Source organism: Bacillus cereus group sp. MG16, assembly GCF_040459875.1.
GTDB classification, from domain to species: Bacteria; Bacillota; Bacilli; order Bacillales; family Bacillaceae_G; genus Bacillus_A; species Bacillus_A paranthracis.
Genome location: NZ_JARVHE010000001.1, coordinates 1,819,080 through 1,876,750 on the forward strand (window position 1 = coordinate 1,819,080; position 57,671 = coordinate 1,876,750).

The following is a 57,671-nucleotide window of genomic DNA, read 5'->3' on the forward strand; positions in this document are numbered from 1 at the left end:
AATGAATTTACAAGAATATATTAAAACCGTACATAACGGTAATCAATTCTGGTTTGTTGATGAGGTGGCTCATTTTGAAAATCAGAAAAGAATTTTAGACACAATTGAGAAGAAAAAATATTTGGATGGTAAACATGCTATCTCAAATAGGGTTGTAGAAAGTTATAATAATAAACCATATCAACAACGACAAGTTTTATTACAGTATGCAAAGTTAATTGTGAACCTTGAAACTACTTACCTATTAAAAAAGCCGATAACTTTTACTGGTGGGGAAAAAATTGTTGGAGATATGCAGAGGGTATATAAGAAAGGTAATTATGACAAGATTGACTTTGACCTGCTAAATAACTTAGTTAAGTATGGTAACGCATATGAGTATGTGTATATCAAAGATGATGGAAATGTGAGCAGTAAGGTCATTCCGACAGAATGTGGATATCCTATCTATAATGATGAGAACGATATGATTGCATTTGTTGAGTATTATACATCATTAGAGAGTGATTTCTATGTTGTCTATACACATGAGGAAGTAGTGAAGTATTCAACAATTGGAGGTACTGACTTACGTGTTGTGGGTTCTTATAAGAATGTTAGTGGTCTACCAATTCACTATAAAACCGATAATGAACTGAGTACGACATTTGGAAAGAGCGATTTAGATGACTTTATTAACATCATTGATGCTATGGAAGATTTACTATCTAAGTTTAGTGATTCATTCTATAAACATCATAATCCAATCCCAGTAGTTATTGGGCAACAACTAAAAGGAGAGGGGCTGAATCCTCATATCGTTGGTGGTGGAATTACTTTAGATGATGGTGCTGATTTTAAGATGGTAAGTAATGGTGTCAATCATAAGGCATTTGAGGTAATCTTCAATACACTTATGCAACAACTAATTAACATTGCAAGTGTTCCTGCTGTAGCATTGAATGCTTCTGATGTAAGTAACTTATCAGAGATGAGTATGAGAATGCTGTATCAACTTGCTGACATGAAGGGTGGACTCAACGAGCGTTACCTAAGAGAGGGACTAGAGCAACGCAACAGCAAGGTAGTGGGTCTGTTAGGTAAGCAAGGCAAGGCATACAGTGAAGATGCTATTGACTCGTTAGATATGGTATTCCATTATGCAAGACCAGTCAATGAGACAGAGGTCATTGATAACTTAGTTAAGATGTATGATGTTGGTGCAATCAGTATTGAGTCATTGGTTGCAATCAATCCATATGTTAGCAACGAGCACCTAGAGTTGAAGCGTATACTTGAACGTGAGCAACGAGTGAGCAAGCAGAAGCAAGTCAATGACAAGGTAGATGAGCATGAGCAAGCGAAAGCAAAGGATGCAAAAGCAGACGTTGTAACTAAGAAAGAGGATATAGTCGAGGGATAAGAGAGACATATGTGAGTGTTGTGATTGTGTGAGGGGAGTTGGAGGGAACGTTGATATATCAATGTTTAATGATGTAAAGGTATTACTTTCACTCGACACACTTTTAAGTAATACATGTGTGCGAGGATGAGCCGAGCCAGAAAATAAACGAGCAAAAAATGAGAGGGGCATTTTAAGAACGAATGTTCTGCACCCTCCTATATCCTCCTTTTTGTTTGGTTTCTGGTGAGTGGATGAGTGAGTTTGGATGTAAATGAATACAAAACAAAAAACGAACATTTTGACTGGTTTGTCAACAAATGTTCGTGTCATATGACTTCTCATAATCTTAATTATGTAAACTACCATATAATTAGTATTATGGGGATACTTTATTATTCGTTTATTGTTCATTTTTGGTCTTGTTGAGTGGGTGTATCCGAACAAAACGCTTACCCCATGTTAGCGAAATACTCCTATAGCCAACCTTTCAACACACACCCTAAAAAATTATAGAAAGGAGAATCCATGATGTTTGATTCTATCCTAAAATTAGATGAACAATATCTATTATATCTCGAACACAAAATCAAATCAATGTACCCAACATTAAATCCAGTCAAACAACTTCCACTAATGACAACGGAACAATATGAAGCAATCTATCCATATGTTGCAAACATATTGTATCAAGAATTGTCCTTTACTCCATATGATGCAACTCTTGTTCATTTTGAAGATGATGAGAGCATGGAGTATGAAGTTAATGGAATCAAACTGAATGGATTCTACATTGCGGAACACCACAACGCTAAAACGCATATATTCGTATTCACATATGAAGGAATCTGGCTGTATAACAATGAACCATTGGATACACCAACTTACATTCAAGAGTACATTAACAGATTAGTTTGCAACTCTCATGAATGTTTAATATATAACAAATCAATTATAAAGACCTGCGGTAGTATGTCAACTGAAAAACAACAGAATTTTTAGTTATCAAAGTACTATTTATTTAAAAAAGACATCACGAAACTAGACCAGTAATACATGTAATTTACTGGAAATTAATTGAAAGGTAGCGATGACAAGTTTTATGTCACACTTTCACGCACCTTTCTGGCGTAAAGAGTTGGTGACTACGTAGTAGCGCATCCACCAATCGCACAAGTTTTCTTGCGGTTAGAACGAGTGCACGTTTGTGTTGATGTTTTGGTACTTCATTATATTTTTTCACGTAATATTCTTGGTAATCAGATACATGCCTTCTTACAGAGTTGGCGGCTTCAACTAAGTAATACCGCAAGTAATGATTTCCATTACGAGATAATGAAGTGTTTTCTGCGGTGAATCGACCAGACTGGTGCGTACGCCAATATAATCCGGCATATTTTGCTACCTTGGTTTCATCATCAAATCTTTCGATTTGACCAATTTCAGCGAGAATACCGGCGGCGAACACAGGTCCGACTCCAGGAATGGATTCAAGTGTTTGAGGCAATCCAGCCATGATTCGCTTAATGGATTTTTCTAGTTCTTTGATTTGTTGTTGATAGGTACGAATGACCGCAATAGATGTTCCGAGAAGGACATCGATGGAGTCTTCCACAACCTTATCCAAACGATAGGAAGAGCGAACAGCCTTTTGAATGGTTGATGCCACACATTTTGGGTCACCAAATCGGTTTTTTCCTTTCACTTGTAGGAACTCAGCGAGTTCCTCTAAAGGCATGTTGGCTAGCTCTTCTAGACTGAATTTTTCAAGGAACAATTCCATCATGGCGTTGCCAAATATAGAAGAGTCCACCTCTTGTGAGAACGTATTACATTTATAACTTAGGTGTTGTAAAAAATGTTGTTTTTCCTTTGTCAACATTCTAACGAGCTGATAACGAGATCTTGTCAATTGCTGTAGTGCCACATACTGGCTTTCTTTTACGATAGACATTTGATTTCTTCCGAACCGTAAATAGTCAGCGATGACGAAGGCATCAATCTCGTCTGTTTTATCCATGTCAGAATAGCTTTTCTTGAAGTTTGCAATTTGTTTTGGATTCATTAGAAAGACTTTTGCTCCAAAGCTTTGTAAGTCTTCATCATAGTGAAGAAACATAGATGGATGAAAACTATAAACAGATGTGGATTCTAAGCCGATTTTAAAGGTTTCAACCTCTTGAGTGGCTATACGTTGTAATAATCGCTCTTTAAGCGCTGTGGCACCTGGTAAATCATTATTGACTGAAAAGGAGTCTAGCTTTTCTCCTTCACCATTTAGAATACAAGCTTTTATATCAAACGAACTTACATCTAGACCAACAAATAATCTCACGTAAGAGACCTCCTTTCGATTTAGAATCATTTCTTGGACGCCTCGAGATATCTCTAGTGTGTACGCCGACCAACAACCTCGTGTATGAGAGCTTGTCCTGAATCGAAAGCCGCCCTAGAGCTACTAACATCTAGGTTCGAGGGTCAGGCTGCTCAGCCTGCGAGTAGGGAGTCCCGCACGTTCACTGAGAAACACTCTTTTTTATGTGGTATATCCACAGGAGAAATTAGAATTGTCCCAAATGATCCTACAATCATTATCTAGAAATATCTTGAGACATCCAAGTATTAATTTACGGGTCTCTTATTAAGGGAATTTAAAGCTGAAATAACAGCTTAAATATAATATACGAGGAGAATATAGATATGGATAATATCGAAAGATTACAAATGGAAATCGGTGGTATCGAATTGCCGTATGAAGAATTAATTGTGTATTTAGAGGAAGAAGGAATTAACGGTGATGCAACTTACAATGCGTCGTCAAAAGCCAACAAGAAAGCAATTTATGCGACTGCACTATCAATCTTAAATTCAATTGCAAACCAACCACACTTAATCAAAAACTATAGACAAGATGATATGACAATTGACAGTTTTGCTAAGTATTTGCAGTCACGAGTTGACCAATTAGAAAAGAAGATTCGTCAAATGCCAAATGAAGATTCTGCACCTAGCAATTTCTTCAATTTATTTCAATAAGAAAGGAGGATAAAAAATGGATAAATTTAATATTTTTAAACTGCAATATAACGCATTCAATGACATGATGTCATTAGCAGGTCAAGAAGTGTTTATAAATGGCGCTAAGAAGTATGGAATCATTACAAATACTGATACTCGAGAATTTAATGATAAATATCTTTCAACTAATTTCGCAATGATGCGTGGTGATTACATCTATTATAACGACATGTATTGGATGATTTGGAATCAAGTAACTGTACCACGTTCGGAAAATTATAAAGGGATTATGAGACAGTGTGAGCACAATATCATATTTAATTTAAAGTATGTGGATGAAACAAGTAAATATCTTTTGAAATGTCCTGCGGTTATTCAGCGCACAAGTGATTACACACAACATTATCAAAGCACAGTATCAATGGTTACAATTGATTCAGAGATTCATGTGTTTGTAAGGGATACTTCTTTGACCAGAAAAATTATGAAACTTGTTGGTAAAAGCGATGGACAAATAATTATAGGAAACAAAAATTATAGTATTATCGGTGTATCTGTTGAAAAGAAGGGATATTTAAATATTACCTGTCGTTTGGACAATACAACTTCTTTTTCTGATTATGTTAATGAAATTTATTGGAGAGAAACTAGACCTACTGATTGGGAAAGTCAAATTGATGATTCTTTATACTACCATGAAGGTGTAACGCCTGCCTTGCCTAGTGCTCCTAATGGATTACAAACTAATGTTGGTGAAATTAAGGGTTATGATATTAAAAATCAAACACCTACATCTCTTGGAGAGATTAGTTTCTCTTGGACACACGATGATAATAACGTTAAGTATTGTGAATGGGAGGGATATAAGGTTGTATTTTTAAAGGATAATGTGGAGATTTCAACTACTACAACTATATCTGATTCTATTAATTATACAAACTTGCAAGCAGGTGAGTATTTTATTAAGGTCTCTATTCTATTTAATACATATGTAGAAGATGAAGGAAGTTTAGCGCAGACATCTAATAAATTTCAAATTAAAGATGAAACTGTTAAACCTTTACCACCTAACAATTATGAAACTAATGTATCACCAATGGACATTAAAGCAGTAGGAGAAGTAGCAGAAGATGGAGATGGAATAGTTACTTATACATGGAGTAAGGATGTTAATGCTGAAAACTATTCTGGCTTCGTTGGTTATACACTTTATCTATATCGTAATGGTACATATTCTTACTCATTAAACTTTGATAAAGATGTAATGTCTTATAAATGGACTAACAGAGGTGAGGGTACTTATTCTGGTAGAATCTGTGCACGTTTTATAAATGGTGAAATAGAGACATTAGGTTCAGAGAAGTTTTTTGGAAATGTAACAGTTCAAAATAATTTTGACAGCGGTGACCCTTGGTAATAGAAATATTGGGTGCATCTCATGATATACCTTTATTTTCCTTTGTATAGCGTTCTAGTTGTTTTAGGTGTTTTGGTATTGGGTTGATTCTTAAAATCTAGTACAAGTAAATTTGAGAGGTCATTTTTGATTTGTGAATCTCTGCAATTTTCGGTTTCATGATTCTGTTTAATATATATAAAGTCTGCAAATTACGCTAACATGTACATCCCTTGATAACAAAGGTTTTTATCCTGTCTCAAAAGTACCTAATTATTAATCTTGACACCCTCTTAGACATTTTGAAATGTCAAATGGCTTGTTTAAAATGCAACCAGGTATCATTTTTTGTCCTGTTTTGGTCAAAAAGCGAAATTAGTTCATCAGAAAATGTCCATTTTAGGACGAAAAGTGATAAGACCTATATCAAAAAATGAACAAAAATGGACAAAAAGCGATAGGTATAGAAAATAGATAGTAAAAAGAATAGATAGTATTAAAGGAAGGTCGCTAACGCTCCCCTATCTTTCTTTCGCTAACGCTCTCCCGTTCGCCTTCGGCTCATTACCTCACTTCGTTCGGTGGGGCTTCGCCCGTTCTTTTACACAATAAAAAGAATGTTTAAACTGAATTTTAAAGAAATATGAAAAATGTAAACACTCTACTACAAACATCCCACGTAGTAACTGGTTTGTAAAAGTTTGTGAGAATCAGATTTTTAAAAATATTACATAATAGAAAGTATATATATATGGTAAAATATGATATTTTTATTAGTGACAGACAGTGTGGAATTTATAAAAGGGAGCGGGATAAGTAAATGTTGAAAAAATGGGGAGTTACGCTATTGATAGTCGCAGTAGTGGCTGGATGTTCGTCAAAGACAGATACAGTCAAAGAAGAAACTAAAAATGAAGAATCAAAAGTAGAAGAAAAGGTAGAAGAAACTAAAGTTGAACAAGTTAAAGAAGAACCAAAAGTTAGTTCAGTTGAAGATGAGAAAGAGAAGAGAAAAAAATATGTTGATAATATTATTATCATTATGGAAAAGACTGCAATGGCAAATGATATTATTCAAAAGTTACTAAATGAAGCAGAATCTAATCCAACGTTGTTTGGAGATAGTAAGTGGAAAGACGCTATAATAAATGGATACAAAGCAATTGGAAATGATTATGGCACATTAAAAACATATCCACAACAACATATCCCAGATGCATATAAACAACATCATGAAACATTAATAACAAGTTATGAAGTAATGATGGATAGTGGGACAAAAATATTGCAAGCAGTTAATGAAACAAATTCAGATAAAATGAAAGAAGGATTAGAATTAAGACATAAATCTAAAGGTTTGTTTGATAAATATGGTAATGACCTAGCGAGCGTTCCAGACCCAAAATAATAAAGAATAGATGAATGATAAACCACTTATGTATAAGATACTGGAGTTTTATAGACAAGGTAAATGAAGATGTGCTATATTTTTCTTAACAGAAAAAGTGGTGGGAAACAGTCGTCAAACCTTGATATATAAGGGTTTTGATGCAAATGGGACAAAAACCTTCCCAAAAGAAAATCAATCAAATGATGAGCGCGATGAACAAGCAACAAATGAAATAAGCGCTAAAAGACACTCGCTAAGAGTGTCTTTTCTTTTTTATACGAATAGAGTTTAAAACTTTTAAAAATTCTGTATTTTTGTTAAACTGAAAACATCGCTCATTTTAAGGGAGGAGGAAAAATATGAAAGTGTTTATGAATTTAGCGTGGTTTTTTAAACAAGAAAAACGAGCGTACATAACCGGAATTATTTTATTATTTGGCGTCGCACTTTTAGAACTTGTAGCACCAAAAGTGATTGGGATTGTTGTAGATGAAATTAACGATGGAACATTAACGACTGATAAGTTACTGAAATGGGTTGTACTCTTAGTACTCGTAGGTATTACGATGTACATATTACGTTACGTGTGGCGCATTATGATTTTTGGGTCTTCATTAAAGTTAGCGCGCCAATTACGGAAAAATTTGTATGAACATTTTACAAAGATGAGTCCATCTTTCTATCAGTCAAATCGCACAGGGGATTTAATGGCGCACGCGACCAATGATATTCAAGCAATTCAGCAAACTGCTGGGGCGGGTGTTTTAACACTTGTTGATTCATTGGCTGTTGGAGGATGTGTACTCGTAGCAATGGGTTTTACAATTAGTTGGAAGTTAACATTGTTAAGCTTAATTCCAATGCCGATTGTAGCAATATCGACAAATTATTACGGCACTTTATTACATAAAAGGTTTCATAAAGCACAGCAATCGTTTTCGGAAATCAATGATAAAGTGCAAGAGAGTATGAGTGGGATGAAGGTAATTCGATCGCTTGGACAAGAAAAAGAAGATTTGCAAGCGTTCCGAAAAAAATCAGAAGATGTCGTACATAAAAATATGTTAGTTGCACGTATTGATTCGTTATTTGATCCAACAATCGCTCTTATCGTAGGATTTTCATTTTTAATCGCAGTATGTTACGGGTCAGTATTAGTTGTGAGAGGTGAATTAACAGTAGGTGATCTAGTTACATTTACGACGTATTTAGGTACCCTCGTTTGGCCGATGTTAGCGTTTGGATGGCTGTTTAATATTATGGAGCGTGGGCGTGCTTCGTATGACCGTGTAGAAAAAATTCTCTCACAAAAATCAGATGTAGTAAATAGAGAAAATGCTGTGCATACAGTAGCGAGCGGTGATGTTTCATTTGCGGTCGATTCGTTTTCGTATAAGAAAAATGAACTGTTACATTTAACAGATATTCACTTTGATTTGAAGAAGGGGGAAACTTTAGGGGTCGTGGGACGTACAGGTGCAGGGAAAACGACTTTATTAAAATGTTTAATCCGTGAGTATGATCATTTTAATGGTGAATTAAAAGTTGGAGAGCGGGATATTAGAGATGTAACACTTTACGGTGTCCGTTCTGCTATTTCATATGTGCCACAAGATCATTTTTTATTTTCAGCGAGTATTGGGGAGAATATTGCCTTTGGAAAGGCGGATGCTACATATAATGAAATTACCCGTGCTGCAGAGATTGCTTGTATTCACAATGACATCCTTCAATTTTCAGAAGGATATGAAACAGTAGTTGGGGAAAGAGGTGTTTCTTTATCTGGAGGTCAAAAACAGAGAATTTCTATTGCGCGTGCTTTATTAACGGATGCTGAAATTTTAATTTTAGATGATTGTTTATCAGCAGTAGATGCAAAAACAGAAGAAACGATTTTAAATGCTTTAAAGAGGGAGAGAGCAGGGAAAACGACAATTATTACTGCCCATCGTTTAAGTGCAATTCAGCATGCCAATCTTATTCTTGTTGTGGATGAAGGTAAAATTGTACAACGAGGTACACATGAACAACTAATGAAAGAACATGGTTGGTATAAAGAAATGTATGAGAGCCAGCAGTTAGAAGCATTAGTCGAGAAAGGAGGCGTATGATGGCTGAGAAAAAACAGAGCGATTTAAGAAGATTACTGTCTTATATGAGGCCATATAAAGGACTGTTAGCATTAGCATTTTTATTTCTAGTTGGTGCAACTGTAACAGAAATGATGGGTCCTTTTTTAATTAAACAATTCCTTGATGAACACTTAGTACCACGTAACTTTGATCAATCAGCACTTGTTACTCTATTTGTAGTGTATATTGTTGCTCACTTATTAAAAGTATTATTTACTTATTTAGACTTGTTATATTTTCAAAATATCGCTTTTAAAATTGTTCAAGATATGCGTGTTGAAGTATATGAGCATGTTCAAAAGTTGTCATTAAGTTTCTTTGATCGTACGCCGATTGGTACGCTCGTATCGCGCATAACGAATGATACAGAAGCAATTAAAGATTTTTATGTCAGTGTATTATCAACATTTGTTAAAAATATCGTATTTTTAGTAGGGATTTTAGTAGCGATGTTTTTATTAAATGTAAAATTAGCGCTATTTTCTCTCGTATTAATTCCGATCATGTTTGCGATTATGGTGCTATATCGTCGGAAAAGTGCAGCTTTTTATTTAGAAGTCCGTAATCAATTAAGTGTGTTAAATGCAAAGTTAAACGAGTCCATTCAAGGGATGAATATTGTTCAAGTGTTCAGACAAGAAAAGCGCATGAGAAAAGAATTTGAAGAAGTGAATAATAAACATTATAGTGCAGGGCGACGTACATTAAAGTTAGATGCATTGCTTTTACGTCCAGCAACTGATTTAGTTCATATTGTAGCTATTGCGTTAGTACTTGGTTTATTTGGAATTGATGCTTTGAAGAGTCCTGTTGAAGTAGGCGTTTTATATGCGTTTGTTAACTATATCCATCGTTTCTTCCAGCCTGTAAATGAGATGATGATGAAATTATCATTTTTCCAACAGGCACTGGTTTCATCATCACGTGTATTTCATTTAATGGATGAGAAAGATTTAGCGCCAGTTCAAAAAGGGGATGGAAATCCTCAAGTTATTAATGGAGATATTGAATTTAAAAATGTTACTTTTTCGTACGATGGAAAACGTGATGTTTTAAAAAATGTATCTTTTCACGTGAAACAAGGGCAAACGGTTGCTTTCGTTGGGCACACTGGCAGCGGAAAGAGTACTATTATGAATTTATTACTGAGATTCTATAATATTAAGTCCGGAAATATTGTAATAGATGGTGTAGAGTTAGAGAAATTTGAAGAACAAGAAATTAGAAAGAAAATAGGACTTGTATTGCAAGATGCATTTTTATTTGCGGGAAATGTAAAGCAAAATATTCGTATGTATAATGAAGAAATTACGGATGAAGAAGTAAAAGAAGCGGCACAATTTGTGCAAGCGAATACGTTTATTGAAAAATTACCAGAGCAGTATGAAACGGAAGTAGTAGAAAGAGGAGCTGCATTTTCTAGTGGTCAACGACAATTAATTGCTTTCGCTAGAACGATAGCAACGAATCCGAAAGTGTTAGTATTAGATGAAGCAACAGCAAATATTGATACAGAAACTGAAGATGCAATCCAAACAGCGTTACAGCAAATGCGAAAAGGACGGACTACGATAGCGATTGCACACAGATTATCTACCATACAAGATGCAGATCAAATTTTTGTTATGCACGATGGAGAGATAGTAGAGAGAGGGACACATCAAGAATTACTGAGTGAACAAGGATTGTATTATAATATGTACTTACTACAAAATAAAGGAAGTTTACAAAAGGCCTTGTAGAATTACAAGGTCTTTTGACTGCGTGTGAAATTTTTACAAAAAATATAGGAATTACATAGTATAATGTAGTAGAAATGTGAATGGAAAAAAGCAGGGAATGAAATAAAGGAGAAAAAATATGGATTATGTGCTAATAGGTGTAATTTTATTATTATTAGCTGCAGTATTCGTGCTGTTTTATAAAAATAAACAGCTAGAATCAGAGAGTCAGCAAGCGGAATTTGAAAAAAAACAAGCAATTGAAACGTACGAAAATGAAATTGCAGCTACGGTTACAGAATATAAAGAGCAGCAAAATACATTAAAAAATATGGAACAGAAAAAATACAATGATTTACAAATAAGTGCAGCGAGAGAACTTGAAAATATGCGTATGATGAAAAATCAATTAGCTGTGCAACATAGTAAAGAACGCAGTGAAATGCAAGAAAAACATAGTAACGAAATACATATGTTTCAAAAGTTAATTGCAGATTTGCGAGAGTATACGAAAAATGGAGCCGAAGTGAGTACACACGAAACATTACAGTATATGAAGCGTGGCTTCGTAGAGCAAGGCATAATACTAGATAATGAATTTCATATTATGCCGAATGTTTTTATGAGGAATCAGCATGGAAGAAATGATTTTCGAATTCATCATCTTGTTTTAAGTAAAACGGGTATGTATGTACTTGAAACGAAAGAATGGACAGGGAAATTAATTCATGGCTTAACGAAAGAAAATGCTAGTACATATTCATTTATGATTGATGAAATTGGCAAGTATCAACAAGAGATAGAGAAAGAAGAGACGTTTGAATATATTACAGGTGAAGATTCATTAACGATACAAGTGAAAAATGACGGGAACCCAGTATATAGAGCGAAGAAACTATCTCATATTCTATACAATTGTTTGAAAGAAATGCAAGTTGATATTGTAAAGGAAAACATAAATCCGATTGTATATTTTTATAATGAGAATGGGAAAGAAGTGTTAGATCTTTCTGAAGAAAAAACGCCGAGATTAAAAGATAGAGAGCAACTTGTATCGTTTTTCAGAAATGAATTCTTAACGGGGAAAGTAATATATACAGGTCAAGAGTTAGAAAAACTTCGAGAAACCATTAATCGAATGAATTATATAATGAATTAAAAAGAGGTGGGCTTTCTGAGTGCTATATTAAGGGGTATTTTGTATGTTTATATTTGTTTGTATATACTCATGTATCTTGCTTTTATGTTTATTATTGGTATGGCTCATACGTCATTAAGTGTAACGAGCATTTTTATAATAGTCATGCCATTTGTTTTATTAGTTATGATTCAAAAGTCGATCTTATATGTTGCTAAAAATCGTAATGAAGAAAAGAAGCAAATGTCGGGAGTATTAATAGTAGCACTTATTCCGTTAGTAGTATGTACTGCACAATTAAGTATGAATATGTACACTTCCAAGTTTAACCAAGATCGGTGGTTACATGCTGAAGATAAACGGGTACATATGGTAGATGATCTATTGCAAAAATATAAATTAACAGGAAAATCAAATGAAGAAATTACACAATTATTAGGAACGCCTACTGAAACGAGAAATGGAGAAAACGGGGTTATCACTTCGTACTATCTTGGAACTGAACGTGGCTTTATTCCCATAGATAGTGAACATCTTGTTTTACAATTTGATAGAGATGGTAAAGTTTTGGAATATAAGGTGCATACCGATTAAAGAACCGTAGAGAGAAGCTATATATTATAGCTTCTTTTTTATATTCCAATATAGTAAATGTAGGCAAATAGTAGTCATTCCTATCTATACGAATTGGAATGAGTCTGTTATATTGTAAATGGTTATGTTGCTTAATAGTTTAGTAGATAATCTATATTTTGGTTGAGGAGGGGAATTTTAACACGAATTTAATGATATGCGTGTTAAGTAGTATGATGAAAAAAGGATTTTATAATGTTTTAGCTGCATCAATTGTATTTAGTATGGTAACGATTCCAAATTATTCCTATGCTAATGAACTTGGAAAAACTGTTACAGTTTCATCTGATGAACAAGCTTTAAAAAGTATTGAAAACCATATGAAAGATGAAGATGGTCGAGGGGAAGATAAAGGAGTAAGAAGTGAAGTGCAAGGTGAGTTTCTTGTACATATAGTGAAAGAAGTACCTTTATACGATTCTAGTAATTTTCAAAAAGAGACAGGGATTCGTATTTCGAATCAAGTCGTAAAAGCTGAGAAGAGAAAAGGAAACGCTTACTATGTTCAAACTTCATCGGGAACGGGATGGATACAAAATAGTGATGGAAATGTAGAGGTTAAAGAAATTCACCCGTTATTAAGTGAAAAGTTAGTTATTAATGAAGAAAGCTCTACTTACTCTGAACCATTTACTTCATACAAAGAAGAAAATGTACTGGAGCCGCAAACTATTCAAGCAATTGGACAGGCGGGAGAATGGTTCCAAGTAAAAATAAATAATGAGATGAAGTGGATTCATTCACCTTCAGCGAAATTTGAAGGAACAAAAGCTTCACTTATACAAGATGCAGCACCAACACGTACAAAACGTGCAGCAGCTATGTATGCTGCGCCAATAGAAGAGAAAACAACGGATATTTATGGTGTACCTTTAAAAGAAATGATTGTACCAAAAGGAAATGAAAATATTCGTCCAGGTTATGCGATGAACCCGAAGTATATTACGATTCATGAGACCGATAATTATAATGTTGGGGCAAATGCTAGAAACCATGCGATATATTTATATAACCAAGCAACGGGAACGGAAGATCGTTCAGCGTCGTGGCACTTTACGGTAGACGATAAAGAGATTTATCAACACCTGCCATTAAACGAAAATGCTTGGCATGCAGGAGATGGAGCAGAAGGAACTGGGAATCGAGAATCAATTGCGATTGAAATTGCTGTAAACGAAGATGGTGATTATAATAAAGCTGTTGAAAATGCTCGTAAACTAGCAGCTTATTTAATGGGGGAATTAAATATTCCTTTAGAAAATGTGAAAAAACATCAATTTTGGAGTGGGAAGATTTGTCCAGCGATTATGATTAAAAATAATGGGTGGGAACCATTCTTGCAAGGAACGAAAGTTTATTATGATGCGAACCATAAAGATGATATAACGGGTGGTTGGTATGAAGCAGACATTCGTGAATTAGATAAGCGCGGTATTATGGTTGGAGATGGAAAAGGTTCTTATTGGCCAGAGCGCCTTGTGACACGTGGTGAATTTGCAAATTTAATATCAAGATCATTGCAGCTACCTGAAGGATCATCGAATTTTAATGACTTAAATACAGCACATCCATCGCTAATAGATGGTATTAATCGTGCAGCAAGTGCTGGGATAATAAGTGGTAGAGGAAATGGTATATTTGCTCCAAACGATACGATTAAACGAGATGAAGCTGTTATCATGATTGACCGTGCACTGCAATATAAAAAAATTAAAGGTAACTTAGTCTCGTTACCATTTTCAGATCAAGATTTAGCATATGATAAACAAGCTGTACAACGTGTTTATGGATTAGGTATTGTAAAAGGAAATGAAAATAATGAATTTATGCCGAAAGATTCTGCAACGCGTGGAGAATCGGCAGCATTTATTAATAGAATGTTAAAAGTAATAGAAAGTAAATAATGAAAAAGCATTCGCGATTGCGAGTGCTTTTTTTATTTTTCAATACGTTACGGAAGGGAGAGAAGGATTTTGAAGGGAATAAGGAATGAACGCGGAGGTGATGCATATATATAGATGCGTTAAGTTGTTTTTTGCATATTGTATAAATGAAAAGGAGGTAAGACGGTGAAAGCTATACCGACTGATGTCCTGAGTAAAGAATTGATGGAAAGAGAAGGCGTTATATCTATTACAGTAAAGGAATTTGAAAAAATCGAAGTAGCTGGAGTAGTAGTCGCTGGCCCCGCGGTTATTTTGATTAATCAAGATTGAGTACATAGTATTGAAATGAAAAGTATCCTAGATGGATGCTTTTTATTTGTGTAGAAGAAAGAATATGGTGGATAATTGCCTTACTGGAGGGAGAGTATGTGGCAATTATTATAACGATGTTAGTAATGGGGATTTTATTAGGGTTTGTTGGAGCTGGGGGAGCCGGGTTTATTATCGCGATACTCACTTTAGTATTCCATATTCCTATTCACGTTGCACTTGCAACGTCTTTAACTGCTATGGCATTTACGACATTATCTGGGGTTATAAGTCATTATCGTGAAGGAAATGTAGTACTTACTATAGGCGGGATTGTTGGGGGATTTGGAGCGCTTGGTTCTTATATCGGTTCAAAAATTGGTTCACTTATACCAGGACATCTTCTTCATTGGTTTACAGCTGGGATGTTATTTTTATCTGCAATTTTTATGTTTATTAAATTAATTAAGTTTCAAAATAGGGAAGAGTTACCTTTAGCAGAGATTAAAGATTTTTCGAAAGAGAACATAATGAAATGTATATGTCTTGGATTAGTCACTGGAATGATGGCTGGTTCATTTGGGATTGGTTCTGCACCATTTATTCAACTTGGATTAATGGTTCTATTAGGATTGACGATTCAGCAATCTGTAGGAACAACAATGCTTGTTATATTGCCCATTGCGATTGGGGGTGGGTTAGGGTATAGTTCAGAAGGGTATCTAGATTATATATTATTATTGCAAGTATTAATTGGGACGATGCTAGGAGCTTATATCGGTGCGAAGTTTACAAATCATGCACCACGTATGCTTTTGAAGTTTTCAATGATTATGACACCAGTTTTCGCTGGATGTATGTTATTAATGGGATAAAAATAATATAGCAAACTAATATGTTTTACGAATGAATTATGTAAGTAATTCATATTTCCCATATAAAAGGATTTGCTTTAATATAATGAGTGTAAAGTTCGAGTATTCGAAGTACTACTTGAATTATATCCCTATCCCTTTTCTAAAAATGCGAACAAGTTTTGCCCTATTCTATTCAATATTTAATTGTATAGAAATATATTGTTCGATGACCATTATGGAACGTACATAATGGGAAAATCCCGATCCTTAAAGAGGATGCCCCTAATCTTCATGTGAAAATATGATCGGATATGAAAGCTGACCAATTTATGGTCAGCTTTCTTTTTGTTCAAAAACTATTTCTTCTTTAATTTCAGTTTGTAATAATAAAGCTTTTCCGAAACGACGTTTACATTCTGCACGCACTTTTTCAATGGCTAGTAGCTGAGTAGTAGCAGGAACTGTGACGATAGCTTGGCGATGTTTTCGATTTTCTTCACAAAAGACACATTCCACAACATATTTAAAAATCATGCTTTCATCCTTCCGTTTTTAATTTCTAAGAAGGAACTGCCTATGAAGTTGATGTAAATTTTCGTCATTGTTTTCCTTTTTTCCTCTTTTTTCAAGGAGAAAATAAAAAAGGAGACGAATAGTAGTAGGGGAGGGATGTCTATGGAAAGATGGATAGGTTGTGCAGCAGTATGTGTAAATGAAAGAAATGAGGTTTTAATGGTATTGCAAGGACAAAAGGGTGAAGAAAAAAGGTGGTCCGTCCCAAGTGGAGGACTTGAAAAAGGAGAAACACTAGAGGAATGTTGTATCCGAGAAGTTTGGGAAGAAACAGGTTACAATGTGGAAGTTGTAAGTAAAATATACGAAAAAGAAGGGATTACATATGGGGTTCCTGTATACGTTCATTATTATGTCGTAAAAAAAATAGGCGGTAGTATGAAAATCCAAGATCCTGATGAGTTAATACATGAAATTGCTTGGAAGAGGATAGATGAAATGAAGGAATTAACGTTATCTTTCCCGGAGGATTATGAGATTTTAAACAAATACATAAATAAAAAAGCGAGTGTTTAAACACTTGCTTTTTCAATGTATCCACGATAAGAAAAGCGGAACGATAACTAAACTAGCTCCTGCAGTTAAAAGCATAGATAAACTTGCAATCGTTCCCTCTACAGGACCGATTTCGAATGCTTTTGATGTGCCGGTTCCATTTGCGCTCGTTCCTAACATAATACCTTTTGCAATTGCTGTTTTAATACGGCATATACGAATGAGAGAAGGTCCGAGCAATGCTCCTGTTAACGCAGTTAAAACAACAAATACTGCTGTTAATTGTGACATACCACCAATCATTTCTGAAATGGCCATTGCAATTGGCGTCGTTACAATATGAGGTGCTAAACTATGTTCTAACGATGAATCAATTTGAAAATAATTTGCTAGTAGTGCTGAAGTAATAACTGATAGAAACGAACCGACAATGACATTAAGTAAAATAGCCATTCCATGTTTCTTGAGTAAATCAAAGTATTTATAGATGGGCCACGCGAAAGCAACTGTTGCAGGTTTTAATAATTCTGTTAACCAGTGGCCTCCAGTTTCATACGTTTCATAAGATGTGTCTAGTCCGAGTAATAAAGCGATTAAAATAATAGGACAGACGAGAAGAGGAGAAAGTAGGCTCCAATTCCAGCGTTGATACATTTTCTTCGATATCCAATATGTGAATAGTGTTAATAGTAAACAAAGAAAGCCGATCATTGCACGGATCCTTTCCGCTTTAGTAGCAATTCTGTTAAGAGTCCTGTAACGAGAGTGACACAAAGTGTACTAATCATAATAATTAAGATGAGATCGATTCCATATTGTGATAGTGTATCTTTGTAGCGTATGACAGCGACTGCAGAAGGAATGAAAAATAAAATAAGTTCTTTTAATAAAAAGTCTGCACCGTCTTGTATCCACTCTTTTTTCACTAGGTTAAATTTTAATGAGATTAATAATAAAAAAATACCGATAATACTTCCTGGAACTGGGAGGTGTGCCTGTTTTGCAATCCATTCACCTGTCCAAGCGAAACAAAATAATAGTAAAATTTGTCCGCTTAATTTCCACCATTTCATACAGTAACCACCTCTTTCTTTTTTTACATAAAAATTGTAAAAAAGAATTAACAATTTCTACTATACGTTCATTCAAAAAATTTGTCTAATATATAAATTATATGTTATTAATATATTAGACGTATTAATTGAAATGGAAAAGGGTGTCCAAAATGGAATTACGGCATTTGCAATATTTTGTTGTAGTGGCAGAGGAGTTACACTTTGGACGAGCGGCTGCTCGTTTACAAATGACACAACCACCGCTTAGTCAACAAATTCAGCAATTAGAAAAAGAAATGGGAGTTATGTTATTTTCAAGAACGAAGAGAAAGGTTGAATTAACAGAAGCTGGAGAAATGTTTTTGAAAGAAGTAAAAAAAGCGTTCGAACAAATTGAAAAAGCGGTAGAGATTGCACAAAGTGCCCAAAGGGGAGAAGTGGGCTCACTTTCAATTGGTTTTGTAGGTGCGGCGATATATGATATTTTACCATCTATCGTAAGGGAGTATAGAAAGAAATTTCCGAGGGTGTCTGTTGCATTACATGAATTATCTACTCCAGATCAAGTGCATGCACTTCATGATAATCGTATTGATATTGGATTTTTGCGTCCACCAATCCCGACACAATTATTAGAATTAGAGCCAATTCAAAAACTATCTTGTACGTTATGTTTACCGAAGGCTCATCCACTTGCAGAAAAAGATGAAATACATATAGAAGATTTACGGGATGAACCGTTTGTATTTATTACGAGACCAGTATGGCCAGCGTTATACGATACAATTTTATCACTTTGCCGCGACGTCGGGTTTAGTCCGCGTATCGTACAAGAAGCGACGGAATATCAAACAGTTATGGGACTTGTAGCAGCGGGGATTGGAATTACAGTCATACCCGTATCGGCAAATAAATTATATAAAACAGAAGTTGTATATAAAGAGCTATATGATTCTAATTTTGTTGCAGAAATGTCAGTAGCTTACAAAAAAATGAATAGCAATCCAGAGCTACTAGAGTTTTTAAAAATTGCAAGAGAGAAGAAAAGAATAGAAGTTGAGGATGAGATTAATTAAGTTATTAAAAAGTACACCTCATTAAACAATAAAGCGGAAAGGCAATATAATTGCCTTTCCGCTTTATTGTTCTTTTTTTAGTTCTATACTAAAGAGATAAACATGTTCATTTTTGTTTTCTAGGACTAAAGGCTTAGAAAAAACTCCGATTGTAGTGCGATGTTTAAAATGTCATATTTTTATACACTAGTAGTATAGAATGCGTATGTAATAAGGTAGGGGAAGAATTTTATGTCTTTATGTCGGTTAGCGAGAAAAAATATAAGAACATTTGCTACCAAAAGGAAGAAGCAATTTATGTGGATTGCTATGAGTATTATGATTTTGTTTTTTATGATATCGCTACAATTTAATGAAGTAGTTGCTGGGGAATTAGGGACTACACTTTTATTTCAAATGTGTTTTTACACGTTGTTTATCGTAGTCATTTTCATATGTACGTTTATTACATATAAAATGACTTATTCTCTTCTGCAAGCGAGGAAAGAAGAAATTAAATCTTATGTAGCAGAGAATAGGAAGAGAAATGATGTACTATGTTTATTATGTCAGGAGCAATTATTTATTTATGGAGCAGCGTTTGTTTTTGGATTAGTTAATGGGATGTTATTTTTAAAATTATTTACGATTATCTTTATGAAAATAACAGGAATACAAGGGATAAATAGTGCACCGATTACAATATATGCAATAGTAGTAGTGAGTATAATTATGATTGTTATTCTTCTATTATCGATGGTGCAATGTATTCGATTTGTTCAAAGTTTACAAGATGAAAATTCATTTCAGTTTAAAGAAAAGGCATGAGAAATCATGCCTTTTTCCATTTTACACATAAAAATAATCATGTTACAGTGTAAAGACCTGACAAAGAATGGGAAGGAAAGGTTGTATAGCATGACAAATGAACAATCAATTGTAAAGGTCGAGCGGTTAACGAAGCGAATCGGTTCAAAGACACTTGTAGAAAATATTAGTTTCGAAGTTAAAAAAGGTGAAGTAGTTGGTTTGCTTGGACCAAATGGTGCTGGAAAAACGACTTTAATGAGAATGATGGTCGGCATGATTCGTATGACAGAGGGCGAAGTTTGGATTGACGGTCAATCTGTAAAACAGCAATTTGAAAGTACTGCCTCGAAAATTGGAGCAGTAATTGAGACACCGGAATTTTATCCATTTTTGAGCGGCTATGAGAATTTAACATATTTCGGACGCATGAATGGTAACGTGACAGAAGAACGTATCGATGAAGTAGTGAAATTGCTAGGGATGGGACAAGTAATTGATCGCAAAGTAAAAGCATATTCACTCGGCATGAGACAACGTTTAGGAATTGCCCAAGCGCTTATTCATGATCCAGATGTATTAATATTAGATGAACCAACGAATGGATTAGATCCTAGTGGAATACATGAAATGAGAATGTACATAAAGAAAATTGCACATGAACAAGGAAAAGCTGTTCTTGTATCTAGTCACTTACTTTCAGAAGTTGAACTAATGTGTGATAGAGTTATCATTATTCAGCACGGAGAATATGTCGCGACGCAAAATATTCAGCATAATCAAAGTGAAGAGATGGAGACAATCCGTATACGCGTAGATGATGCGAATAAAGCGGCAGAAATGTTAGACCAAGATGTTTTAATAAAAGGTAATGATTTACTTATTCATGTAAAAGATGAAGAAATCCCAAATGTTATTCGTACATTGCTTGAGAAAAACATTCAAGTGTATCGTGTATATGAAGAAAGAAAAACGTTAGAAGAGCAATTTTTAGAATTAACAGGGGGAAAAGATATTGTTTAATTTAGTGTATAACGAATTGTATAAAATATTTAAGCGAAAGCGAACGATTATTCCATTTGCAGTTATTGCAGTATTAATAATCGGATTAGGATGGGTTACTGTAAAGTATTTGGAGCCGGAAACAAAAGGATGGAAAGCTGATTATACAGAACGAACTGTAGAAATTGAGAAAAAGCTAGGCATGGAAAAAGAAGCAATTTTAGCGGAACGATCTGGGGATGAGCTTGTAAAGGAATATCAGCTTAAGATGAAGCATTTAGATACAGATACAGCACCGGCAAGTAGTTCTCCACTTTCTTTCATGAGAGATACAGGCTTTATCGTATTTCCAATATTACTTCCGTTTATCCTCGTGTATGCAAGTACAATTTTTGCGAATGAATATAGCTGGGGAACATATAAATTTTTAACAATACGACCAGCGAGTCGCTTTAAAATTTTGACAGCTAAGTTTTTAGCAATTGTCATATTTGCAGCATTATTGTTTATATTTAATATGATTTTCTCCATTTTATGTGGACTGGTTATTTATAAATTCCAGCAGCCTGCATGGAGCGAGTTTATTTTCCAAGATGGAAATATTATAAAACAAAATATTTTTGTAGAAGCTAGTAAGTATTATATTTTATCGTGGTTGCCGACGATTGTGTACGCAGCGTTTGCGTTTATGATTTCTGTGCTAACAAGATCTAGCGGAGGGGCGATTGGTATTTCACTATTTCTTGCTTTATCAGGAAACATCGCATTACTAGCAGCAACTAGATACGATTGGGCGAAATATTTATTGCCAGCAAACACAGATTTATATAGTATTGCAAAGAATGGAAGCTTTATTGATGGAGTAACGTTCCCGTTTGCATCATGTATGTTATTACTGTATTTATTTGTATTTTTAATCATTTCCTATACAGTATTTTTAAAACGTGATTTAACTTAAAAAAGGAGCCGTTAAATATGTCTTAACGGCTCCTTTTTTATGCAAATTGTTTAAGTGCCCTTTCAGCTAGCAAAGCGAAGTATTCTGCACTTATAGGTAATGCTCGCTCATCTACTGTAAAAGCGGGATGATGCCATTCGTGTGTACCACTTGTTCCCATAAAGACGAAGGAACCAGGTATGTGTTGTTGATAAAAAGAGAAATCTTCGCCAGCCATGGAAGGAGTAGGGGTAATCACGTCTAGTGACATTTCCTGTGCAGTTTGTGTACATAAATGAGTAAGACTTTCATCATTATGGACGGCAGGAGGACCTGAATGAAAATGGAATTCTGTTTTTACACCTAGTGCATCAGAAACGCCCTTAATGATACGTTCCATTAAGGCTGGAATTTTTTCGCGTGTTTCAGCTTGGAAAGTACGAACAGTACCCTCTAATATTGCTTTTTCAGGAATAACGTTCCACGTATTTCCTGAATGGATGTTTGTGACACTGACGACGGCATTATGTGAAGAACTTATATTTCGGCTTACAATAGTTTGTAGTGCCATCACAATTTGAGAGGATGCGACAATTGGATCTACCCCAGCATCTGGTACAGCTGCATGTGTACCAACTCCGTGAATTTTAATTTCAAATCGATCAACTCCGGCCATAAGTGGACCATCTTTAATACCGATTGTACCTACTGGTAAATCAGGTTTGTTATGCATACCGAAAATAGCTTGTACGCCATGTAAATGCCCAGCTTCAATAACTTTGCAAGCGCCATTACTACTCTCTTCAGCCGGCTGGAATATAAAGCGAACAGTTCCATTTAGGGAAGATTCCCTTTCTTTTAATAAATAAGCTGTACCTATAATAGCAGCTGTATGAAAATCATGCCCACAAGCGTGCATTTTTCCATGGATTTTTGAAGCGTAGGATAAATTTGTTTCTTCCTGAATAGGAAGGGCATCAATATCAGCACGGATTGCTATAAGCGGTCCGTTACTATTCCCCGAAACTTCAGCAATAACGCCCGTTTCTAAACTAGAATTGATAATTGTAATATTTTTTTCTTCTAACCAATTCTTTATAGCTTTCGTCGTTTTGAATTCTTCGTAGGATAATTCTGGATTCTCATGTAAATTTCTACGAATAGAAATAAGTTGATCAGTTAACTGTTCTAGATTTGATGCCACTTATAATGCCCTCTTTCTTAAATAAAGTATTTACTATAAGTATACAATAATAAAAGAGAGGATTCTCAAATGAAAATCCTCTCTCGTTTATCATGTGTAAGTCTTCACTTTATGCAGCAACTTTTTTATGTGTATGATGTTTACGATAACGTCCACGCATTGCATAAGCAATTTGCGGGATTGCAATTCCGATTAAAATAAGTGATACACCGAACCATTGTGAAGATAGTACAGCTTCTTTTAAAACGAATACAGACATAATTGTTGTAACTGGTAGTTCCGCAGCGCCAAGAATAGTCGCTAAGCCAGAACCAATCTTTGGAATACCAATTGTAAAGGCGATAGAAGGAATGACGATACTAAATGTTCCTAAACCTAAACCGTATTTCCAAAGTCCTTCAGAAATTGCACCGTTAAAAATAAATGTTGGAGGGAATACGATCATTACTAAAGTTAAAGCACCAGCCATTAAAAGAACACCGCGTGGTAATGAAGGTACTTCAACAGCAACTTTTCCGCTCACAAAAATGTATGTGGCAAATGTAACAGCAGATAATAGGCCTAATATAATTCCAGTCGTATCGAAATCACCTGCTGATTTTTCTAGTAAACCACTTGATAAAAATGTACCTGCGAGTAAGAAAATAACAGAAATAACTTTTTCTCTTGAAGGTAAAGTTTTTGTTGCGACTGCTTCAATAATAATTCCGACCCAAACGAATTGGAATAAAAGTATAATGGCGATAGATGCTGGTACAGTTTTTAATGAAGCATAATAAAAAATTCCAGTGAAACTTGCAGATGTACCTGCAACGAATAAAATTAAAGCTTGTTTTAATGGAACACGATGTCTAGAAAATAGAAGTGTAATAGCAAGCAAAATAATCCAACCGAACAAATATTGGCTGCCAATTACCTCTCCAAGTGAAAAGCCTTCTGCATATGCAAGTTTAACGAAAATAGCTAAAATCCCATAACTACACGCTCCTAATAAAACTAAAAGAGAATAACGAAGCATGAAATATTCCTCCCATCTATATGCAATTGTTCCGTAACGGACATATATAACTAGAGGGAAGTATACAAAATTAAAAATGAAGGGTCAAATAAAAGAAAAGTGCGACATTTTATAGAATAATAATAAAAGTATGATATTTATGCATAATCTTGAAATTAATAATAATAGAAGTATTGTAAAATCAAGTTTGTATTGTATAAAGACAGCATTTGAAAAAAATTTTTTTAATCAATATGTATATAAACGTACGAATAACATGCTAATCATTTGAGAAACTATATTACCTTTGTTATGTTAATAACATTAGAGAGGTTTTGTAGTGTAATTGAGATTTTTCTATATAAATAGAAGGAAATAAAAACGTTTTTTAGAAAAAGTGTGAAAGGGTAGTTTTTCTTATTATCACGTTGGAAAAGTGATTTCACGAATTGTTCATAGTATTTTTATATGTTTTTGCTACAATATGTAAGGAGAGGAGTGGAATAATGCAAGATATTAGTATTTTTTTAGCGTTTGGTGCTGGGTTTTTATCATTTATTTCCCCATGTTGCTTACCGCTTTATCCGGCATTTTTATCGTACATAACAGGTATGTCGGTTTCTGAGTTGAAAGAAGAAAATGCAATGCTTCGCAAAAGAAGTATGATACATACAGCGTTTTTCTTACTTGGATTTTCAATTATATTTATTGCAATTGGATTTGGTACAAGTTTTATTGGAGGCATCTTTACAAATTATAAAGATTTAATTAGACAGTTAGGTGGTATATTTATCATCGTGTTCGGTCTTATTATTGTCGGTGTGTTTAAGCCGAAGTTTTTAATGCAAGATCGCAAATTCACGTTTAAAAATCGTCCGAGTGGTTATTTTGGTTCTGTTCTAATTGGGTTGGCATTTGCGGCAGGATGGACACCTTGTACAGGACCTATTTTAGTATCGGTTATTGGATTAGCAGCAACAAATCCAGAATCAGCAATGATTTATATGATTGCATACATACTTGGATTTGCTATCCCGTTCTTCGTACTATCATTCTTTATTACGAAAATGTCTTGGATTAAAAGAAACAGTATGAAGTTCATGAAAATCGGGGGATACATTATGATTATCATGGGTATCTTCTTATACTTTAACTGGATGACAAAAATTATCGTATATTTCTCAAGTTTATTTGGTGGTTTTACGGGTTTTTAGTATTATTCTGTGAAAATGTTGGAAATACTAACGGAAAAGCATATAATGAAAGTATATTTTGTATATAGCCACAAAAAAGGATGAGAAAATATGAACATAGTTGTTTTATCCAGTATCGTTGCTGTTTGTATGGCTGTTGGTGCGATGTTTATTCGTTTAAAAGCAGCTAAGAAACCTGCAACATTGAAAAAAATTATACTTCCACCATTTTTTATGAGTACGGGAGCATTGATGTATGTTTTTCCTGAATTTCGATTAACTCCAGCAGAGATGTTAGAAGCGATTGGCGTAGGTTTGTTTTTCTCTATTTTTCTTATTAAAACATCTAAATTTGAAATTAGAGGACAAGAGATTTATTTGAAGCGTTCCAAAGCCTTTGTTTTTATATTAATTGGATTACTTGTCGTGCGAATTGTATTTAAAACATACTTAAGTCAATCTCTTGATTTAGGACAACTTAGTGGCATGTTCTTCTTACTGGCGTTCGCGATGATTGTGTCATGGAGAATTGCCATGTACCGTTCCTTTACGAAATTACAAAAGGAAATGGAAAAAGAAGATGGTTTTTATAATGAAAAAGATATGAAACTAACTTAAAAACTGTATATGTATAAAATAAAAAGACAGCGTTTTTTGACGCTGTCTTTTTATTTTATATTGCTAACATCTTCTATTCCAACCGCGCCGGATAAAACGTTCCCCATTAAAGAAACAATTTAAATTTGGTGAGACGAACGGACCGATAAACGGAATAATGTTTGGCTCTGAAGTTTCATCAACGAAAATCGGTGGTTTAGTAGGATCTGGTCTGAGTGTATAGCGAATGCGGGCGGTATTTTGAATGAGACCATTTCGTGGCTCTGCTGTTACTTGAACGATAAAACGAACAACAACGGATTCACTTGGATTAACAGTATTGATAAGAATACCGATAGTTGGGCTAGTTCCGGGACGTGCTACTCCATTTACTGTTACTGAATTTGGATAGAAAGTAACTTCAGGAGGAAGTGGGTCGGTAATGAGTACGTTATTTACTGGGATGGTGCCATTGTTAGTAAAGGTAAGTGTATATGTGATGAAATCACCGAGATGGGCGCTATTTACATTTGCGGTCTTAATAAATGTGTTTGGCTCATTAGGGTTTACTTCTATCGTAATTGGTGGTGTTGTAGTCGTTGTTGTGATAGGTGGTCTAGTCGGGTCGGGTTGAGAAGTATACGTAATGGATGCGATATTTGTAATCATTCTATTAGCTGGAAGTGTAATAACCTGTACTTTGAATGAAATAGTTACGGATTCTGTTGGATTAAGAGTTCCGACTGGAATGCCTGTGGATGGATTTGCGTTTGGAACGGGAATGTTATTAATTGTGACACTATTTGGAACGAATGATGTGCCGACAGGAAGTGAGTCTGTAACAGAAATGTCAGTGACAGGAATCGTACCTTCATTTTGGAATGTGATAGTAAATGTAATCGTATCACCTACTGAAACGATGGATTTATCAGCGGTTTTTATCGGGTTAATAGTCCCAACGTTTACAGGAGTAATTGTAGTAGGTGTAGGCGTAGTAACGGATACCGGTGGTTTAGTAGCATCTGGTTGGTATTGGAATGAAACGTTACCTTGGTTTTGGATCTCTCCGCTTGGTGGAATTGAAGTAACTAGGACACGGAAAGAAATCGTTGCTGATTCAGAAGGAGCAAGTGTTGAAATCGGGATGCCTGTGGATGGATTTGCGGTTGGTTGCGGCACGTTGTTAATTGTTACACTATTTTGGATGAACGAAGTACCGATAGGAATTGTATCAGTTACAAGTATATGATTAGCAGGAATGGTACCTGTATTTTGGAGAGAAATCGTATACGGTGCGAGACGTTCTCGAGTAAGTAATGCGGGAGCATAGGCGACAACGAGGACTATTCTTAATTGTAGAAACATCGAAAACAATAAAGAGTAGGATAACTGTTCAGGCGAGTGAGAGGAATGAAGGAGTAACGCCCCGAAACTCTCCCAGTGAGATTCCCAACTGCATACACTCGGCAGAGTGAGATGTTGGAAGCAGGGTAAAACATGCGGTTACGGTTCGTAGTGTCTATATGGATAACCGAAAGCCAGCAGGAATAATAAACCGGCTGGAACTAACTAAGTACCGTATGCTGTCAACCGACAAGGTGAGAATGTGTAAACACTGACGAACTTGCGAATGTACACCTCGATAGGTTTACGGGTCAGAAATGATTCGGAGTCTGAAAATAAGACTTGTCTAATGGATTGGAAACATCGCATAGTGACCAATCCTAACGTTGTTACAGGCAACGGAGCTAGACACGGGGTAAAGCAAGCACCTAAATCGGAGATTGAAAGATCTTTAAAACAACGATAGTCTGAACGGAACGTCGAAAGCCACTAACGTTGGGTCTATGACTCTATCGGCGGATATAGTTGAATACGAAACGGGTAACCGAGGGAAGTATTCTTAATAGTGGTGAGAGTAGTGGCACGACCGTTGAAGATTCTGTAATGGAATTGGAGGAACAGCCACAAGCCTATTTGTAGGAACTGAAATTTCATCTAATCTTGCATGGATTCTGGTAAGACTCAAAAGGTCACCAAATCAATATGAGAGTAGGTGATAGACCATGAATGATAGAACTAAGTCCACGCCAAAGAATAAGAAACTAAGACACAACGAATACTACGGTATCCAAACTTTCTTAGATAACTTATACCAGAAGGCAACAAAGAAAAATTCTTTTAAAAATTTAATGCCTATCATTATATCAGATGAAAATATACTCCTCGCGTTTCGTAATATTAAAGGAAACAAAGGGAGTAAAACAGCAGCTTGTGACAATGTAAACATTAAGGATATTGAGAGAATGGAACAAAGCTATTTCTTGAACGAAGTAAAAAGACGCTTTCAAAACTACCAACCGCAGAAAGTAAGGCGCAAGGAAATACCGAAACCCAATGGGAAAACCAGACCTCTGGGAATACCAAGTATGTGGGATAGGATTATCCAACAATGCATCTTACAAGTAATGGAGCCTATCTGTGAAGCACACTTCTGTAACCGAAGTCATGGATTTCGCCCAAACAGAAGTGCTGAAAATGCTATAGCAGACGCAACAAAACGGGTAAATCAGCAAAACCTTACATATGTGGTGGATATAGACATTCAGGGATTCTTTGACGAAGTAAGTCACGTCAAACTCATGCGCCAACTATGGACACTGGGTATTCGTGACAAACAACTACTAGTCATTATCCGGAAAATATTGAAAGCGCCAGTGCAACTGCCTAACGGCAAAACGATATTTCCGACCAAAGGTACCCCGCAAGGTGGTATCCTTAGTCCACTACTCGCCAATGTTAACCTTAACGAATTTGACTGGTGGATTAGTAATCAATGGGAAACTTTCAAAGCCAAGAAGGTAAAGCCGAGATTGAAAGATGGGATTTGGAGTAATGACACTGTAACATATTGTCTATCCAAAACATCCAAGATGAAACCAATGTATATCGTAAGATACGCAGATGATTTTAAAATCTTTACAAATACACGTAGGAATGCGGAGAAAATTTTCGAAGCAACTCAAATGTGGTTAGAAGAACGTCTAAAACTGCCTATCTCAACCGAAAAGTCTAAAGTAACCAATCTGAAAAAGCAACAGAGTGAATTCTTAGGTTTCACTCTTAAGGCTGTAAAGAAAGGTAAGAAGAACGGTAACACACGATACATTGCAGTAACACACATCTCTCCAAAAGCACTGGAAAAAACAAAACAAGATTTAGCAAAACAAGTGAAAAGGATACAGAGAACCCCAAACTCTAATGAAACAATTAAGAGAATCAGTATATACAACAGCATGGTCATTGGTAAGCACAACTATTATAAAATAGCAACGCATGCTTCCCTGGATTTCAGTAAAATGAACCATAGTCTTGGTCACATGATGTATAACAGATTCCCAAAGTCAAAAATTAGAGGAAAAAGCAACACAAACGGATACACGAATATAGGGAAATATAAAGGGAAAGACAGAGGTATTAAACCATACCTAAAGTCAAAAGCGATGAGATTTCTCATGAAATGTCCTATTTTACCAATCTCCTATATTCAACACAAAAAACCGATGATGAAAAAGCAATCTATTAACAGATACACCGCAGAAGGACGAGCCCTTATACACAAAAACTTGGCAGAAATAACCGAAGCGGAACTGAAATGGTTAAGAGAAAACCCAGTTATAAATGAACGGGCAACCATAGAATACAATGATAATCGAATTTCTCTTTATATTGCACAAAAAGGAAGATGCAGTGTAACAGGTGAGAAACTCTCGCCTTGGGACATCCACTGTCACCATAAGCGATTATGGAGTGAAACAAGGGATGACAGCTACAAAAATCTTACCATCATCAAGCCAAGTGTCCATACACTAATACACGCGACCAATATAGAAACCATAAACCAATTCCTCAATAAATTAAAACTCAACGAGGAACAGTTAGGCAAACTTAATAAATTGCGGAAATTAGTCAAAAATGAGGAAATCTGTATGTAATCACAAAATGAAGTGGATATGGAACATGAACAACTAGCGTTGTTTGCTTAGAGCTTATCATTATTAGATGAAAAGAAAACTACAATATAGGTGGACCGCGGTATGCCGTGAAAGTGGCACGTACCGTGCGGATCGGGGGAAAAGTTGGAGATAACCTCAAAGACTTACCTATCGACAATTAATGATATCACCTAAAGTAACTGTTTCCGGCGTGGCTGTTTTTTTCGGATTTAATATAGCTGTATTTACATTCGTTGTGTTAATTGGAGTAGGGTCTGTAATTGTAATAGGTGGTTCACCAGGACCTGGTTCATATGTGAAAGTAACAGTTGCTTGATTTCGAATAATACCACCAGGTGGTACACTTGTGACTCTTGCTTGGAATTGAACAGTAATTGTATCGTTTGGATTGACTGTTCCAACAGGTATACCTACAACAGGATTTGCTCCAAGATCTGGAATGCCATTTATTACAACAGTACCTGGAAGAAACGTTAACCCATTTGCTAACGGATCAGTAATGATAACGGAAGTTGCAGGGACTGATCCGCGATTTTGGAAGGTTACAGTATAGGTTATGATTTCATTTATATCTACAATTTGTTTGTCGGCTAGTTTATTTGGATTAGGTGTAGGTGTAATAACGGATACTTCAACAGTTGGAGTAGGATCTGTAATAGTAATAGGGGGTTCGCTAGGGTTTGGCTGGAATGTGTAAGTGACAGTTGCAGTGTTTTTAATAATACCGTCTGGTGGGAGTTCAGTTACAGTAACTTGATAAGTTAATGTAACAATTTGTCCTGGAGTTACAGTCCCAACGTTTACACCATTATTTGGATTTGTTCCAGGTTGCGTGACGCCATTAATCGTAACGCTGTTCGGAATGAAAGTAGTACCAGATGGAGTAGGGTCTGTAATAATAACATCTGTCGCATTAATATTCCCGACATTTTGGAACGTAATTGTATATGTGACAGTATCACCAAGATTAATAACTTGAGGGTTAGCTTGTTTGTTAGGATTAATAGTAACTTCACTTACTTGTGTCTTTGTAGTAGGTGTAGGTGTAGTAACAGATACAGGTGGTCTAGTAGGATCTGGCTGGTATTGGAATGAAACTGTCCCTTGATTTTCGATAAAGCCTGTTGGTGGTATCGATGTTACTTGAACTTGGAAAGTTACGACGGCGGAAGTGTTAGGTTCTAATGTACCGATAAGAATTCCAGAACTAGGAACAATACCTGGTTGTGTAACGTCGTTTATCGTAACACTATTCGGAATGAAAGTAGTGCCAGCTGGAATAGGATCGGTTACAAGTACATTTGTTGCAGGGACAGTTCCTGTATTTTGTAAGGAGATTGTATAGGTGATTGTGTCACCTAGTAAAGCAAATACTTTATCAGCGGATTTTGTAGGGTTTGTTGTTGCTGTGTTGACATTGGTAGTAGTAGGAGGCGTTGGAGTAGTCGCTGTTACTGGAGGTTCTCCAGGATTAGGTTGGAATGTGTAGGTGATAGTAGCTTCATTTATTATAATTCCGTTAGGTGGTATGGAAACAACGCGAACTTGGAAAGTTACAACAACTGATTGACTAGGATTTAATGTGCCAAGAGGAATGCCAAGAGCTGGATCAACATCACTAGTTGGGATACCATTAATTGTTACACTATTTGGAATGAAAGTCGTACCAACTGGAATCGAATCTGTAAAAATGATATTTGTTAGTTGAACAGTTTGTAAGTTTTGGAATGTAACGGTGTACGTAATGATATCGTCTATATCAACGTTGTTTCGATCAGCTGTTTTCGATGGATTAATAATACTATTAATGATTTCAGTATTAACTGGTGGTGTTGTCTCTGTTTCTGTAATAGGAGGTTCATTTGGATTAGGCTGAGATGTAAAGCTGACTGAACCGACATTTGTAACAACCCCGTTAGGCGGTATATTCGTAATCGTTACTTGGAACGTAATGGTTATTATTTGATTTGGTTGTATTGTACCAATGAGTATCCCAATGCTTGGATCAACACCTGGTTGTGAAAGGCCATTTACTGTAACAGAATCTACAATAAATTGTGTGCCTACTGGTGGTTGATCAATGACAGATACATTTGTCATAGGAATATTTCCAGTGTTTTCAAGGGTAATTGTATAAGTGAGTGCATCGCCAATGTTAGCGATTGGCAAATCTACTGTTTTTGTTGACTCTAATTCTGCATTTTGTACAATTGTTTCTGCGATTGGAGTCGGTGTGGTTGTTGTAATAGGCGGGAGTGTCGGATCTGGTTGAGATGTGTAAGTGACATTTGCTTCATTTGAGATAAGGCCATTTGGTGGTAAAGCTGTTATTTGTACTTCTAAAGTAACAGTCACTATTTGTCTAGGGTTTAATGTGCCAACTGGGATTCCTGTTTCAGGGGTCAAATTAGGTTGTGGAATGCCATTAATCGTAACGCTACCAGGGATAAATGTAGTTCCAGTAGGGATAGAATCTGTAATAATGACATTAGTTGCAGGTATATTACCAGTATTTTGAAGGGTGATTGTATAAGTGAGCGTATCACCAATACTTGCAAACTCACGATCCACTGTTTTTTGCGGGTTCGGGTTAGCGGTACGAACAGGTAAAGTTACGGTAGGAGTCGTTTCTGTTGTTGTAATAGGAGGTTCGCTAGGATTAGGCCGAGAAGTGTAGGTAACACTTGCTGTATTTTCTATTTTTCCATTAGGAGGAATAGCGTTTATTTGAATCTGGAATGTAACAGTAACTGTCTCGCCGGGATTAACTGTTCCAACAGGAATTCCTATGACTGGACTTACGCCGGGTTGAGCGACATTGTTTACAGTAACACTATTCGTAATAAAAGTTGTACCTGGTGGCAAAGAATCTGTAATTGTTACACCAGTAGCAGGTATAGTTCCTTGGTTTGTAAATGTGACAGTATAAGTTACAATATCGCCAATTTCTGCAAACGTAAGGTTTGCTGTTTTTGTTGGACTTATGACTACAGTTTGGATAGGAGTCGTTGTTTCAGGAGTTGTTTCTGTTTTTGTGATTGGAGGTAAATTTGGATCCGGTTGATAATTAAATGTTGCACTACCTTGATTTCGGATTTCGCCGCTAGCAGGGATGTTTATTACTCGTACTTGGAAAGTAATCGTTGCGCGTTCGGATGGTGCTAAAGTTCCAAGTGAAATTCCTGATGATGGATTTGTTCCTGCTTGAGGAATCCCATTAATCGTAACACTATCTGGAATAAATACAGTACCGGCAGGGATAGAATCTATTACTGTTATATTCGTAGCAGGAACAGTACCGGTGTTTTGAAATGAGAGAGTATAGGTAATGACATCATTTAATGCAACGAAGGAGCGATCTGCTGTTTTTTGTGGATTTAGTGTAGCGGTATTAACTGCTGTTTCTGTTTCAGGAGTTGTAATAGTTGTCGTAACGGGAGGTTCATTTGGATTAGGCTCGTATGTGAATGTAATATTTGCTTGATTTCTAATAACTCCTCCGGGCGGGATACTATTTACTACACCTTGGAACGTAACTGTAATACTTTGACCGGGATTTACAGTGCCGACGGGTATACCAATTTCAGGGTTTTCTCCAAGTTGTGATGTGCCATTTACGACAACGCTACCTGGAACGAAAGAAACACCAGATGGAAGTGCATCTTTTATAATAACATTTGTAGCGGGGACGGTCCCTCTATTTTGGAATGTAACAGTAAAAGTAATCGTATCCCCTATATCAGCAACTTGTCGATCAGCAGATTTTGTAGTCGTTGGATTAGGATTATTAATTGGAATGTTTACACTTGGAGTGGTGGTAGTTGTTGTAACAGGAGGCTCACTTGGGTTCGGTTGATATTGGTAAGTGAAGGATGCTTGGTTTCTAATTATTCCATCAGGTGGTAAGTTTGTAACGACAACTTGATATGTGATTGTTTTCGTTTCTCCGACAGAAATGGTACCAAGTGGTATACCAAGTGATGGGGCCGCTCCTGGCGTTGTAATGCCATCGATTGTAACACTATTTGGAACGAAAATAGTCCCGTTATTTGTAAATGTGACCGTGTAGGTAATCGTATCTCCTAAATCAGCAACTTGTTTGTCGGCAGATTTTGTAGGCGCTGTAATAACAGTCCCAACTTGAGTTTCTGTTTTAGGAGTTGGGGTAGTTGTTGTAACAGGAGGTTCATTTGGATTAACAATATAATTAAATGATACACTGCCTTGGTTTTCTATAATTCCATTTGGCGGGACACTTGTAACTTGAACTTGGAATGTAATTGTTTTTGCTTGATTTGGATTTAAAGTACCGATTGATATACCGTTTTCAGGGTTACTGTTAGGTTGTGAGACACCATCAATCGTGACGCTATTTGGAATAAATGTTGTACCGTTTGGAATTGGATCTGTTAGTACAATATTTGTTGAGGGAACAGTGCCGTTATTTTGTAAACTAATTGTATACGTAATAACATCACCAATATCAACGAAAGTACGATTAGCAGATTTTGTAGGGTTAACTGTAGCGGTATTAACAGAGACTGTAGTAGGTGCTGTCGGTTCGGTTGTGGTAACCGGCGGTCTTGTTGGATCTGGCTAGTACGTATATGTCGTTGAAGCTTCGTTTGTAATAACACCGCCAGCTGGAATTTGTGTAACAAGAACTTGGAAAGATAGTGTTTTGGTTTCACCGGGATTAATTGTTCCAACTGGGATTCCTAGTGCGGGATTTGAATTTGGAACCGGTACATTATTTAAGATTACGCTATTCGGAATGAATGTTGTACCAGTAGGAATGGTATCAGTAAAAACTACATTTGTAGCAGGGATCGTACCATCATTAGTGAAAGTAATCGTATACGTAATAACATCACCAATATCAACAGTAGTTTTATCCGCCGTTTTAACAGGGTTTGTAATAGCGGTGTTAACAGGAGTAGTAGTAGGTGGTGTAGGGTTTGTTGTTGTAATAGCTGGTTTTGTAGGATCTGGTTGATACGTAAATGTTGTGGTTCCGATATTTCGGATTAGGCCATTCTCTGGGAGAGAGGTAACTTGAACTTGGAAAGTGACAGTGACAGTATTACCAGCTGCGATTGTTCCAATTTGTATACCACCAGAAGGGTTTACGCCAGGTTGTGAAGTACCGTTAATTGTGACGCTATTCGGAATAAATGTAGTGCTACTTGGAATTGGATCAGTTACAATAACGTTCGTTGCAGCGATGTTTCCTGTATTTGGTACAGTAATCGTATACGTAATAATATCACCGATATCAGCAATTTGTGGACTAGCAGTTTTTGTTGGATTTACAATTGCAGTTCGTACAGAAGTAGTTGTTGGAGGTGTTGTTATCGTAGTGGTTGTTGGGGGTTCAGCCGGATTCGGTTGCGACGTAAATGTTATATTTGCTTCGTTAGTAATCGTTCCGTTAGCTGGAAGGGAAGTGACTTGGACTTGAAATGTGACAGTTGTAGTTTGACCAGCAGGAATTGTACCTAGCGGAATATTTGTTGGAGTTACGCCAGATTGTGCCGTTCCATTAACTGTAACACTGTTTGGAATAAAAGTAGTGCCAGTAGGGATAGGGTCGGTGATAGAAACATTTGTTGCTGAAATATTACCGTTATTTGGAACAGTAATCGTATACGTAATGATGTCACCAATATTTACAATTTGTTGGTTTGCACTTTTAGTTGGATTTATGATAGTAGCATTAATTTGTGTTTCAACTATATTACTTGTAGAGTTTCTGTTAATTGGTGGTTGGTTTGGTGGATTATATTGAAAGCTTGAAGTTGCACTATTTGGAATAGGGTTTGGTGTAGGGAGAGTATTAACTTGAACTTGAAACGTAATTGTAGCATTCCCGTTTGCAGCAATCGTTCCTACATTTATTCCAGTAGCAAGATTATCTGTAGTAGAAGTACCATTAACTGTAACGCTACCCGGTACGAACGATGTGCCGGCAGGAGGCGTGTCTGTAATGATAACATTATTAGCAGCTAATGTGGCTTGATTTGTGGCTGTAATTGTATACGTAATCGTATCACCGATAGTAGCAATTGTTTTATCTACTGCTTTTGTTAATGCGACATTAGCTGTGAAAATGTCTGTATTAACAATATTGCTTGTTGTTGTACGTGTGATAGTGGGTGCGTTAGGTGCAGGTTGAAATTCGTATCCAAATGATGCTACGTTACTTGCAACTGGTGGGGTAGGGACACTTGTAACATCTACTTGAAAGGTAATTGTAACAGAGCCGCCAGCAGGAATGTTGCTAATGGGAATACCAGTAGTAGGATTTCCAGCTGTTGCAACACCATCAACTGTAACGCTGTTTGGAACGAAAGTAGTGCCAGCAGGTATGGGGTCTGTAAATGTAACGTTTTGGGCAGGAAGTGTTCCGGTATTTTGGACAACGATTGTATAGGTTAATCGACTTCCTATTGTTGCTATTGCCATTAGATTCGTCCTTTCTGTCTAAATTTAAATCCGGTCAAGGCATCGAATATTTACAAACAGCATTATTTAATAATCTAGAAACAATACTATGTGTAAATATTAGTATAAAATGAGCTCGTCATTGCATCCTATTCAAATTTAAATGAATAGGAATAGGCAAAGGCTTTTTTTTTGCCCGAATTAGTCTGTGCATATACAAATGGAACTTTTTTTACTTGTTTGCATTAAATGAAATAGCGAATAAATATTTATCTTATATGGAAGGGGAGTGGAATTGTTGGCTTTTGTACAAACATATACGAAAACGGACTCTTTATTTATGGTACACACAGGGAATACAGTTGGCATGCGTGGTATTACAACAGCGACGGCGTATCAATACAATGCATTAATAACAAGAGATACAAATTTAAGTTTTGCAGGAGTTCCTTCTTCGGTAGATCCATTAACTTTTGCGGGAACGACAAATGATTGGACATTAAATGGTTCTTGGGCAAGACTTAATCCTTCAGTAACAGATGTACCAGCAACAGCAACTGTAGACTTTGCAATGCTAGTATGGCAAGGAACATTGAGTGCAACTGTGACAGAAACGGTGGTAAATAACAATATACCTACTTTACAAACACCGGATGGGGTCACTCATACAATTACGAGTGTTCCTGCATGGGGAGAGACGAGATCAAGCGGAACATTTCAAGGTACCATTTATACACGTGCTGCAAATGTAACAAATATTCTACAAGGGCTTTCAAACCGAGCGACAGGAGATTATTTTGTAGAAAGAATACCAACGGCAAATCCACCAGCGCAAGGGACTGGAGTAGGATGGGCATTAGTTGTTGTGTATCGTGATAATTCATACCCTGTTAGGAATGTTAGTTTATATACTGGTTTACTCATTTCTACATTGGGTGAGACAGCAACGATTTCAAATTTTATCACGCCAGCTGTAGCACCAGTTAATGCTCGTGTATTTACAATGGCGATTAATGGTGATACAGATGCAACAGGTGATAGATTTAACTTAAACGGTACGGGACTTTCAGGACCTAATAATTTAATAAATAACTTTTTTGCTTCACAAGTAAATAATTATTTAGGAAATTTAAATACAATCGGAAGTTTTGGGGATAGAAATATGCCAATTGGTACTTCTGCGACTAACCGTCGTGCGGAATTTGATGTGACAAATGTGCCTGCAAATGGCGTGTTAACAGCTGGATCCACTTCTACTACCGTGAATATCCCAAATACATTTGATTATATTTACGCTGGTGCTGTCGGTTTACAAATAGATTTAGCGGAGGCACGTTTAACTGCTACAAAATCAGTAACTGTAAGTTAAAAAAGATTGCTATAAGCTAGCAATCTTTTTTATGAGGTAGGTTTTGTTAGTAAAGATTGATAATGAGAATAATCAATCTTTTTTTCTTGTAGTTTTTTTACTAAAAATTTATGATCACGCTTTGGTGTAGCAATAATATACCCTTTAATAATTAAATCTTGTGTAATTTGAGAGGCTTTTTCTTGTAAGGCAAGTTCTCCGATTTTTCCGGCAATTTTTGATTTAGCAACATCGCGAAATAGTTCTGGAACAGGACTTACGAGCTCTTCTAACAATTGTTTTTGTTCGTCATCCCATAAATGCCTCGTTTTATTAATATAGTGCTCTTCCCAATCTAATATAGACATACCATCTTCTTTTGGTAGTCGTTTTAAAAATTTTCTGAACATAAAGTATCCACCGATAGACATAAGTCCTAATAAAATAACAGTCCACAGTACAATAAACCAACTGAACCATCCTTCGAGCAAGAGTATCCCCCCTTAATGATTGCGGTTTTCTTTTATTTATATTATAAACAGTGAGATTCATAGAAAGCAAGAACGCTTGGTCATTTTGACCAAGCGTTATCATTTAAACAAAGTATAGTTGTTCCACACATAAATTATTATTATCATCTTCTACATATTCAATGATTAATGTGCCAACTTTACGATCTTTATCTTCAGTTGTGAAAATAGAGTAAGAAGTAAAACGTGCTGTTGATAGGCCGCTTATATGTGTAGGTAAAGAAATGTAGTCGTTATCGCGGAAGAATTCCATCAGTTCAATATCCTCAAATTCTTTTCGGTCAACTTGTTTGTTTGTATAGCGGCGTTGAAGTTGTTTTAAAGACTCATTCCAAGAAATTGCTTTTGTGTCGTATACCATTGTTCTATCTCCTTACTGTATGTAATCATTAAGAACATACGTTCTAATCTAGTATACTCTTTTTATTAGAAAAGGGAAAGCAAAAAATAATGTAAGCTTGGATTTCCAAGCTTACATTATTGATGCGTCCGTCATAATCTCTATTTTTTATTATAAGTTACATAAGAATAAGAAACAAGATGATATATATTTTGTTGATAGTTTTCAAAATTCTGCATATTATAGGTATACTAAAATGTAAGGGAATGAGCGGCATGGCATATGTAATTTCACTTCAAGGACCGATGGCAAGTGGAAAAACCACCTTAGCTAAAAGGTTAGAGCTACATGGGTTATCGGTGATATATGAAAATCCATACCCAATTGTAGAAAAGCGAAAACAATTAAATTTGGATATGAATTCAAAAGAAGGGTTTATAGCAAATCAAAAAATGTTTATAGAAGCTAAAATAAAAGAGTTTCAAAATGCGAAAGGTTCAGTCGTAATTTTTGATCGTGGACCAGAAGATATTGAATTCTATACCATCTTTTATCCTACAATTATAGGAAAAGAGTGGGATATAGAAACTGAATTAAAAGATGAATTATATAAATTAAGAGAATGTCGTTCAGATGCTATTTTTTATTTAGATAGCTCGGAAAGTAATTTATATAATAGAAAAAATAATGATAGAACAAGAAACAGAAGTACATTTGAGGAGCAATTTAAATTAGTAGAAACTGAAAAAGACTGGTATAAACAATTTCCTGTAAATTATGTGGACACGAATAGATTATCAGCAGACGCATTAGGGGTATATTTTATGAAGTGGTTAAAGGGGAGAGGGCTATGAAAAAAATACTATTATTCGTATATCCAACATTTGCGGAGTTTGAAATTACGGTAGCAACGGCATTGTTGAAAAATAAATATGAAATCATTACAGCGAGTTTAACGAAAGAATTGATTATAAGTGAAACAGGTTTGCAAGTGCAACCGCATATAGAATTAAGTGAAGTACGTGTAGAAGAATATGAGGGGATTATTATTCCCGGTGGAGACGCGATACATATGAAGGATGCAGAAGGACTCTTTTCAGTCATCCGTCAGTTTCACGAACAAGAAAAATTAGTAGCTGCTATTTGTGCGGGACCGTATGCACTAGCAAAAGCAGGCTTATTCAAAGAAGTCTCGTATACAGTGACTATGGATTATAAACAATTAGAGTGTTTTCCAGTAGAAAATTTTGTGTATAAAGAAATTGTGCAACATTCGAATGTTATTACAGCACAGGGGCATGCATTTGTACCATTTGGAATAGCGATTGCCTCTTATTTTGGAGTAACAAACGAACATAATATAAATTTTTACAGTGGTAAGGGGAATGTGATGATGGAGGAGCTTTTGCCTGAGAATGTATAAAAGCTAGCATTTGCTAGCTTTTTTCTTTTTGACATCGATAAATGGCTAACGTTTTCGGATCACGCCATATACCGTTATGAATTGCCAATTCATTTTCTACTTCTTCTTTTAGCCATTCCTTCATTTCGGCGTGAAGATGTGTATTATCAGGTATATTTAGCGACGGAAACATGCTAGAAATATAGTTTACAATTGGAGTAGCATGATGAAAAACGAGAGCATTATGAATAACTGCTTCTTCAACAGTTGGAAAAACAGACTGTAATATCTCTTTACCATTTTCCAAACAAAATGGCGTGACTGAAGATGTTGTTTTCGGTAAATCAAATGCGTCTAACATGCGGTTACACATTTCAACTATACGAGATAATGTAACGTCAGAATTTGTTGTAGCTAACAGTGAGCCTCCAGGACGTATTACTTTATGGAACCCTTGGACTGTTTTTTCAACATCTTTCATGTGGTATAACATATGTCTTGCGACAATCCAGTCGTAGCAATTAGCTTCGAAAGGAAGTTTACCGGCGTCACCTAGCCTCCATTCAATTATGCTATTCTTTTTTGTGGCTTCAGAAAGCATCGTTTTCGATTGATCCAAACCTGTTAAATGTCCTGTATGACCGTTAGTTTGTAAAAGAGAAAGAAAATTCCCGTTAGCGCACCCAACCTCTAATATTTTCTCGTCTCCTTGAAGTTGTAAATGATCTATGACGACTTCATCTAAATTCACATGTTTTTCTTCATAATGTTTATGTGTATCGATACGTGTTTGTAAATGGTTGCTTACGTTGTATTGGCGTTTTACATCATTCATCTTTTCGTATTCCACCTTCGTACAAAATTGCTGAATCGCGTGCGTTAATACGTCAGTTTTCTTTAAGCCTTCGTAATGGAGTGCAGATTCAAACCTTTCAAGTAATTTTTCTTCAATTCGAAAATGAATATCTTTTCGCTTTGTCATTGAAAATTCGCTCCTTTGCATCTGTTAGTGAGACTATAGCATGCCTGAAAAAATTGTGTAAATCATTTGTGTACACAAATGGAGGAGATGAAAAAATTATTTGAATGTGAGTTTAAACTATTGACGATTTAACCGTTTTCATATATTCTTAAATTAAGAAATATTCAAATAATTAAAAGAAATGAGAGAGTCACATGCTTCTTCAAGGAACACATCGAATTGGTCGTATGGCCATGCTGTTGGCACTTGCGGATGAGAATGAAAGTCCTGTATTATCTATTCCAAAAGGTTGGAAGTATTGTACGGGGAAAGTGGGTTCGATGAATTCGCAAAAGGTTGTCGCAGCAATGGAAACAGCGGCTAAGAGCAACCAAGTTATTGAAACAGACGTTTACAGAGAAACACATGCACTTTATCATGCAATTATGGAAGCTTTGTACGGAGTGACGAGAGGTCAAATTCAGTTAGCAGACGTTCTTCGTACAGTAGGACTTCGCTTTGCGATTGTGCGCGGTACACCATACGACGGGAAAAAAGAGGGCGAATGGGTTGCTGTTGCATTATATGGAACGATTGGTGCACCTGTAAAAGGATCTGAGCATGAGGCGATTGGTTTAGGAATTAATCACATATGATTTGCCCATAGTCTATTAGTTAGAAGGGGGCCTTACTTTTTTAGGACAGAAGTCTGTCTTAAAAAGATAAGGTCCCCTTTTGCCTTTTTAAGGAGGAAAAACAATGATTACGTTAACAGGACACACATTGACAATTGAAGAAATGAAGAGGTTGTTACTTGAAGGAGAAGGTGTAACAGCTTGTCCAACTAGTATGCAAAAGGTGGCGGAGTGCCGCGAAGTTGTTGAGAAAATTGTAGAAGACGGAAAAGTCGTTTACGGTATTACAACTGGATTTGGAAAGTTCAGTGATGTGCTTATTCAAAAAGATGATGTAAAGGCACTTCAACACAATTTAATTCAGTCACATGCATGCGGGATAGGCGATCCATTCCCTGAAGAAGTATCACGCGGTATGTTAATTTTACGAGCGAACACGATGCTTAAAGGCGTATCTGGCGTTAGACCGCTTGTTGTAAATATGCTTCTTGAGTTTGTAAATCGTAAAATTCACCCAGTCGTTCCGCAACAAGGTTCACTTGGTGCGAGTGGCGATTTAGCGCCTTTATCTCATCTTGCACTCGTATTATTAGGCGAAGGTGAAGTGTTCTATAAAGGGAAACGCGTTCATGCGATGGTGGCTCTTACAGAAGAAGGTCTTGAGCCGATTGAACTTGAAGCGAAAGAAGGGCTTGCATTAATCAATGGTACGCAGGCGATGACAGCGCAAGGAGTTCTTTCTTATATAGAAGCAGAAGCAACGGCTTATCAAGCTGAATTAATTGCATCTATGACAATTGAAGGGTTACAAGGCATTATTGATGCATTTGATGAAAATGTTCATAAAGCACGTGGTTATAAAGAGCAAGTGGAAGTAGCGAGCAGAATTCGTGACATCCTTCATGATAGTAAATTAACAACAAAACAAGGAGAACTACGAGTACAGGATGCATATTCACTTCGCTGTATCCCACAAGTACACGGTGCTTCTTGGCAAGTTTTAAATTATGTGAAAGAAAAATTAGAAATTGAAATGAATGCAGCAACAGATAATCCACTAATCTTTGATGGCGGAGAAAAAGTAATTTCGGGTGGGAATTTCCATGGTCAACCGATTGCGTTTGCGATGGACTTCTTAAAAGTAGGAATGGCGGAACTTGCAAATATTTCAGAGCGTCGTATTGAGCGTTTAGTAAATCCGCAATTAAATGATTTACCTCCATTTTTAAGTCCAGAACCAGGACTTCAGTCTGGTGCAATGATTATGCAATACGCAGCAGCGTCACTAGTTTCTGAAAATAAAACGTTAGCACATCCGGCGAGTGTGGATTCAATCCCGTCATCAGCTAACCAAGAAGATCACGTAAGTATGGGAACAATCGCTTCACGCCATGCACATCAAATTATTCAAAACGTAAGACGTGTTCTTTCAATTGAAATGATTTGTGCGATGCAAGCTGCAGAATATCGAGGTATTGAAAACATGAGTACAGTGACGAAGAGCTTTTACCATCAAGGTCGTCAGCAAGTACCTTCTATTACAAATGACCGCATATTCTCAACGGATATTGAAAATATTGCGCATTGGTTAAAAACAAATTATTCGATCAAAGAAAGATTAGATGTAAACGCAGCACTATAAAATGAGAAAAGGGAGAGATTGAAATGGAGAAAGTTAAACAAACAATTCGCGCGCCAAGAGGTACGGAGTTACAAACGAAAGGGTGGGTTCAAGAAGCTGCGCTTCGTATGTTAATGAACAATTTAGATCCGGAAGTTGCTGAAAAGCCAGAAGAATTAGTTGTATATGGCGGAATTGGCCGTGCAGCTCGTAACTGGGAAAGCTATCAGGCGATTGTAGATTCATTAAAAACGTTAGAAAGCGACGAAACATTACTTGTTCAATCAGGGAAACCAGTTGCTATTTTTAAATCACATGAAGATGCGCCACGCGTTTTGTTAGCAAACTCAAACTTAGTACCGAAGTGGGCGAACTGGGATCACTTCCGTGAACTAGAGAAAAAAGGTCTTATGATGTACGGACAAATGACGGCAGGTAGCTGGATTTACATCGGAACACAAGGTATTTTACAAGGAACATATGAAACATTTGGTGAAGCTGCACGTCAACATTTCGGTGGTTCATTAAAAGGTACATTAACACTTACTGCTGGTTTAGGTGGTATGGGTGGTGCACAACCTCTTGCTGTAACGATGAACGGCGGTGTTGTCATTGCTATTGATGTTGATAAGCGCAGCATTGATCGTCGTATTGAAAAGAGATACTGTGATATGTATACAGAATCGTTAGAAGAAGCGTTAACGGTTGCGAACGAGTATAAAGAGAAGAAAGAACCGATTTCTATTGGTTTATTAGGAAATGCGGCAGAAATTTTACCAGAGCTAGTGAAGCGTAATATTACGCCAGATTTAGTTACGGATCAAACATCTGCTCATGACCCATTAAACGGCTATATTCCAGTAGGTTACACGTTAGAAGAAGCGGCAAAACTTCGTGAAGAAGATCCAGAACGTTACGTACAATTATCAAAAGAAAGCATGACAAAACATGTGGAAGCAATGCTTGCTATGCAAGAAAAGGGCGCAATTACATTTGATTACGGAAATAACATTCGCCAAGTTGCTTTCGATGAAGGTTTGAAAAATGCATTCGATTTCCCTGGATTCGTTCCAGCATTTATCCGTCCATTATTCTGCGAAGGAAAAGGACCATTCCGCTGGGTAGCACTTTCTGGTGATCCAGAAGATATTTATAAAACAGACGAAGTAATTTTACGTGAGTTCGCGGATAATGAGCATTTATGTAATTGGATCCGTATGGCTCGTCAGCAAGTTGAGTTCCAAGGTCTTCCGTCACGTATTTGTTGGCTTGGTTACGGTGAGCGCGCGAAATTTGGTCGCATCATTAATGAAATGGTTGCAAATGGTGAATTATCAGCACCAATCGTTATCGGTCGTGACCATTTAGATTGCGGATCAGTAGCATCTCCAAACCGTGAAACAGAAGCGATGAAAGATGGTAGTGATGCAGTAGCTGACTGGCCAATTTTGAATGCATTAATTAACAGTGTAAACGGTGCAAGCTGGGTATCTGTTCACCACGGTGGCGGCGTTGGTATGGGTTATTCACTTCACGCTGGAATGGTTATCGTTGCAGATGGAACAGAAGCAGCAGCAAAACGTATTGAGCGCGTATTAACTTCTGACCCTGGTATGGGTGTTGTTCGTCACGTGGATGCAGGGTATGACTTAGCTGTGGAAACTGCGAAAGAAAAAGGCGTTAATATTCCAATGATGAAATAAGGAGGAGAAAAACATGCTGGACACTTTACTAATAAATATCGGTCAATTGCTAACAATGGATCAAGAAGATGGCTTGTTAAGACGGGAAGCGATGAACACGCTTCCTGTTATCGAAAACGGTGCGGTTGGAATTGAAAATGGTGTAATCACTTTCGTTGGAACAGCAGAAGAAGCAAAAGGACTTCAGGCGAAAGAAGTTATTGATTGTGGCGGGAAAATGGTTTCTCCTGGTCTTGTTGACCCGCATACTCATCTTGTATTTGGTGGATCTCGTGAAAATGAAATTGCACTAAAACTACAAGGAGTTCCGTACTTAGAAATTTTAGAACAAGGCGGAGGTATTCTTTCAACTGTAAATGCAACGAAACAGGCGTCGAAAGAAGAACTTGTTCAAAAAGCGAAATTCCATTTAGACCGTATGCTATCTTTCGGAGTTACAACTGTAGAAGCGAAGAGTGGTTACGGATTAGATGATGAGACAGAATGGAAACAATTAGAGGCAACTGCACAATTACAAAAAGAGCATCCCATCGATTTAGTTTCTACATTTTTAGGTGCTCATGCAGTTCCGAAAGAGTATAAAGGTAGATCGAAAGAATTTTTACAATGGATGTTAGACCTACTACCAGAAATGAAGGAGAAGCAATTAGCTGAATTCGTTGATATTTTCTGTGAAACAGGCGTGTTCTCTGTTGAAGAGTCGAAAGAGTTTTTATTAAAAGCGAAAGAGCTTGGCTTTGACGTGAAAATTCATGCAGATGAAATTGATCCTCTTGGTGGTGCGGAAGCAGCGGCTGAAATTGGTGCAGCATCAGCCGACCATTTAGTTGGTGCTTCTGATAAAGGAATTGAAATGCTTGCAAACTCTAATACAGTAGCCACTTTATTACCAGGAACAACTTTCTATTTAAATAAAGAAAGCTTTGCCCGCGGTCGTAAAATGATCGATGAAGGTGTTGCAGTTGCGTTAGCTACAGACTTTAACCCAGGTAGCTGTCCAACTGAAAACATTCAGCTTATTATGAGCATCGCAATGTTGAAGCTGAAAATGACACCAGAAGAAGTTTGGAACGCGGTAACAGTTAACTCTTCTTATGCTATTAACCGAGGCGATGTAGCTGGGAAAATTAGAGTTGGTCGTAAGGCAGATTTAGTTTTATGGGATGCTTACAATTATGCTTACGTACCGTATCATTACGGCGTAAGTCATGTAAATACAGTATGGAAGAATGGTAATATCGCATATACAAGAGGTGAACAATCGTGGAGCACGGCCACTATTTAAAGAAGAATGCAAAGTTTATCGATCGTGAAGTGACGAAATGGAGTGAAATGATTAAAGATTGGGAGGAAGGCGTGGAAATATTCGGTGCTGCCTTAATTGGAGCACCCCTTTCTAAACCATCTATTAGTCATTCAGGAGCAAGTTTTGCGCCAAAAACGATTCGTGCGATGTTGGATGCATATAGCACGTACGCAATTACAGAAGAACATGATATGAAAGAAAGTGTCTTATATGATTGCGGCGATATTACGATGCATGTGACGGATATAAAAGAAAGTCATAAGCGAATTGCGAAAACAGTTGGTCATGTAACGAAAGTAAATCCGAACATGATACCAATCGTTCTTGGCGGGGATCACTCAATTAGTTTTCCGAGTATAACAGGATTTGCAAACAGTAAAGGAAAGGTTGGGATTATTCAATTTGATGCCCATCATGATTTACGTAATTTAGATGATGGTGGTCCGTCAAATGGTACTCCGTTCCGTAGTTTACTAGAAAATGATATTATTACAGGAAAACAACTCGTTCAAATCGGAATTCGTAATTTTTTAAATGCACGAGCGTACCATGAATATGCAAAAGAACACGGTGTGACAGTTTATACAATGAAAGATGTACGAGAGCGAGAAATCAAAGATATTATTATAGAAAGTATTGAAGTATTAAGAAAGCAAGGCGTGACCTCTATTTACATTTCTCTTGATATGGATGTACTAGATCAAGCATTCGCACCAGGTTGTCCAGCAATCGGTCCTGGTGGAATGGACAGTACGACTTTACTTGATGCGATTGAATTGCTTGGTAAAGAACCGCTTGTGCAAGGGATGGATATTGTAGAAATTGATCCAACCCTCGATTTTAGAGATATGACGAGTCGAGTAGCTGCGCAAGTGATTATGAGTTTTCTTTTGGCCAGGGAAACAGTCCATAAGCAGGTTAGTATATAGGCGTGAAGTTAATGGAGAATTTTTACCGATTCCGTATAAAAAGACACATTACTACTCATATGTAGTAATGTGTTTTTATGTAAAAAGAGAAGGCAAAATTAGAATGTATGTATGTGTGGAAAAGTTAATAAGATTGCGGATTTTTAGTGATATTTTACGAAGTCATTTTCTTAGTTTATAAGAATTGACACGAAAAATAATTTTATGATAAAATAAAAATTTTGCTAAAAAAATGAATGTGTGTTAAGCTTGAGAAGGTTACCATATATGGAGGTGGATTATTTGTTTCAAATTGGCGATAACATTGTTTATCCAATGCAAGGAGCAGGTATAATTAAAGCCATAGAAGAGAAGGAAATCGCAGGAAAAAAACAACAGTATTATGTTATAAAAATGTCGGCTAGTAATATGGAAATAATGATTCCTGAAGGGAAAATATTGAGTTCAAATATACGACCAGTAACGGATATCACGGCATTAATACACATAATAGATATTTTTCAACATGGAGAATCAGATAGATTACTTACGTGGAAACAAAGATATAAATTGAACACTGATAAAATAAAAACGGGTAAAATGCAAGAAGGTGCTGAAGTTGTGCGTGATTTAATGCGTATACAGAAAGAAAAAGCACTTAATGCAAGCGAAAAGAAAATGTTAGATAACGCACATGAGTTTTTGATTAGTGAACTAGGATTAATTGAAGGTATCACAGAAAATCAAATAAAAAGCTTTTGTTAAGGTTTATTACAAATAATGTATTGCATCCCAAAAAAGATTTTGAATTTTTTGGGGACAAAATTATAGACAATCAATCATTTCAAAGACATTCAACTCTTTTAAACCACTTTTTTGAGCATTAACCTCTTTTGTTATTACTACAATCAAATCCATTTTTATTTTTTAATTCTTTTACGAATGTTCGAAGTTTAATTAAACACTTCGATAGAATAGTTACTTGATTTTTGCAATCCTGATTCACACTGGCACGGACGAGGAGCCGTAAGGATGAAAGAGAGGTAGGGCTTTCATTGTTTTAGGTATATAAGTTATTATTTTTAGAAGAATACTGAACTATTTTCACTTCTATTGATAAGGGATTCTTTATATTAAAGAGATAAAGAAATTGACAGCCATATATGATCAACTAAAAAAGGTTTCCTACTAAGGAAACCTTTTTAATTTTATTTATAGCATTCTATTTTTTTGATATTCGAATGTTTTATAGAAAAGTCGTATAAATTGACGTTACTATTTAAAAGTAAGTATGATGCGATTGTAGTAAGAATTTTTTTAGGGGGAAGAAACATGACAAGTTCGAACAAGAAAGCGGCAAGTATTTATGAAGGAACAAATGTAAACGCTTGGGGATCTTTTGAAAATATTGAAGAAACGAAGTTGTTTGATCAGATTCAAGTCGGAGCTTGGTCTCTTCGTAATCGCATAGCAATGGCACCGATGACGAGATGCTTTGCAGACAATGAAACTGGAGTAGTTGGTGCTGATGTAGTGGAGTACTATAGAAAGCGTGCTGCTGACGGAGTTGGATTAATTATTACAGAAGGAATTGTCATTAGTCCGAGAGCGAAAGGGAATCCAGGAGTACCAGGGATTTATACGCAAGAACAAATCGACTCTTGGAAACCTGTTACAGAGGCAGTACATAAAGAAGACGGGACGATTATTGCTCAAATATGGCATGTTGGACGTATGAGTCATCACGAAATAATTGGTGGGCAAATGCCGCAAGCGCCTTCTGCAATCGCTGCAGAAGGGAATGTTCCGCGTTTTCGTAAACCATTTGATACACCAGAAGCAATGACGTTAGAAGAAATACAAGAAGTTATCAGTCAATACGCACAAGCTGCGAAAAACGCGATCGAAGCTGGGTTTGATGGGGTAGAAATTCACGGTGCACACGGGTATTTAATTGATCAATTTACTTATGAGTTTGCAAATAAGCGTACTGATAAATATGGCGGTGACTTAAAGCATAGATTAACGTTTATGAAAGAAGTAACTGAGGCTGTAATAGAAGCAGTTGGAGCTGATAAAACACTTCTTCGTTTCTCTGCTTTTAAAGGGGATAATCCTACTTATATGTGGGAAAACCCTGAGCTGGCAATTGAAACATTTGTAAATATGTTTAAAGAAGTTGGATTAACGATGATTCACCCTTCAACGATGAATTATACGCAAGTGATTGCTGACGGAAAGAATTTTCATCAATTAGTAAGAAAATATTGGGATGGTACGATTGTTGGAGTTGGTAATTTAAATCCGAAAGAGGCAGAAGAAGCACTGCAAGAAGGAACAATTGACGTAGCTGCATTCGGAAGACCGTTAATTGCGAATCCAGACTTTGTTCATCGAATTAAACATGCTGAAAGTTTAGTTGAATATGACGCGAAAGAGCATCTTGCTACATTAATTTGAATAAAGATAAAAGGAGAACACATGGAGTGTTCTCCTTTTATTATGGAATTTCATAGGGGGAAGCGAGATGAGTGAAACGCTACTCGTTATTATTAGTATATTACTATTATTAATGTTGCTTTTAATCGTCTTTTTTATTATCACATTTTTTATAAAAAAACGGACGCATCATTCTATTTTAAAACTACATCCATACTTAGGAAGAATGCGTTACTTACTGGAAAAGATAGGGCCGGAATTCCGACAATATTGGTTTGATCACGATACAGATGGAAAACCTTTTTCACGTTACGATTTTCAAAGTGTTATGTTTTTAGCGAAGTATCGCTCTGAAATACTTGGTTTTGGGTCGAAACGAGATTTTGAAGCATCTGGTTATTATATTGCTAATACGTTGTTTCCGGTATTAACAGAAGAATTAAGTGTGAACGTAACGCAAGAACGTGAAGGGAAAAAGTATGTGATTCATAAAGAAGGATTATTTTCACGGAGAGAAAAATTGACAGCGGATACAACGAATCTTTGGTTATACGAAGAAGACGATGCAATTATCGTCGGCGAAAATTGTCAATATCCGTGGAAACTGTATGGCATGTTTGGGGCATCAGCAACTTCTTACGGTGCGATTGGCGAAAATTATATTTTAGCGAGCGGCTTTGGAGCGAAAATGGCAGGCGGATCGTGGATTAATACTGGTGAAGGTGGCGTTATTCCAGAACATTTACATACAGGGGCGAATATCGTTGCGCAAATTGGTCCAGGACTATTTGGATACCGTGATGAGGACGGGAATTTTTCAATGGAGAAATTTATGGAGAAAGTGAAAGAAAGTAATATTAAAGCATTTGAATTGAAATTTGGGCAAGGTGCGAAAATACGTGGTGGTCATTTAGAGGGGCAAAAAGTAAATGAGAAAATTGCTTCTGTTCGGAATGTACGAGTAGGAGAGACGATTAATTCTCCGAATCGATTTTCATTTTTGAACAATGCGGCAGATACACTTTATTTTATTCAGCGTTTGCAAGAAACTGGCGGGAAACCAATCGGTATGAAAATTGTAATTGGACAGCAGGAGCCGTTGGAAGATTTATTTAAAACGATGAAAGAGTTAAATATCTATCCGGATTTTATTACAATTGACGGTTCAGAAGGTGGATCAGGAGCAACATATAAATCGATGGCAGATAGTATGGGGATGCCGCTTATTCCAGCGTTACTGACATGTATTGATACAGCGAATCAGTATGGTGTTCGTGATAAATTCAAAGTGTTTGCCTCGGGAAAATTAATTACACCAGATAAAGTGGCAATTGCTTTAGCGATTGGTGCAGATGCTGTAAACTCGGCACGTGGTTTTATGATGGCAAGCGGTTGTATTATGGCGCTTCAATGTAATTCTGGCCAATGTCCATCTGGTGTTGCCACGACGAATCCGCACTATCAAAAAGCGTTAGATCCGTATGAGAAGAAGTGGCGAGTTATGAATTATATTATTAGTATGAGATATAGTTTGTTTTCGTTAGCAGCAGCAGCGGGAGTAAAGAGTCCACGTCATTTAAAGAGAGATCATATTGTATTTAAAGATGAGATGGGGCGGATAGTTCCTCTCTCAGAATTGTTTCCTACTAGTAAATAGAAGTAAGCTATGTTTAATAGATTAAAAGTCATACATTTGTATGGCTTATTTTTATTAAAAAAATAGGTGTTTTATTTTCTGAATATTTTTACTTTAATTTCTTTTAAAAACCGGGTAATCCACTGGGATAAAGGCGTTTATGAAGGTTTTCACATGCAGTAAAAAACACCTGTTCACTTGAAAGAACAAAAAATGTTTGTTAAGGTAGGGAACCATAAGCGAAAACAAGAAAATAGAAAAAGTCATTTTTCGAAATTTTGAATGGCTTATGTAACTAAGGGAGAGATTTGGTGAAGATTGAGATTATGGTTTCGCTTGCTATTTATATGGCAGGTATGTTGTATATCGGTTATTGGTCTTATAAGAAGACATCCGATTTATCAGATTATATGTTAGGCGGAAGGGGACTCGGTCCAGCAGTTACAGCTTTATCAGCTGGTGCTTCTGACATGAGTGGTTGGATGCTAATGGGATTACCTGGTGCGATGTATGCGACAGGGTTATCAAGTGTGTGGATTGCGATAGGTTTATTAATAGGTGCTTATGCAAACTATTTAATTCTTGCCCCGCGTTTGCGAACGTATACAGAAGTGGCTAATGATTCAATTACGATTCCAGACTTTTTAGAGAATCGATTTAAAGATCGTACGAAAATACTTCGTTTTGTCTCCGCTATCGTCATTTTAGTATTTTTCACATTTTATGCGTCGGCTGGTTTAGTATCAGGTGGACGTTTGTTTGAAAATTCTTTCAACCTTGATTATAAAATTGGTTTATTTGTAACTGTCGGTGTCGTAGTTGCTTATACACTATTCGGTGGCTTTTTAGCAGTAAGTTGGACCGACTTTGTGCAAGGGTGTATTATGTTTATTGCTCTCGTATTAGTACCAATTGTTGCTTTTACAGATGTTGGTGGTGTAACAGAAACATTCAATACGATTAAGCAAGTTGATGCATCGCATTTAGATATGTTTAAAGGGACCACAATTCTTGGTATTATTTCCTTTTTAGCATGGGGTCTTGGGTATTTTGGTCAACCACATATTATTGTCCGCTTTATGGCAATTACCTCTATTAAAGATTTGAAAACTTCTCGTAGAATCGGTATCGGTTGGATGACGATTTCAATTATAGGTGCAATGCTTACTGGTCTAGTTGGTATTGCTTATTACGCTAAAAATAATGCGACATTACAAGATCCGGAAATGGTCTTTGTAACATTCTCAAACATTTTATTCCATCCGTACATTACTGGGTTTTTATTGTCAGCTATATTGGCTTCGATTATGAGTAGTATTTCCTCGCAATTACTTGTTATTTCAAGTGCAGTAACGGAAGATTTCTATAAAACATTTTTCCGTCGTAACGCAAGTGATAAAGAACTTGTATTTATCGGTAGACTGTCAGTATTAGTAGTAGCTATGATCGCAGTTGTTTTAGCGTATCATCCAAGTGATACAATTTTAACACTTGTCGGTTATGCTTGGGCAGGATTTGGTTCAGCATTTGGACCCGCTATTTTATTAAGTTTATATTGGAAGAGAACGAACAAATGGGGCGTTCTTGCTGGTATGATTGTCGGTGCGATAGTTGTTATTACTTGGGTACAAATTCCAGGTTTAAAAGCAACTATGTATGAAATGGTACCTGGATTCTTCTGTAGTTTATTAGCTGTTATTGTCGTAAGTTTAGTAACGAAAGAACCAATTAAAGCAATTCATCGTGAATTTAATGAGATGGAAGCAGTGCTGGAAGAAGAAACGAAATGATTAGCGAAGAGAGTAAACGAAACTGGCGTTTACTCTCTTTTTATTTAAAATGAAAATAAGGAACTTATTGACAACTAAAAGTAAGTAACTTATAATAAATTTGAGTTCAAGTTAATTTGTACTTTGAATAAAGATTTCAAATGGATTAAATATTTTTTAATAATTATCTCGAATTTGAGATAAATTGATAAACTGGAAGTTAATGTGTAATTTTATAATTAATATCTCGAATTTGAGATAAAATTATCATGACGGATTTTACTAGGCAGTATGGACAAAATGAATAATGAATTTTAATGTAAAGCAATTTTTATAATAGAATAAAAAAGGAGTGGACGAAATGGAAAAGAAAACAATGGGTATACATCACATTACAGCAATTGTAGGACACCCACAAGAAAATGTAGATTTTTACGCTGGTGTGTTAGGTTTACGTTTAGTGAAACAAACAGTGAATTTTGATGATCCAGGTACGTACCATCTTTATTTTGGTAATGAAGGAGGAAAACCGGGAACAATTATTACGTTTTTCCCATGGGCAGGTGCTCGTCAAGGAGTTATTGGTGACGGTCAAGTAGGAATCACTTCTTATGTTGTACCAAAAGGGGCGATGGAGTTTTGGGAAAATAGATTAGAAAAATTCGATATTTCGTATACAAAAATGACTCGATTTGGAGAACAGTACTTAGAATTTGATGATCCACATGGTTTGCATATAGAATTAGTAGAAAGAGAAGAAGGTGAATTAAATAATTGGACTTTTGGAGAAGTTAAGCCAGAAGTAGCAATTAAAGGATTTGGTGGTGCAGTTCTTTTATCAACACAGCCTCAAAAAACAGCCGAACTGTTAGAGCACGTTATGGGTCTTGAGAAAATTGGGGAAGAGGGCGAATTTGTTCGATTCCGTTCTTCTGCTAATATTGGAAATGTTATTGATTTGAGATTATCGACAATTGGTCGTGGCCAAATGGGCGTTGGTACAGTGCATCATATTGCTTGGAGAGCGAGTGACGATGCTGATCAGCTAGACTGGAAAGAGCATGTGTCCCGTTTTGGATACCACGTAACTCCTGTACAAGATCGAAATTATTTTAACGCAATTTATTTTAGAGAACACGGTGAAATTTTATTTGAAATTGCAACAGATCCCCCTGGTTTCGCTCATGATGAATCGTTAGAGACGATGGGTGAGGAATTAAAGTTACCGGAACAATATGAAAAACATAGAAAACAGATTGAACAAACGCTTTTACCATTTGAAGTGAGAAATTTAGATTAAAGTGATTGAAAGGGGAAAAGGATTATGATGAAACATGTTTTTCAAAAAGGAAAAGATACGTCAAAACCAGTATTGCTATTACTTCATGGTACAGGAGGTAATGAATTAGATTTATTACCACTTGCAGAAATAATTGATCCGGAAGCATCTGTATTAAGTGTTAGAGGAAATGTATTAGAAAATGGCATGCCACGTTTCTTCCGTAGATTGGCAGAAGGCATTTTTGATGAAGAAGATTTGATTTTCCGTACGAAGGAATTAAATGAGTTTTTAGATGAAGCTTCAAAAGCATATGAATTTGATAGAAATAACATTGTAGCTATCGGGTATTCAAATGGAGCAAACATTGCGGCAAGCTTATTATTCCATTACGAAAATGCGTTAAAAGGTGCTGTGCTTCATCACCCAATGGTGCCTAGAAGAGGAACACAATTGCCTAATTTAGCTGGGAAATCCGTGTTTATTGCTGCTGGGACAAATGATCCAATTTGTTCATCTTCTGAGTCAGAGGAATTGAAGCTACTATTAGAAAATGCAAACGCTAATGTAACAATGCATTGGGAAAATAGAGGACATCAATTAACGATGGGTGAAGTAGAAAAAGCAAAAGAATGGTATGTAAAAACAGTTCTATAAGTATAAATAATAAAAGAAGCATCTGCTAATCGTTAGCAGATGCTTCTTTTATTATTTAAGACTGGATTGCAAGGTGAGGTGAAGAAAGTGGTAGGTGAATATCAACGACCGTACCTTTATTTAATTCACTTGAAATGTATAATTTACCATGATGTTCTTCAATTATTTTGTAACACATCATTAATCCTAGCCCTGTGCCTTTTTCTTTTAAACTATAAAACGGTTCGCCTAAACGGGAGATACGATCTTCTGGGATACCGCAACCTTCATCGATGATCCGTATTAAGATGAAATTACCCTCTAATGGTTTTGTTTGGATGAAAATATTTCCGCCATTTGGCATTGCTTCAATCGCATTTTTTAATATATTTATAAAAACTTGTTTTAATTGGTTACCGTCACATTGAATGTCATATACGTAATCAAAATGATCCATAATGATATGAACGCTATGCATAATTGCGGTTGGTAAAATAAATGTAACTACCTCTTCAATTAAAGTTTGTATGTTACAAGTTTGGATTGCTAATACTTGTGGTTTAGACATCGCCATAAATTGACTCGTGATAGATTCCATCTGTGAAATTTCACTTAACATAACATCGATATACCACTTCTGCTCCTCATTTATTTCAGGGAGTAGCAATGTTAGAAAACCTTTTAGAGAAGTGAGTGGATTTCGAATTTCATGAGCAATTCCAGCTGTCAGTTGTCCGACTACTGCGAGCTTTTCAGATTTTCGTAATAACTTTTCCGTTTCCTTTAGCTCAGTAATATCTCTTCCCATTACGATAAGACCTTTACGGGAGCCGTCAGGGTGATAGAGAGGAACTTTCGATATACTTAAGATTAGGTCGAAATCATCTCTATGAATAATAAATTCTTCACCATGAAGAATTTGTCTTTGTTGCCATGCTAATTCATCGACTTCTTCACAATGTAAAAAAGCTTCTCGGTACGCTTCATTATATTGAATGAGTTCACTATCTTTTTTTCCGTGGTAAGGTACATGATGGAAATTGAAGCAAGAAAGTGCGTAGTCATTTGCCTCAAGCCAGCGCCCTTCATGATCTTTAAATATAACAAATGCAGGCATGGAGTTTACTAATGTACGTAACCTCTTCTCACTTTCTTTAAGCTTTTTCTCAATTCTTTCTGATTTTTCAAGAGGCTTCATAATGGCATATACGCCAGTTAGACGATTTTGGACAAAAATAGGAACTAGTTTTGTCACGACATCTAATAAGAATCCATCTTTATGATAAATAGATAAAATATACTCTTGTTGATTATCCGCTTCCGTATTCTTTATATTTTGTAATACTTGCTCAGAAATATGAGCTTCTAAAATCGAGGTAATGCTTTTCCGCTCTAATTCTGAAGAAGTGTAACCTAGTATTCTTTCGGCAGAAGGATTAGTGTGTATAATAATCCCCTCTAAATTTAATGAAATAATACCATCAGGGTTGTGTTCGAACAGAGATGCGTACATTTCTGTTAATGAACAATCTTGTATATGGTTGCGTAAACGTCTAGAAATGTTCGGATGACGTTTTCTTTGAGTTGATGAATATTTTTTACGACTCATAATAGTTCCTCCGTACAAATAGCATCTAAAAAGATTTGTCTATTCATAACTATAATATAGATGTAATGTGTATTTCTATAAAAAATGGAAGTTATATAATAAATTTTGTTTTCTTTATTTTTGAAAAGTGCGTATAGGGTGGTAATAAGGGGAGCTTATATTGTTTTATAAATCATTTGTAAGTTACAGGAGTAGGTTTTCCTTATAACATTAGGGTAGAAGAGGGGGAGAGAGAATGAGAAATTATATTCAAGGTATCGATCATGTACAAGTAGCTGCGCCTGTAGGGTGTGAAGAAGAAGCGCGAGAGTTTTATAGTAATAAAATTGGTATGGAGGAAATCCCAAAGCCAGAGGAATTAAAGAAGCGCGGTGGGTGCTGGTTTAAGTGTGGAAATCAAGAGATTCATATCGGAGTTGAGCAAAACTTTACCCCAGCTAAAAAGGCACATCCGGCTTTTTATGTTTTAAAAATAGATGAATTTAAACAAGCGTTAATACAGCAAGGCATTGAAGTAATAGATGATCATGCACGACCAGATGTAATTCGATTTTATGTGTCAGATCCGTTCGGAAATCGAATTGAATTTATGGAAAATAAAAACTAGGTGGAAATCCACCTAGTTTTTTAACCTTTTCTAAACAATCCTAATACTTCAACTGTTTCTGTAATGTTAACGAATGCATGAGGGTCAATTTCAGAAATTGTTAATTTCATACTTGCTAATTCTTCACGAGAAACGACTGTCATAAGTACACGTTTCTTTTCGCTAGAATAAGCACCTTCGCCATCAAGTAATGTAATGCCACGTACAACAGTTGAAAGAAGTTGTTTTTTCATTTTTTCTGCTTCATTTGTTACAATCATAAGTGTAACCTTCCGATGTTTCGTATGAATAGCATCAATAACTTTACCAGTTACATAAATGGAAAGTAAGCTTGTAAGAGCAACATCCCAAGTGAAGAAGAATCCTGCAATGATTACAACGACTGCATTTAAAACAATAAGGAATCCGCCAAGTTTAATATCTCTTTTGCGAGACAACAACATACCGATAATATCAAATCCACCAGTTGATCCATTACAGTTAAAAACAAGACCGATACCAGCTCCGGCAATAACACCACCAAAGATAGATGATAAAAGTGGATCTGTTGCTACGACTTTTACTGGAACGTAGTATAATGCAACAGATAATACAATAACAGAGACAATCGTGTTAAAAATGACTTTTTTTCCAAGACCAATGTATCCTAAAATGAGGATAGGTAAGTTTAATACAAAGTTAATAATACCTGTGTTTACAGGAGTTA

At 36.1% G+C, this 57,671-nt stretch carries 46 protein-coding genes and 4 pseudogenes (1 of these 50 only partly in view); 37 read left to right on the forward strand and 13 right to left on the reverse strand.

What is annotated here, in order from left to right:
- Position 1 precedes the first annotated feature (1 nt).
- Both QCI73_RS09415 and QCI73_RS09420 read left to right on the forward strand, forming a co-directional pair.
- Positions 2–1,402, forward strand: coding sequence for a phage portal protein (locus QCI73_RS09415; RefSeq protein ID WP_074568251.1), 1,401 nt, complete (start codon positions 2–4; stop codon positions 1,400–1,402).
- 510 nt (positions 1,403–1,912) lie between these two features.
- Positions 1,913–2,383, forward strand: coding sequence for a hypothetical protein (locus QCI73_RS09420; RefSeq protein WP_353822806.1), 471 nt, complete (start codon positions 1,913–1,915; stop codon positions 2,381–2,383).
- Positions 2,384–2,486: 103 nt separating this feature from the next.
- On the opposite strand, the gene QCI73_RS09425 is transcribed toward QCI73_RS09420, so the two are convergent.
- A complete protein-coding gene (locus tag QCI73_RS09425; RefSeq protein WP_127063753.1) occupies positions 2,487–3,716 on the reverse strand; it encodes an IS110 family RNA-guided transposase in 1,230 nt (409 codons plus the stop codon).
- Between the two features lie 365 nt (positions 3,717–4,081).
- Between QCI73_RS09425 and QCI73_RS09430 the strand changes: the two genes are divergently transcribed.
- The 11 genes and pseudogenes from QCI73_RS09430 to QCI73_RS09480 all read left to right on the forward strand — a co-directional run bounded on the left by QCI73_RS09430 (position 4,082) and on the right by QCI73_RS09480 (position 15,879).
- Entirely contained in the window at positions 4,082–4,417 is a 336-nt protein-coding gene (locus tag QCI73_RS09430) for a hypothetical protein (protein ID WP_353822807.1), read from the forward strand.
- Positions 4,418–4,433: 16 nt separating this feature from the next.
- Complete coding sequence (locus QCI73_RS09435; RefSeq protein WP_074568253.1) at positions 4,434–5,816, forward strand: hypothetical protein; 1,383 nt, start codon at positions 4,434–4,436, stop codon at positions 5,814–5,816.
- Between the two features lie 799 nt (positions 5,817–6,615).
- Positions 6,616–7,203, forward strand: coding sequence for a hypothetical protein (locus QCI73_RS09440; RefSeq protein ID WP_074568254.1), 588 nt, complete (start codon positions 6,616–6,618; stop codon positions 7,201–7,203).
- 134 nt (positions 7,204–7,337) lie between these two features.
- Positions 7,338–7,421: pseudogene (locus QCI73_RS09445) on the forward strand (YneF family protein); the annotation flags it as partial.
- A gap of 123 nt (positions 7,422–7,544) precedes the next feature.
- On the forward strand, positions 7,545–9,296 hold the full coding sequence (locus tag QCI73_RS09450) for an ABC transporter transmembrane domain-containing protein (protein ID WP_327922749.1): 1,752 nt from the start codon (positions 7,545–7,547) through the stop codon (positions 9,294–9,296).
- Positions 9,296–11,059: an ABC transporter ATP-binding protein gene (locus tag QCI73_RS09455; RefSeq protein ID WP_000818391.1), complete on the forward strand. Its 1,764-nt coding sequence runs from the start codon at positions 9,296–9,298 to the stop codon at positions 11,057–11,059. The genes QCI73_RS09450 and QCI73_RS09455 overlap by 1 nt, the downstream gene beginning before the upstream one ends.
- 118 nt (positions 11,060–11,177) lie before the next feature.
- Positions 11,178–12,197 carry a nuclease-related domain-containing protein gene (locus tag QCI73_RS09460; protein ID WP_327922750.1) on the forward strand — a complete coding sequence of 340 codons (1,020 nt, stop codon included), beginning with the start codon at positions 11,178–11,180 and terminating at the stop codon, positions 12,195–12,197.
- Between the two features lie 6 nt (positions 12,198–12,203).
- Positions 12,204–12,770 (forward strand): hypothetical protein, encoded by a 567-nt coding sequence (locus QCI73_RS09465; RefSeq protein ID WP_353822808.1) that lies wholly within the window; start codon positions 12,204–12,206, stop codon positions 12,768–12,770.
- Positions 12,771–12,985: 215 nt separating this feature from the next.
- Entirely contained in the window at positions 12,986–14,713 is a 1,728-nt protein-coding gene (locus QCI73_RS09470) for an S-layer homology domain-containing protein (protein WP_353824099.1), read from the forward strand.
- A gap of 165 nt (positions 14,714–14,878) precedes the next feature.
- Positions 14,879–15,025 (forward strand): BC1881 family protein, encoded by a 147-nt coding sequence (locus QCI73_RS09475; RefSeq protein WP_000644411.1) that lies wholly within the window; start codon positions 14,879–14,881, stop codon positions 15,023–15,025.
- A 98-nt stretch (positions 15,026–15,123) separates the two neighbouring features.
- Positions 15,124–15,879, forward strand: a complete 756-nt coding sequence (locus tag QCI73_RS09480; RefSeq protein ID WP_327922751.1) for a sulfite exporter TauE/SafE family protein — start codon at positions 15,124–15,126, stop codon at positions 15,877–15,879.
- 315 nt (positions 15,880–16,194) lie between these two features.
- Here QCI73_RS09480 and QCI73_RS09485 read toward each other — a convergent pair whose 3' ends face one another.
- Positions 16,195–16,395: a DUF3903 domain-containing protein gene (locus QCI73_RS09485; protein WP_327922752.1), complete on the reverse strand. Its 201-nt coding sequence runs from the start codon at positions 16,393–16,395 to the stop codon at positions 16,195–16,197.
- A 141-nt stretch (positions 16,396–16,536) separates the two neighbouring features.
- Here QCI73_RS09485 and QCI73_RS09490 point away from each other — a divergent pair, with 141 nt between their 5' ends.
- The gene (locus tag QCI73_RS09490) at positions 16,537–16,950 is read left to right on the forward strand and encodes an NUDIX hydrolase (RefSeq protein WP_000442971.1); all 414 of its coding nucleotides are present in this window, start codon (positions 16,537–16,539) and stop codon (positions 16,948–16,950) included.
- Between the two features lie 12 nt (positions 16,951–16,962).
- On the opposite strand, the gene QCI73_RS09495 is transcribed toward QCI73_RS09490, so the two are convergent.
- Complete coding sequence (locus QCI73_RS09495) at positions 16,963–17,640, reverse strand: LrgB family protein (protein ID WP_000578958.1); 678 nt, start codon at positions 17,638–17,640, stop codon at positions 16,963–16,965.
- Positions 17,637–18,002 carry a CidA/LrgA family holin-like protein gene (locus QCI73_RS09500; RefSeq protein ID WP_000872364.1) on the reverse strand — a complete coding sequence of 122 codons (366 nt, stop codon included), beginning with the start codon at positions 18,000–18,002 and terminating at the stop codon, positions 17,637–17,639. The genes QCI73_RS09495 and QCI73_RS09500 overlap by 4 nt, the downstream gene beginning before the upstream one ends.
- A 152-nt stretch (positions 18,003–18,154) precedes the next feature.
- Here QCI73_RS09500 and alsR point away from each other — a divergent pair, with 152 nt between their 5' ends.
- The 4 genes from alsR (at position 18,155) to QCI73_RS09520 (ending at position 21,806) form a co-directional block, all read left to right on the forward strand.
- Entirely contained in the window at positions 18,155–19,060 is a 906-nt protein-coding gene (alsR, locus tag QCI73_RS09505; protein ID WP_000423223.1) for an acetoin biosynthesis transcriptional regulator AlsR, read from the forward strand.
- A 231-nt stretch (positions 19,061–19,291) separates the two neighbouring features.
- Positions 19,292–19,867 carry an FtsX-like permease family protein gene (locus QCI73_RS09510; protein WP_000050609.1) on the forward strand — a complete coding sequence of 192 codons (576 nt, stop codon included), beginning with the start codon at positions 19,292–19,294 and terminating at the stop codon, positions 19,865–19,867.
- 90 nt (positions 19,868–19,957) lie between these two features.
- Positions 19,958–20,869: an ABC transporter ATP-binding protein gene (locus tag QCI73_RS09515; protein ID WP_000180642.1), complete on the forward strand. Its 912-nt coding sequence runs from the start codon at positions 19,958–19,960 to the stop codon at positions 20,867–20,869.
- A complete protein-coding gene (locus QCI73_RS09520; RefSeq protein ID WP_046198981.1) occupies positions 20,862–21,806 on the forward strand; it encodes an ABC transporter permease in 945 nt (314 codons plus the stop codon). Before QCI73_RS09515 ends, QCI73_RS09520 begins: the two co-directional genes overlap by 8 nt.
- A gap of 37 nt (positions 21,807–21,843) precedes the next feature.
- Here QCI73_RS09520 and QCI73_RS09525 read toward each other — a convergent pair whose 3' ends face one another.
- Complete coding sequence (locus tag QCI73_RS09525) at positions 21,844–22,989, reverse strand: M20 peptidase aminoacylase family protein (RefSeq protein WP_353822809.1); 1,146 nt, start codon at positions 22,987–22,989, stop codon at positions 21,844–21,846.
- 109 nt (positions 22,990–23,098) lie between these two features.
- Entirely contained in the window at positions 23,099–24,007 is a 909-nt protein-coding gene (locus QCI73_RS09530; protein WP_274310758.1) for an EamA family transporter, read from the reverse strand.
- A 340-nt stretch (positions 24,008–24,347) separates the two neighbouring features.
- On the opposite strand from QCI73_RS09530, the pseudogene QCI73_RS09535 reads away from it, so the two are divergent.
- The 3 genes and pseudogenes from QCI73_RS09535 to QCI73_RS09545 all read left to right on the forward strand — a co-directional run bounded on the left by QCI73_RS09535 (position 24,348) and on the right by QCI73_RS09545 (position 25,797).
- A pseudogene (locus QCI73_RS09535) lies at positions 24,348–24,476 on the forward strand (peptidase T).
- Between the two features lie 16 nt (positions 24,477–24,492).
- Positions 24,493–25,200 (forward strand): cytochrome c-type biogenesis protein CcdA, encoded by a 708-nt coding sequence (gene ccdA, locus QCI73_RS09540; protein ID WP_001152681.1) that lies wholly within the window; start codon positions 24,493–24,495, stop codon positions 25,198–25,200.
- A gap of 90 nt (positions 25,201–25,290) precedes the next feature.
- On the forward strand, positions 25,291–25,797 hold the full coding sequence (locus QCI73_RS09545; RefSeq protein WP_001028639.1) for a CcdC family protein: 507 nt from the start codon (positions 25,291–25,293) through the stop codon (positions 25,795–25,797).
- Positions 25,798–25,860: 63 nt separating this feature from the next.
- Here QCI73_RS09545 and QCI73_RS09550 read toward each other — a convergent pair.
- Positions 25,861–27,069: pseudogene (locus tag QCI73_RS09550) on the reverse strand (DUF7507 domain-containing protein); the annotation flags it as partial.
- Positions 27,070–27,842: 773 nt separating this feature from the next.
- On the opposite strand from QCI73_RS09550, the gene ltrA reads away from it, so the two are divergent.
- A complete protein-coding gene (ltrA, locus tag QCI73_RS09555) occupies positions 27,843–29,771 on the forward strand; it encodes a group II intron reverse transcriptase/maturase (protein ID WP_000999901.1) in 1,929 nt (642 codons plus the stop codon).
- Positions 29,772–29,951: 180 nt separating this feature from the next.
- Here ltrA and QCI73_RS09560 read toward each other — a convergent pair.
- Positions 29,952–36,257: pseudogene (locus tag QCI73_RS09560) on the reverse strand (DUF7507 domain-containing protein); the annotation flags it as partial.
- A gap of 277 nt (positions 36,258–36,534) precedes the next feature.
- Between QCI73_RS09560 and QCI73_RS09565 the strand changes: the two are divergent.
- Positions 36,535–37,605, forward strand: a complete 1,071-nt coding sequence (locus QCI73_RS09565; protein ID WP_353822810.1) for a hypothetical protein — start codon at positions 36,535–36,537, stop codon at positions 37,603–37,605.
- 29 nt (positions 37,606–37,634) lie between these two features.
- Here the strand turns inward: QCI73_RS09565 and QCI73_RS09570 are convergent, their stop codons facing one another.
- Together QCI73_RS09570 and QCI73_RS09575 are read right to left on the reverse strand one after the other, a co-directional pair.
- Positions 37,635–38,075, reverse strand: coding sequence for a DUF2621 domain-containing protein (locus tag QCI73_RS09570; RefSeq protein ID WP_070806700.1), 441 nt, complete (start codon positions 38,073–38,075; stop codon positions 37,635–37,637).
- 103 nt (positions 38,076–38,178) lie between these two features.
- Positions 38,179–38,475 (reverse strand): hypothetical protein, encoded by a 297-nt coding sequence (locus QCI73_RS09575; RefSeq protein WP_000262403.1) that lies wholly within the window; start codon positions 38,473–38,475, stop codon positions 38,179–38,181.
- Positions 38,476–38,729: 254 nt separating this feature from the next.
- Here QCI73_RS09575 and QCI73_RS09580 point away from each other — a divergent pair, with 254 nt between their 5' ends.
- Together QCI73_RS09580 and QCI73_RS09585 are read left to right on the forward strand one after the other, a co-directional pair.
- Complete coding sequence (locus QCI73_RS09580; RefSeq protein ID WP_074606682.1) at positions 38,730–39,308, forward strand: AAA family ATPase; 579 nt, start codon at positions 38,730–38,732, stop codon at positions 39,306–39,308.
- The gene (locus QCI73_RS09585) at positions 39,305–39,877 is read left to right on the forward strand and encodes a DJ-1/PfpI family protein (protein ID WP_327922755.1); all 573 of its coding nucleotides are present in this window, start codon (positions 39,305–39,307) and stop codon (positions 39,875–39,877) included. Before QCI73_RS09580 ends, QCI73_RS09585 begins: the two co-directional genes overlap by 4 nt.
- A 13-nt stretch (positions 39,878–39,890) precedes the next feature.
- On the opposite strand, the gene QCI73_RS09590 is transcribed toward QCI73_RS09585, so the two are convergent.
- A complete protein-coding gene (locus QCI73_RS09590) occupies positions 39,891–40,838 on the reverse strand; it encodes a class I SAM-dependent methyltransferase (protein WP_070806696.1) in 948 nt (315 codons plus the stop codon).
- Between the two features lie 194 nt (positions 40,839–41,032).
- On the opposite strand from QCI73_RS09590, the gene hutP reads away from it, so the two are divergent.
- The 11 genes from hutP (at position 41,033) to QCI73_RS09645 (ending at position 54,770) form a co-directional block, all read left to right on the forward strand.
- Complete coding sequence (gene hutP / locus QCI73_RS09595; protein WP_000926516.1) at positions 41,033–41,473, forward strand: histidine utilization transcription antiterminator HutP; 441 nt, start codon at positions 41,033–41,035, stop codon at positions 41,471–41,473.
- Between the two features lie 103 nt (positions 41,474–41,576).
- On the forward strand, positions 41,577–43,094 hold the full coding sequence (gene hutH, locus QCI73_RS09600) for a histidine ammonia-lyase (RefSeq protein ID WP_000631846.1): 1,518 nt from the start codon (positions 41,577–41,579) through the stop codon (positions 43,092–43,094).
- Positions 43,095–43,117: 23 nt separating this feature from the next.
- Entirely contained in the window at positions 43,118–44,776 is a 1,659-nt protein-coding gene (hutU, locus tag QCI73_RS09605; RefSeq protein ID WP_001989441.1) for a urocanate hydratase, read from the forward strand.
- Between the two features lie 13 nt (positions 44,777–44,789).
- Positions 44,790–46,061, forward strand: coding sequence for an imidazolonepropionase (gene hutI / locus QCI73_RS09610; RefSeq protein ID WP_000887529.1), 1,272 nt, complete (start codon positions 44,790–44,792; stop codon positions 46,059–46,061).
- Positions 46,040–47,011 (forward strand): formimidoylglutamase, encoded by a 972-nt coding sequence (gene hutG, locus QCI73_RS09615; RefSeq protein WP_353822811.1) that lies wholly within the window; start codon positions 46,040–46,042, stop codon positions 47,009–47,011. The genes hutI and hutG overlap by 22 nt, the downstream gene beginning before the upstream one ends.
- Before the next feature lie 282 nt (positions 47,012–47,293).
- Positions 47,294–47,755, forward strand: coding sequence for a CarD family transcriptional regulator (locus QCI73_RS09620; RefSeq protein WP_000486325.1), 462 nt, complete (start codon positions 47,294–47,296; stop codon positions 47,753–47,755).
- Positions 47,756–48,322: 567 nt separating this feature from the next.
- A complete protein-coding gene (locus QCI73_RS09625; RefSeq protein ID WP_353822812.1) occupies positions 48,323–49,450 on the forward strand; it encodes an alkene reductase in 1,128 nt (375 codons plus the stop codon).
- 67 nt (positions 49,451–49,517) lie between these two features.
- The gene (locus QCI73_RS09630) at positions 49,518–51,086 is read left to right on the forward strand and encodes an FMN-binding glutamate synthase family protein (RefSeq protein ID WP_353822813.1); all 1,569 of its coding nucleotides are present in this window, start codon (positions 49,518–49,520) and stop codon (positions 51,084–51,086) included.
- 290 nt (positions 51,087–51,376) lie between these two features.
- Positions 51,377–52,855, forward strand: coding sequence for a sodium/proline symporter PutP (gene putP, locus QCI73_RS09635; RefSeq protein WP_327922762.1), 1,479 nt, complete (start codon positions 51,377–51,379; stop codon positions 52,853–52,855).
- 340 nt (positions 52,856–53,195) lie between these two features.
- Positions 53,196–54,134, forward strand: coding sequence for a ring-cleaving dioxygenase (locus tag QCI73_RS09640; RefSeq protein ID WP_327922763.1), 939 nt, complete (start codon positions 53,196–53,198; stop codon positions 54,132–54,134).
- Between the two features lie 24 nt (positions 54,135–54,158).
- Positions 54,159–54,770, forward strand: a complete 612-nt coding sequence (locus QCI73_RS09645; RefSeq protein ID WP_353822814.1) for an alpha/beta hydrolase — start codon at positions 54,159–54,161, stop codon at positions 54,768–54,770.
- A 55-nt stretch (positions 54,771–54,825) separates the two neighbouring features.
- Here the strand turns inward: QCI73_RS09645 and QCI73_RS09650 are convergent, their stop codons facing one another.
- Positions 54,826–56,358, reverse strand: a complete 1,533-nt coding sequence (locus tag QCI73_RS09650) for a BA3702 family sensor histidine kinase (RefSeq protein ID WP_353822815.1) — start codon at positions 56,356–56,358, stop codon at positions 54,826–54,828.
- Between the two features lie 235 nt (positions 56,359–56,593).
- Between QCI73_RS09650 and QCI73_RS09655 the strand changes: the two genes are divergently transcribed.
- Positions 56,594–56,965 (forward strand): VOC family protein, encoded by a 372-nt coding sequence (locus QCI73_RS09655; protein WP_001246942.1) that lies wholly within the window; start codon positions 56,594–56,596, stop codon positions 56,963–56,965.
- A 20-nt stretch (positions 56,966–56,985) separates the two neighbouring features.
- On the opposite strand, the gene QCI73_RS09660 is transcribed toward QCI73_RS09655, so the two are convergent.
- Positions 56,986–57,671: the 3' portion of a YitT family protein gene (locus tag QCI73_RS09660; RefSeq protein WP_000251338.1), read on the reverse strand. The gene runs 124 nt beyond the window's last position; only the last 686 of its 810 coding nucleotides appear in the window; its start codon lies off the right edge, out of view — the gene reads right to left on this strand; it ends in the stop codon at positions 56,986–56,988.

Excerpts from the sequence above, each read along its gene's own strand:
- QCI73_RS09545 (WP_001028639.1), top strand. The coding sequence starts at position 25,291 with ATGAACATAGTTGTTTTATCCAGTATCGTTGCTGTTTGTATGGCTGTT.
- hutI (WP_000887529.1), top strand. The coding sequence starts at position 44,790 with ATGCTGGACACTTTACTAATAAATATCGGTCAATTGCTAACAATGGAT.
- alsR (WP_000423223.1), top strand. The coding sequence starts at position 18,155 with ATGGAATTACGGCATTTGCAATATTTTGTTGTAGTGGCAGAGGAGTTA.
- QCI73_RS09645 (WP_353822814.1), top strand. The coding sequence starts at position 54,159 with ATGATGAAACATGTTTTTCAAAAAGGAAAAGATACGTCAAAACCAGTA.
- QCI73_RS09515 (WP_000180642.1), top strand. The coding sequence starts at position 19,958 with ATGACAAATGAACAATCAATTGTAAAGGTCGAGCGGTTAACGAAGCGA.
- QCI73_RS09655 (WP_001246942.1), top strand. The coding sequence starts at position 56,594 with ATGAGAAATTATATTCAAGGTATCGATCATGTACAAGTAGCTGCGCCT.
- QCI73_RS09430 (WP_353822807.1), top strand. The coding sequence starts at position 4,082 with ATGGATAATATCGAAAGATTACAAATGGAAATCGGTGGTATCGAATTG.
- hutU (WP_001989441.1), top strand. The coding sequence starts at position 43,118 with ATGGAGAAAGTTAAACAAACAATTCGCGCGCCAAGAGGTACGGAGTTA.
- QCI73_RS09575 (WP_000262403.1), bottom strand. The coding sequence starts at position 38,475 with ATGGTATACGACACAAAAGCAATTTCTTGGAATGAGTCTTTAAAACAA.
- QCI73_RS09625 (WP_353822812.1), top strand. The coding sequence starts at position 48,323 with ATGACAAGTTCGAACAAGAAAGCGGCAAGTATTTATGAAGGAACAAAT.
- ccdA (WP_001152681.1), top strand. The coding sequence starts at position 24,493 with ATGCAAGATATTAGTATTTTTTTAGCGTTTGGTGCTGGGTTTTTATCA.
- QCI73_RS09415 (WP_074568251.1), top strand. The coding sequence starts at position 2 with ATGAATTTACAAGAATATATTAAAACCGTACATAACGGTAATCAATTC.
- hutP (WP_000926516.1), top strand. The coding sequence starts at position 41,033 with ATGCTTCTTCAAGGAACACATCGAATTGGTCGTATGGCCATGCTGTTG.
- QCI73_RS09455 (WP_000818391.1), top strand. The coding sequence starts at position 9,296 with ATGGCTGAGAAAAAACAGAGCGATTTAAGAAGATTACTGTCTTATATG.
- QCI73_RS09420 (WP_353822806.1), top strand. The coding sequence starts at position 1,913 with ATGTTTGATTCTATCCTAAAATTAGATGAACAATATCTATTATATCTC.
- ltrA (WP_000999901.1), top strand. The coding sequence starts at position 27,843 with ATGAATGATAGAACTAAGTCCACGCCAAAGAATAAGAAACTAAGACAC.
- QCI73_RS09510 (WP_000050609.1), top strand. The coding sequence starts at position 19,292 with ATGTCTTTATGTCGGTTAGCGAGAAAAAATATAAGAACATTTGCTACC.
- QCI73_RS09500 (WP_000872364.1), bottom strand. The coding sequence starts at position 18,002 with ATGAAATGGTGGAAATTAAGCGGACAAATTTTACTATTATTTTGTTTC.
- QCI73_RS09460 (WP_327922750.1), top strand. The coding sequence starts at position 11,178 with ATGGATTATGTGCTAATAGGTGTAATTTTATTATTATTAGCTGCAGTA.
- QCI73_RS09490 (WP_000442971.1), top strand. The coding sequence starts at position 16,537 with ATGGAAAGATGGATAGGTTGTGCAGCAGTATGTGTAAATGAAAGAAAT.
- QCI73_RS09530 (WP_274310758.1), bottom strand. The coding sequence starts at position 24,007 with ATGCTTCGTTATTCTCTTTTAGTTTTATTAGGAGCGTGTAGTTATGGG.
- QCI73_RS09630 (WP_353822813.1), top strand. The coding sequence starts at position 49,518 with ATGAGTGAAACGCTACTCGTTATTATTAGTATATTACTATTATTAATG.
- QCI73_RS09495 (WP_000578958.1), bottom strand. The coding sequence starts at position 17,640 with ATGATCGGCTTTCTTTGTTTACTATTAACACTATTCACATATTGGATA.
- QCI73_RS09590 (WP_070806696.1), bottom strand. The coding sequence starts at position 40,838 with ATGACAAAGCGAAAAGATATTCATTTTCGAATTGAAGAAAAATTACTT.
- QCI73_RS09650 (WP_353822815.1), bottom strand. The coding sequence starts at position 56,358 with ATGAGTCGTAAAAAATATTCATCAACTCAAAGAAAACGTCATCCGAAC.
- QCI73_RS09450 (WP_327922749.1), top strand. The coding sequence starts at position 7,545 with ATGAAAGTGTTTATGAATTTAGCGTGGTTTTTTAAACAAGAAAAACGA.
- QCI73_RS09440 (WP_074568254.1), top strand. The coding sequence starts at position 6,616 with ATGTTGAAAAAATGGGGAGTTACGCTATTGATAGTCGCAGTAGTGGCT.
- QCI73_RS09640 (WP_327922763.1), top strand. The coding sequence starts at position 53,196 with ATGGAAAAGAAAACAATGGGTATACATCACATTACAGCAATTGTAGGA.
- QCI73_RS09435 (WP_074568253.1), top strand. The coding sequence starts at position 4,434 with ATGGATAAATTTAATATTTTTAAACTGCAATATAACGCATTCAATGAC.
- QCI73_RS09470 (WP_353824099.1), top strand. The coding sequence starts at position 12,986 with ATGAAAAAAGGATTTTATAATGTTTTAGCTGCATCAATTGTATTTAGT.
- hutH (WP_000631846.1), top strand. The coding sequence starts at position 41,577 with ATGATTACGTTAACAGGACACACATTGACAATTGAAGAAATGAAGAGG.
- QCI73_RS09585 (WP_327922755.1), top strand. The coding sequence starts at position 39,305 with ATGAAAAAAATACTATTATTCGTATATCCAACATTTGCGGAGTTTGAA.
- QCI73_RS09485 (WP_327922752.1), bottom strand. The coding sequence starts at position 16,395 with ATGATTTTTAAATATGTTGTGGAATGTGTCTTTTGTGAAGAAAATCGA.
- QCI73_RS09580 (WP_074606682.1), top strand. The coding sequence starts at position 38,730 with ATGGCATATGTAATTTCACTTCAAGGACCGATGGCAAGTGGAAAAACC.